General features: G+C 68.2%; 48 protein-coding genes (2 of these 48 cut by a window edge). 17 read left to right on the plus strand and 31 right to left on the minus strand.

The window, feature by feature from the left end:
* The 3 genes from AZG88_RS30585 to AZG88_RS30595 all read left to right on the plus strand — a co-directional run.
* On the plus strand, window positions 1-415 hold the 3' portion of the coding sequence (locus tag AZG88_RS30585) for an arabinosyltransferase domain-containing protein (protein ID WP_061041696.1). Its footprint begins 2,822 nt before the window's first position; 415 of the gene's 3,237 nt are visible here — the last part of the coding sequence; the start codon falls outside the window, past its left edge; the stop codon is at window positions 413-415.
* A gap of 66 nt (window positions 416-481) precedes the next feature.
* Complete coding sequence (locus tag AZG88_RS30590) at window positions 482-3,805, plus strand: arabinosyltransferase domain-containing protein (RefSeq protein ID WP_061700003.1); 3,324 nt, start codon at window positions 482-484, stop codon at window positions 3,803-3,805.
* Between the two features lie 231 nt (window positions 3,806-4,036).
* Window positions 4,037-5,011: a hypothetical protein gene (locus tag AZG88_RS30595; protein ID WP_061700005.1), complete on the plus strand. Its 975-nt coding sequence runs from the start codon at window positions 4,037-4,039 to the stop codon at window positions 5,009-5,011.
* Between the two features lie 5 nt (window positions 5,012-5,016).
* Here the strand turns inward: AZG88_RS30595 and AZG88_RS30600 are convergent, their stop codons facing one another.
* The 14 genes from AZG88_RS30600 to glf form a co-directional block, all read right to left on the minus strand.
* On the minus strand, window positions 5,017-6,561 hold the full coding sequence (locus AZG88_RS30600; RefSeq protein WP_005248832.1) for an acyl-CoA carboxylase subunit beta: 1,545 nt from the start codon (window positions 6,559-6,561) through the stop codon (window positions 5,017-5,019).
* A complete protein-coding gene (pks13, locus tag AZG88_RS30605) occupies window positions 6,558-11,567 on the minus strand; it encodes a polyketide synthase Pks13 (protein WP_061700007.1) in 5,010 nt (1,669 codons plus the stop codon). Before pks13 ends, AZG88_RS30600 begins: the two co-directional genes overlap by 4 nt.
* A gap of 31 nt (window positions 11,568-11,598) precedes the next feature.
* A complete protein-coding gene (gene fadD32 / locus AZG88_RS30610; protein WP_025431657.1) occupies window positions 11,599-13,494 on the minus strand; it encodes a long-chain-fatty-acid--AMP ligase FadD32 in 1,896 nt (631 codons plus the stop codon).
* 187 nt (window positions 13,495-13,681) lie between these two features.
* On the minus strand, window positions 13,682-14,671 hold the full coding sequence (locus AZG88_RS30615) for an LLM class F420-dependent oxidoreductase (RefSeq protein WP_005248835.1): 990 nt from the start codon (window positions 14,669-14,671) through the stop codon (window positions 13,682-13,684).
* A gap of 194 nt (window positions 14,672-14,865) precedes the next feature.
* Complete coding sequence (locus AZG88_RS30620) at window positions 14,866-15,846, minus strand: cutinase family protein (protein ID WP_005248836.1); 981 nt, start codon at window positions 15,844-15,846, stop codon at window positions 14,866-14,868.
* A 6-nt stretch (window positions 15,847-15,852) separates the two neighbouring features.
* Window positions 15,853-16,428, minus strand: a complete 576-nt coding sequence (locus tag AZG88_RS30625) for a DUF732 domain-containing protein (RefSeq protein ID WP_025431654.1) — start codon at window positions 16,426-16,428, stop codon at window positions 15,853-15,855.
* A gap of 126 nt (window positions 16,429-16,554) precedes the next feature.
* Entirely contained in the window at window positions 16,555-18,459 is a 1,905-nt protein-coding gene (locus tag AZG88_RS30630; protein WP_005248838.1) for an alpha/beta hydrolase-fold protein, read from the minus strand.
* Between the two features lie 130 nt (window positions 18,460-18,589).
* The gene (locus tag AZG88_RS30635; protein WP_005248839.1) at window positions 18,590-19,585 is read right to left on the minus strand and encodes an alpha/beta hydrolase; all 996 of its coding nucleotides are present in this window, start codon (window positions 19,583-19,585) and stop codon (window positions 18,590-18,592) included.
* Window positions 19,586-19,871: 286 nt separating this feature from the next.
* The gene (locus AZG88_RS30640; RefSeq protein ID WP_009477136.1) at window positions 19,872-20,882 is read right to left on the minus strand and encodes an alpha/beta hydrolase; all 1,011 of its coding nucleotides are present in this window, start codon (window positions 20,880-20,882) and stop codon (window positions 19,872-19,874) included.
* Between the two features lie 335 nt (window positions 20,883-21,217).
* The gene (gene zomB / locus AZG88_RS30645) at window positions 21,218-23,137 is read right to left on the minus strand and encodes a flagellar motor control protein ZomB (RefSeq protein ID WP_025431653.1); all 1,920 of its coding nucleotides are present in this window, start codon (window positions 23,135-23,137) and stop codon (window positions 21,218-21,220) included.
* A gap of 1 nt (window position 23,138) precedes the next feature.
* On the minus strand, window positions 23,139-24,044 hold the full coding sequence (locus AZG88_RS30650; RefSeq protein ID WP_005248842.1) for a decaprenyl-phosphate phosphoribosyltransferase: 906 nt from the start codon (window positions 24,042-24,044) through the stop codon (window positions 23,139-23,141).
* Window positions 24,041-24,559: a phosphatase PAP2 family protein gene (locus AZG88_RS30655; RefSeq protein ID WP_005248843.1), complete on the minus strand. Its 519-nt coding sequence runs from the start codon at window positions 24,557-24,559 to the stop codon at window positions 24,041-24,043. The genes AZG88_RS30650 and AZG88_RS30655 overlap by 4 nt, the downstream gene beginning before the upstream one ends.
* Window positions 24,540-26,456 carry a glycosyltransferase gene (locus AZG88_RS30660; protein WP_005248844.1) on the minus strand — a complete coding sequence of 639 codons (1,917 nt, stop codon included), beginning with the start codon at window positions 26,454-26,456 and terminating at the stop codon, window positions 24,540-24,542. Before AZG88_RS30660 ends, AZG88_RS30655 begins: the two co-directional genes overlap by 20 nt.
* On the minus strand, window positions 26,453-27,670 hold the full coding sequence (gene glf / locus AZG88_RS30665) for a UDP-galactopyranose mutase (RefSeq protein ID WP_005248845.1): 1,218 nt from the start codon (window positions 27,668-27,670) through the stop codon (window positions 26,453-26,455). The genes AZG88_RS30660 and glf overlap by 4 nt, the downstream gene beginning before the upstream one ends.
* Before the next feature lie 147 nt (window positions 27,671-27,817).
* Between glf and AZG88_RS30670 the strand changes: the two genes are divergently transcribed.
* Complete coding sequence (locus AZG88_RS30670) at window positions 27,818-28,942, plus strand: glycosyltransferase (RefSeq protein ID WP_061700009.1); 1,125 nt, start codon at window positions 27,818-27,820, stop codon at window positions 28,940-28,942.
* On the opposite strand, the gene AZG88_RS30675 is transcribed toward AZG88_RS30670, so the two are convergent.
* Window positions 28,939-30,513 carry a SpoIID/LytB domain-containing protein gene (locus AZG88_RS30675; RefSeq protein WP_061700010.1) on the minus strand — a complete coding sequence of 525 codons (1,575 nt, stop codon included), beginning with the start codon at window positions 30,511-30,513 and terminating at the stop codon, window positions 28,939-28,941. The two genes, AZG88_RS30670 and AZG88_RS30675, sit on opposite strands and share 4 nt — an antisense overlap.
* Window positions 30,514-30,749: 236 nt before the next feature.
* On the opposite strand from AZG88_RS30675, the gene AZG88_RS30680 reads away from it, so the two are divergent.
* Window positions 30,750-32,876 carry an N-acetylmuramoyl-L-alanine amidase gene (locus AZG88_RS30680; protein ID WP_061700013.1) on the plus strand — a complete coding sequence of 709 codons (2,127 nt, stop codon included), beginning with the start codon at window positions 30,750-30,752 and terminating at the stop codon, window positions 32,874-32,876.
* A gap of 30 nt (window positions 32,877-32,906) precedes the next feature.
* On the opposite strand, the gene AZG88_RS30685 is transcribed toward AZG88_RS30680, so the two are convergent.
* Genes AZG88_RS30685 through AZG88_RS30695 form a run of 3 tightly spaced genes read right to left on the minus strand, consistent with a single transcriptional unit; the run spans window position 32,907 to window position 35,269 of the window.
* On the minus strand, window positions 32,907-33,728 hold the full coding sequence (locus AZG88_RS30685) for a Cof-type HAD-IIB family hydrolase (protein WP_005248850.1): 822 nt from the start codon (window positions 33,726-33,728) through the stop codon (window positions 32,907-32,909).
* Window positions 33,729-33,772: 44 nt separating this feature from the next.
* Window positions 33,773-34,504, minus strand: coding sequence for a lysophospholipid acyltransferase family protein (locus tag AZG88_RS30690; protein ID WP_025431651.1), 732 nt, complete (start codon window positions 34,502-34,504; stop codon window positions 33,773-33,775).
* A gap of 9 nt (window positions 34,505-34,513) precedes the next feature.
* Window positions 34,514-35,269: a lysophospholipid acyltransferase family protein gene (locus AZG88_RS30695; protein WP_007298314.1), complete on the minus strand. Its 756-nt coding sequence runs from the start codon at window positions 35,267-35,269 to the stop codon at window positions 34,514-34,516.
* An 89-nt stretch (window positions 35,270-35,358) separates the two neighbouring features.
* Here AZG88_RS30695 and AZG88_RS30700 point away from each other — a divergent pair, with 89 nt between their 5' ends.
* Window positions 35,359-36,186, plus strand: coding sequence for a hypothetical protein (locus AZG88_RS30700; protein ID WP_005248853.1), 828 nt, complete (start codon window positions 35,359-35,361; stop codon window positions 36,184-36,186).
* Between the two features lie 99 nt (window positions 36,187-36,285).
* A complete protein-coding gene (locus AZG88_RS30705; protein WP_005248854.1) occupies window positions 36,286-37,833 on the plus strand; it encodes an MBL fold metallo-hydrolase in 1,548 nt (515 codons plus the stop codon).
* Between the two features lie 52 nt (window positions 37,834-37,885).
* On the opposite strand, the gene AZG88_RS30710 is transcribed toward AZG88_RS30705, so the two are convergent.
* The 5 genes from AZG88_RS30710 to AZG88_RS30730 form a co-directional block, all read right to left on the minus strand.
* The gene (locus tag AZG88_RS30710; protein ID WP_061700014.1) at window positions 37,886-39,073 is read right to left on the minus strand and encodes an MFS transporter; all 1,188 of its coding nucleotides are present in this window, start codon (window positions 39,071-39,073) and stop codon (window positions 37,886-37,888) included.
* Between the two features lie 104 nt (window positions 39,074-39,177).
* Window positions 39,178-39,663: a bacterioferritin gene (gene bfr / locus AZG88_RS30715; protein WP_005248856.1), complete on the minus strand. Its 486-nt coding sequence runs from the start codon at window positions 39,661-39,663 to the stop codon at window positions 39,178-39,180.
* 91 nt (window positions 39,664-39,754) lie between these two features.
* Entirely contained in the window at window positions 39,755-39,934 is a 180-nt protein-coding gene (locus AZG88_RS30720; RefSeq protein ID WP_005248857.1) for a (2Fe-2S)-binding protein, read from the minus strand.
* Between the two features lie 89 nt (window positions 39,935-40,023).
* Window positions 40,024-41,280, minus strand: a complete 1,257-nt coding sequence (serS, locus tag AZG88_RS30725; RefSeq protein ID WP_005248858.1) for a serine--tRNA ligase — start codon at window positions 41,278-41,280, stop codon at window positions 40,024-40,026.
* 33 nt (window positions 41,281-41,313) lie between these two features.
* A complete protein-coding gene (locus AZG88_RS30730; RefSeq protein ID WP_005248859.1) occupies window positions 41,314-41,733 on the minus strand; it encodes an ankyrin repeat domain-containing protein in 420 nt (139 codons plus the stop codon).
* An 81-nt stretch (window positions 41,734-41,814) separates the two neighbouring features.
* Between AZG88_RS30730 and AZG88_RS30735 the strand changes: the two genes are divergently transcribed.
* The 5 genes from AZG88_RS30735 (at window position 41,815) to AZG88_RS30755 (ending at window position 45,756) form a co-directional block, all read left to right on the plus strand.
* Complete coding sequence (locus AZG88_RS30735) at window positions 41,815-42,921, plus strand: septum formation family protein (protein ID WP_061700016.1); 1,107 nt, start codon at window positions 41,815-41,817, stop codon at window positions 42,919-42,921.
* 1 nt (window position 42,922) lies between these two features.
* A complete protein-coding gene (locus tag AZG88_RS30740) occupies window positions 42,923-43,273 on the plus strand; it encodes a metallopeptidase family protein (RefSeq protein ID WP_005248861.1) in 351 nt (116 codons plus the stop codon).
* Between the two features lie 149 nt (window positions 43,274-43,422).
* Window positions 43,423-43,728 (plus strand): PE family protein, encoded by a 306-nt coding sequence (locus AZG88_RS30745; RefSeq protein WP_005260458.1) that lies wholly within the window; start codon window positions 43,423-43,425, stop codon window positions 43,726-43,728.
* A 34-nt stretch (window positions 43,729-43,762) separates the two neighbouring features.
* Window positions 43,763-44,965, plus strand: a complete 1,203-nt coding sequence (locus AZG88_RS30750; protein WP_061041706.1) for a PPE family protein — start codon at window positions 43,763-43,765, stop codon at window positions 44,963-44,965.
* The gene (locus tag AZG88_RS30755; protein WP_061041707.1) at window positions 44,962-45,756 is read left to right on the plus strand and encodes an ESX secretion-associated protein EspG; all 795 of its coding nucleotides are present in this window, start codon (window positions 44,962-44,964) and stop codon (window positions 45,754-45,756) included. Before AZG88_RS30750 ends, AZG88_RS30755 begins: the two co-directional genes overlap by 4 nt.
* Window position 45,757: 1 nt before the next feature.
* On the opposite strand, the gene AZG88_RS30760 is transcribed toward AZG88_RS30755, so the two are convergent.
* From AZG88_RS30760 to AZG88_RS30775, 4 genes are read right to left on the minus strand one after another with little or no spacing between them, the layout of a single operon-like run.
* Window positions 45,758-47,161 carry a lipase maturation factor family protein gene (locus AZG88_RS30760; RefSeq protein ID WP_025431649.1) on the minus strand — a complete coding sequence of 468 codons (1,404 nt, stop codon included), beginning with the start codon at window positions 47,159-47,161 and terminating at the stop codon, window positions 45,758-45,760.
* Between the two features lie 55 nt (window positions 47,162-47,216).
* Window positions 47,217-47,888, minus strand: coding sequence for a histidine phosphatase family protein (locus AZG88_RS30765; RefSeq protein ID WP_025431648.1), 672 nt, complete (start codon window positions 47,886-47,888; stop codon window positions 47,217-47,219).
* A complete protein-coding gene (gene pheA, locus AZG88_RS30770) occupies window positions 47,885-48,820 on the minus strand; it encodes a prephenate dehydratase (protein WP_231914264.1) in 936 nt (311 codons plus the stop codon). Before pheA ends, AZG88_RS30765 begins: the two co-directional genes overlap by 4 nt.
* A 36-nt stretch (window positions 48,821-48,856) precedes the next feature.
* Window positions 48,857-49,549 (minus strand): hypothetical protein, encoded by a 693-nt coding sequence (locus AZG88_RS30775; protein WP_061700018.1) that lies wholly within the window; start codon window positions 49,547-49,549, stop codon window positions 48,857-48,859.
* 116 nt (window positions 49,550-49,665) lie between these two features.
* Between AZG88_RS30775 and AZG88_RS30780 the strand changes: the two genes are divergently transcribed.
* The 4 genes from AZG88_RS30780 (at window position 49,666) to AZG88_RS30795 (ending at window position 53,337) form a co-directional block, all read left to right on the plus strand.
* Window positions 49,666-50,430 (plus strand): DUF2470 domain-containing protein, encoded by a 765-nt coding sequence (locus AZG88_RS30780; RefSeq protein WP_061041709.1) that lies wholly within the window; start codon window positions 49,666-49,668, stop codon window positions 50,428-50,430.
* Window positions 50,431-50,467: 37 nt separating this feature from the next.
* Complete coding sequence (locus AZG88_RS30785) at window positions 50,468-51,286, plus strand: CPBP family intramembrane glutamic endopeptidase (RefSeq protein WP_061041738.1); 819 nt, start codon at window positions 50,468-50,470, stop codon at window positions 51,284-51,286.
* Between the two features lie 264 nt (window positions 51,287-51,550).
* Window positions 51,551-52,762 carry an LCP family protein gene (locus AZG88_RS30790; RefSeq protein ID WP_231914265.1) on the plus strand — a complete coding sequence of 404 codons (1,212 nt, stop codon included), beginning with the start codon at window positions 51,551-51,553 and terminating at the stop codon, window positions 52,760-52,762.
* A 23-nt stretch (window positions 52,763-52,785) separates the two neighbouring features.
* Complete coding sequence (locus tag AZG88_RS30795) at window positions 52,786-53,337, plus strand: ferritin (RefSeq protein ID WP_037181758.1); 552 nt, start codon at window positions 52,786-52,788, stop codon at window positions 53,335-53,337.
* 10 nt (window positions 53,338-53,347) lie between these two features.
* Here the strand turns inward: AZG88_RS30795 and AZG88_RS30800 are convergent, their stop codons facing one another.
* Window positions 53,348-54,538 carry a lipase family protein gene (locus AZG88_RS30800; protein WP_061700020.1) on the minus strand — a complete coding sequence of 397 codons (1,191 nt, stop codon included), beginning with the start codon at window positions 54,536-54,538 and terminating at the stop codon, window positions 53,348-53,350.
* A 223-nt stretch (window positions 54,539-54,761) separates the two neighbouring features.
* On the opposite strand from AZG88_RS30800, the gene AZG88_RS30805 reads away from it, so the two are divergent.
* Window positions 54,762-55,307: a ferritin gene (locus AZG88_RS30805; RefSeq protein ID WP_025431647.1), complete on the plus strand. Its 546-nt coding sequence runs from the start codon at window positions 54,762-54,764 to the stop codon at window positions 55,305-55,307.
* Between the two features lie 68 nt (window positions 55,308-55,375).
* Here the strand turns inward: AZG88_RS30805 and AZG88_RS30810 are convergent, their stop codons facing one another.
* The 3 genes in view from AZG88_RS30810 to AZG88_RS30820 are tightly spaced (at most 33 nt apart) and all read right to left on the minus strand, a layout consistent with a single transcriptional unit that may run on beyond the window.
* Window positions 55,376-56,290, minus strand: a complete 915-nt coding sequence (locus AZG88_RS30810) for a DUF5926 family protein (protein WP_005248874.1) — start codon at window positions 56,288-56,290, stop codon at window positions 55,376-55,378.
* A gap of 33 nt (window positions 56,291-56,323) precedes the next feature.
* Complete coding sequence (locus tag AZG88_RS30815) at window positions 56,324-57,088, minus strand: glycerophosphodiester phosphodiesterase (RefSeq protein ID WP_005248875.1); 765 nt, start codon at window positions 57,086-57,088, stop codon at window positions 56,324-56,326.
* Window positions 57,085-57,671, minus strand: the 3' portion of a protein-coding gene (locus tag AZG88_RS30820) for a DUF4328 domain-containing protein (RefSeq protein ID WP_061700022.1). The gene runs 397 nt beyond the window's last position; 587 of the gene's 984 nt are visible here — the last part of the coding sequence; its start codon lies off the right edge, out of view — the gene reads right to left on this strand; the stop codon is at window positions 57,085-57,087. The genes AZG88_RS30815 and AZG88_RS30820 overlap by 4 nt, the downstream gene beginning before the upstream one ends.

The following is a 57,671-nucleotide window of genomic DNA, read 5'->3' on the forward strand; positions in this document are numbered from 1 at the left end:
GCTGGCGGTGACGCCGCCCCGGGTGCCGACGATGCAGACACTGCAGACGGTCGTCGGGTCCAGCGACCCCGTGCTCCTCGACTGGGCCGTCGGGCTCGCGTTTCCCTGCCAGCGGCCCTTCGACCACCGCTACGGCGTCGCCGAGGTCCCGCAGTGGCGTGTCCTCCCCGACCGCATCGGCGCCGAGTCCACCAATGCCTGGCAGGACAAGTTCGGCGGCGGCCCGCTGGGCTGGACCGACCAGCTGCTGTCGGCGAGCACCCTGGCCACCTACCTGTCGAACGACTGGGACCGCGACTGGGGCTCGCTCGAGCGGTACACCCCGCTCGACGAGTCGGCGACGCCCGCGCAGGTCGAATCCGAACAGGTGACCAGGTCGGGCACCTGGTCGGCCGGACCGGTGCGTTACTACTAGAAGTGTCCCTACCCTCTGGTAGGCGGCAATATGCCTACTCAGGTTCCTGACATACCATCGACAACCGTGCCCGATGCTCTGACAACTTCCGTCTCCGATCCCGAATCCACTTCGCCGCCTGCTCGCCAGGACCGGCGGAGTGAGTACCGGACCGCTCGTCTGATCGCCATCGTCACCGGCCTCATCGGGTTCGTGCTGGCAGTGGCCACTCCGTTCATGCCGGTGCAGCAGACCACCGCAGCGGTGAACTGGCCGGAGAACGGCGTCATCGGCGACCTCGAGGCACCGCTGATGTCACAGGTGCCGGTCGACCTGTCGGCGGCGATCCCGTGTTCCGCGGTAGCCGGGCTGCCCCCGCAGGGCGGAATCCTGCTGGCCACGGCCCCCGCGCAGGGCGAGGGTGCGGCACTGAACGCGATGTTCGTACGAGTGTCGGACAAGTCCGTGGACGTGCTCGACCGCAACGTCACCATCGCGACGGCACCGCGCGAACAGGTGCAGTCGGGCGCCTGTGCCGAGATCCGCATCACGTCGAACATCGACGCGACGTCCGCCGAGTTCGTGGGTCTGACCACTCCGACCGGTGACCCGATCGCCGGTTCCCTGACCGGCGACCTCCGCCCGCAGGTGGTGGGCGTGTTCAGCGACCTCCGCGACGGGGCGGCACCGGCGGGCCTGTCGTTCACGATGAACGTGGACTCCCGGTTCTCGTCGAGCCCCACACTGATCAAGCTCGTCGCCATGATCGTGGCCCTCCTCGCCACGGCCATTGCCCTGGTCGCCCTCGGCCGCCTCGACGGCACGGACGGGCGCGGGCACCGCAACTTCCTGCCGTCGCACTGGTGGAAGTTCACCGGACTCGACACGATCGTCGTGGGCACGCTGGTGCTGTGGCACTTCATCGGCGCCAACACGTCCGACGACGGCTACCTGCTCACCATGGCCCGGGTCTCCGACCACGCCGGCTACATGGCCAACTACTTCCGCTGGTTCGGTGTCCCCGAGGCACCGTTCGGCTGGTACTACGACGTCCTGGCCGCGATGGCCAAGATCTCGACGGCCAGCCCGTTCATGCGACTGCCCGCCCTCATCGCCGGCATCCTGTGCTGGATGGTGATCAGCCGGGAGGTCGCTCCCCGCCTCGGCCGGTCCGTCCGGCGCAACAAGGTCGCGTTGTGGACCGGCGGCCTCGTCTTCCTCGCGTTCTGGCTGCCCTACAACAACGGCCTGCGGCCCGAGCCCATCGTGGCGCTCGGCGCTCTGCTCACCTGGTGCTCCATCGAGCGTTCCATCGCGACCGGACGTCTCCTCCCCGCGGCTGTCGCCGTCCTGATCGGCGCGTTCACGCTCGCGGCCGCCCCGACGGGACTGATGTGTGTGGCCGCCCTGCTCGCCGGCGCCCGTCCGCTCGTCCGGATCGTCGTCAAGCGCCACCGCCAGGTGGGGACGCTGCCGCTGCTGGCTCCGATCGCAGCCGCGGGCACGATCGTCCTGGTCGTGGTGTTCGCCGACCAGACCGTCGCCGCGGTGATGGAAGCCACCCGGGTCCGCACCCTGATCGGCCCGAACCTCGAGTGGTACAAGGACTTCCTGCGCTACTACTACCTCTTCGTCCCGACCGTCGACGGTTCGGTTGCTCGCCGCTTCGCGTTCCTGACGATGATCCTGTGCCTGCTGACGACGCTGTTCATCCTGTTGCGCCGCAAACGGATTCCCGGTGCCGCCACCGGCCCGTCGTGGCGTCTGCTCGGTGTCGTGTTCGGCACGATCTTCTTCATGATGTTCAACCCCACCAAGTGGACCCACCACTTCGGGGCGTACGCGGGCATCGCCGGCTCCCTGGCAGCACTCACCGCCGTCGCGGTGTCGGCGTCCGCGCTGCGGTCGCGCCGCAACCGCACGATCTTCCTCGCCGGACTGCTGCTCATGCTGGCCCTGACGTTCGCGGGCATCAACGGCTACTGGTACGTCTCGAGTTACGGCGTGCCGTGGTTCGACAAGACCGTCTCCATCGGCGGCCGCCAGTCCAACACGTTCTTCCTCGTCCTGTTCGCGCTGGCCGTCGCGCTGGCCGCCTGGCAGTACCTGCGTGAGGGATTCGCCGCGCCACCCGCCCGCGCCAACACCGAGAAGGGCAGGCGGATCCGAAAATTCGCGGCCGCCCCGCTCACCGTCATCGCCGGCATCATGGTGCTGTTCGAAGTCCTCTCACTCCTCAAGGGCGCCGTCTCCCAGTACCCGGCGTACTCGCTGGCACGTTCGAACTTCGACTCCCTCACCGGGCAGACGTGCGGACTCGCCGAGGACGTCCTCGTCGAAGGCGACACCAACGGCGGAAACCTCACACCCATCAACGATCCCGCGCAGCCGCTGGCGAACCCCGCCGACCCGCTCGGTGGAGCCGATCCCGTCGGTTTCTCCCCCAACGGGGTGCCGTCCGACCTGACCGCCGATTACGTCGAGGTCAAGCAGGGCATGGGCAACACCGACAACCAGAGCGTCGGGCCCAGCTTCGAGACCGGATCGAGCGCCGGAACCAGCGGCGGCACCGGAAACGTCGGCGTCAACGGCAGCACCGCCAAGCTGCCGTTCGGACTCGACCCCGGCACGACACCCGTCATGGGCAGCTACCAGGAAGGCGTGCAGGAACCGGCGACGCTGTCGTCCAGCTGGTATGCACTCCCCGAGCGCAGCGACGACACCCCGCTGATCGTCATGTCCGCCGCGGGCCGCATCTGGTCGGTCGACTCGACCGGTGCCCTCACCTACGGTCAGTCGCTGCTCCTCGAATATGGCAAGCGTCAGCCCGACGGCACCGTCCAGGCCCAGGGCACCTACCTGCCCAAGGACATCGGGCCCGCGCCGTCCTGGCGAAACCTGCGCGTCCCGATGAGCGAACTGTCCCCCGACGCCGACTCCGTGCGGATCGTCGCCAACGACCCCAACCTCACCGGCGACCAGTGGCTGGCCTTCACCCCGCCGCGGGTTCCGAAGCTCGAGACCCTCAACTCGACGATCGGCAGCTCGCAGCCGGTGCTGCTGGACTGGGCCGTCGGACTGCAGTTCCCGTGCCAGCGCCCGTTCGACCACCAGTACGGGGTCGCGGAGATGCCGAACTACCGCATCCTCCCCGACCGCCCGCTGGCCGTCAGCTCCACCGACACCTGGCAGTCCCCGGAGAACGGTGGCCCCCTCGGCTTCACCGAACTACTCGCCAGCGCCACCGCCATCCCCACCTACATGCGGGACGACTGGGGCCGCGACTGGGGCTCCCTCGAGCGCTTCGACCGGTACTACCCGGACGCCACCGCGGCCACGGTCGACACCGAGACCGCCACCCGGTCCGGACTATGGAAGCCGGGCACCCTGCGGGTGTACAGCAGCCCGTAGCCGGTCCTGCTCGCGCCTGCTCTGCGTGCGCCTTGCTTGCGGCGCCCGATGTCACACGCGTTCACTCTGACTGAACGAATGTCACATCGGGCGCCGCGCCGGGTGGTCCGAAACGGCGAAAAAGCTCCGTCGCCCGCGGAGTTGTCCACAACCTTCCGTCCATCCACAGGGCAATTTCCGACGTGGGCTTTCCGGCGACTGTCCCGATTCGCCCAGGGCATGCTCTGACCCATGCGACGAGGAACCTGGGCCGAAGATCTCTCTGCGACAGCCGCCGTCAGCCGCGACGGTGTGGTCCGCGCGGCCACCCTGGAACGGCTGGGTGTCGCGAAGGGCACCATCTCCGCACGCTGCACCGACGGCGGTCCCTGGCAGCGGATCCTCCCCGGCGTCGTCCTGCTCCACAACGGGCCGCCGACGACGTTGCAGCGCAATCTGGCGGCGCTCGAATACGGCGGTCCGGACGCGCTACTGTCGGGTCACGCCGCGCTCGCCGCGCTCGGCTACCCCTCGTCGGCGTCCCGGAACGACGTGCTGCTGCTCATCCCGTCCACCCGGCATCGCCGGGACTGGGCGTACGTGAAGGTCGAGCGGACGTGGCGCATGCCCGCACCGGTCCATCGCGGGCTCCTGCGGCTCGCTCCCCCGGTGCGCAGCCTCCTGGACGCCGGACGCCGCACGCTTCAGGCGGACAGCTGTCGGGCGCTCCTCGCCGGCGGCGTCCAGCGCGGCGACGTGACGGTCGACGAACTCGTTCGTGAGCTCGCGCAGGGCAGCGACCGCGGAAGCCGCCTGCCCCGGGCGGTCCTACGCGAGCTCAGCGACGACGCGCATTCCGTCGCCGAGGTCCACGCTCAGAAGTTGTATGCGACGAGCGGTCTTCCGCCGATGCGGTACAACGTGGACGTCCTGTCCGCCGCCGGCCTGTGGATCGCCCGTCCCGACGGCTGGCTGGACGACGTCGCCGTCGCCTGGGAGATCGACTCGCTGAAGTACCACTTCTCACCCGAACTCCACGAGGCGACGATGACGCGGCGGGCGCGGATGCAGCGCGAGGGCATCATCGTCGTGACGCACCTGCCGAAGCAGATTCAGGCCGATCCGGCGACGGTGCTCGCGGACCTCCGCGCGGCGCACACGCTGGCGGCGTCACGCCCACGGCCGCCGGTGTTCGTCCACACCGAACCGAAGCTGCGGTCGGCATGAGTCACCTACAGAGGCATCAGGTCGTGCTTGCGCGGGTTGCGCTGCACCTTCTTGTCGCGCAGCATCGTCAGCGCCTTACGGATCTCGAGCCGGGTGGTGGCAGGCTCGATGACGGCGTCGATGTAGCCACGCTCCGCCGCGATGTACGGCGTCGCGATGTTCTCGTTGTAGAAGTTGATCAGCTGCCTGCGGACCGCGGGAGCGTTCTCGCCCGCGGCCTCGATCTGCCTGCGCCCGATGAGGTCGACAGCACCCTCCGCGCCCATCACCGCGATGCGGGCGGTCGGCCACGCGAAGTTGATGTCGGCGCCCAGCTGCTTCGAGCCCATGACGGCGTACGCGCCGCCGTACGCCTTGCGGATCACGACCGTCACCTTCGGCACCGTCGCCGTCACGAACGCGAAGATGAACCGGCCACCACGCTTGATGACGCCGATCCGCTCCTGCTCGAGGCCGGGAAGGAACCCGGGCGTGTCGACCGCGAACACCAGCGGGATGTCGAAAGCGTCGCAGATACGGATGAAATGTGCGGCCTTGTCCGAGGCCTGCGCGTCCAGCGCGCCCGCCGCGACCAGCGGCTGGTTCGCGATCACCCCGACCGTGCGCCCGTCCACGCGGGCGAAGCCGGTGATGATGTTCAGCGCCACCTGCCCGCCGATCTCGTGGAACTCACCGTCGTCGAAGATCCGCAGCAGGATGTCGTGCATGTCGTAGCCGGCGTTGTCGGCGTCCGGGATGAACGTGTCGAGGTCGCGGTCGGAGTCCGTGATCTCCGGTTCGAGACCCGGGTTGACCACCGGCGGCTTCTCCATGCAACTCGACGGCAGGAAGCTGAGGTACTTGCGCACCCACTCGAACGCGGCCTTCTCGTCGGCAGCCACATGGTGCAGGTTGCCGTACTGGGCCTGGTTCCGGGCGCCACCGAGTTCCTCGAGGCTGACGTCCTCACCGGTGATCTTCCGGACCACGTCGGGTCCGGTGACGAACATGTACGACTCCTCGGTGGCCACCAGGACGTCGGTGTTGATCGGCGCGTAGACCGCGCCGCCCGCGCACTTGCCGAGGATCATCGAGATCTGCGGGCACATGCCCGACAGCGGTTCCTGCCGACGGCCGAGCTCCGCGTACCAGGCCAGCGACGTCACCGCGTCCTGCACCCGGGCACCGCCCGAGTCGTTGATGCCGACGCAGGGGCAGCCGATCTTGGCGGCGAACTCCATGATCGCGGCGACCTTGCGGCCGAACATCTCGCCGACGGAACCGCCGAACACGGTCTGATCGTGCGAGAACACCGCGACCGGGCGTCCCTCGACGGTCCCGTGGCCCGTGACGACGCCGTCGCTGTACAGGGCATTGGGATCACCGGGCTGGCGCATCAGGCCGCCGACCTCGATGAAACTTCCCGGGTCGAGCAGCATGTCGATGCGTTCGCGCGCGCTCGGAATACCCTTCTTCGCGCGCTTGGCGATAGCCTGTTCGCCCGCGGGTTCCTTTGCCGTTTCGAGCTTTTCGCGCAGTTCGGCAAGCTTCTCTGCGGTCGTGGTGGTCACTGATGCGCTCCGGTTCCGGCGGCCTGGATCGCCGCCAGCTTCTTGGTGAGGTCGGCACCGACCTTCGCGATGTACGGCTCGTCGACGATCTGGATGTGGTCGCCACCCACGTGGATGATCTCCAGGTTCTTCACCGCGTCGCCCCAGCCGCCGTCCGGCTTCCGGGTCTTGAACGCGGGCTCCAGGTTCATCACGTCGTCGTGGTAGCGGTCGGCCATGTACAGGACGACGTCGCCGTCGTACTGCTCCAGCTCGGCGGTCTGGATCGCCCGGTTGTCGAGCCACGACGTGCGCTGGTGCTCGATGATTCCACCCGGAATCTTCGTACCACTCAGCTTGAGCAGTTCCGTCAGGATCTTGATCTGCTCTTCGTCGCTCTCCGCCGCAGCGAGCTTGTCGTACGGCAGCGGGTAGTCCACGTTGTACGACTTCTTCGCGAACGCGGCGTACCGCTGCCAGCGCTTACGGATCTCGTCGGGGGTGTCCTCGACCTTCTCCCCGGCCATCACCGTGTCGATCAGGCCGACGATCCGAACGTCCGCGCCCGACTCACGCAGCAGCTTCGCCACCGCGTAGGCCAGCACACCGCCGAGCGACCAGCCGTACAGCACGTACGGTCCGTCACCCTGGATCTCACGGATCAGCGGCAGGTACTCGGCCGCCCGGACCTCGATCGGACCCTCGGTGCGCTCGAACCCGTACATCGGCGTGCCCTCGGGCAGACGCTTCAGCAGCGGCTCGTACGCGACCGTCGAACCACCGGCCGGGTGGAACACGAACACGGGGACGGCGTCGGATCCTTCCGGGCGGGGCCGCAGCGCGCGGACCAACCCGTCGATCTTGCCGGAATCCTCGAGGAATCCGCGCACCACATTGGCCAGTTCCTCGATGGTCGTGGAGTCGAGGACGTCGTCGAACGTGATCTCACCGTTCGCGCGTTCCGACAACCGAGCCGCCAGCTTCTCCGCCGTCTCGTCGTTCAGGATCGGCAGCGTGTTGAAGATTCCCTTCGCGGACTCGCCGGTGACGACGGCCCACGTGGCGAACGTCAGACGCTCGGCGGCGTCGCGCGGCGGAACGTCGGAACCTGTTGCGTCGGCGAACGCTTCCTTGCTGTCCACGGCGGCTGCCTCGGGAGCAGCGGCCGTCTCCGGGACCGGGGTGGCCGCGAGGATCGCCTCGGCCTCGGCTTCCACGGACGTGTCCTCGGCGTCGAGCGGGGAGCCGGAAGCCTCGGATTCACGAGCGGCCTCCGCGTCACGGTCGGCCTCCGCGGCCTCCTCCGCTTCCTTCTCGGCCTTCTGCTTGTCTGCCAGCGCCTGCACCTCTTCGCGGTTCTCGACCGCGTAACGCAGGTACTTGCCGACCTCCATCAGATTCGCGTCCCGGACCGCCTGCAGCTGCAACTGCGGGATATCGAACTCGTACTCGACGCGGTTCTTGATGCGGACCGCCATCAGCGAGTCGAGGCCCAGCTCGATCAGCGGGATCTCGGCGGGCAGGTCTTCCGGGGCGTAGCCCATCGACTCGGCGACGATCAGCGCCAGACGGTCTTCGAGGGTCTGCGACCCGTTCGGGTCCCACTTCTCGCCGATGTCCTCGACGACCTCGGGCAGCTCCTCCACCGGGGAGGTCGACTGCACCGGCGGCGCGACGACGGGTTCGGGCAGCGCCGCACCGGACGTGACGGCGGCATCGAACAGCAGCGTGAAACTCGGGCCGCTCTTCGCGTGCACCTGCAGCGACGCGCCACCCGGATGCGGGTTGAGCGTCGTGGTGAGCGTTCCCTCCGCGGGAGCGTGGGCGTGCAGAACGGACGCGGCGAGCGTCACGTCCGACAACACCTGCGACGCGGCGACGGTGACCAGTGCCGGCAGGTCGGTGACCGCGCCGGCCTGGACCTCCCACACGTGGCGGCCGTCGGGCAGCGACACGTGCGCACCGGGGACACGGGTGTTGCCGCTGGAATCGATGCGGGTCTCCACCCAGTACGGCTTGCGGATCCACGCAGTGCGCGGAACGGACGCGAAGTCACCCTCGGGGAGCAGCGACGACAGGTCGACGGCGTGCCCGTGCACGTACAGCTGGGCGAGCGCGGCGAGGACACCGAGCGGCTCGTCCTCCTTGCGCTTGAGCGTCTGGATGAGCTGCATGTCGTGCAGGCCGGCGTCGAACGCGGTGGCGGCCACCGACATCAGGGCCACCGGGTTGGGCGCCAACTCCACGAACGTGGTGTGCCCGCTGCCCACGGCGAGGCGGACGGCGTTGGTGAAGTACACACTGTGACGCAGACCCTTGGTCCAGTACTCCTCGCGGTGGATCGGCTCGTGGCCGGCGCGGTAGTACGTGTCCTGGTCGACCGAGGAGTACACGCCCAGCTTCAGCTTGGTCGGCTCGATGCCCGCCAGTTCCGCGGCCAGCTCGCCCAGAAGCGGATCGACCTGGGAGGTGTGGCTGGCACCCTTCGTCTTGAGGACGCGGGCCATCTTCTCTTCGCCCTCGGCGCGCGCGACGATGGCGTTGACCTCGGGCTCGGGGCCACCGATCACGGTGTGCGTCGGGGCCGCGTACACGCAGACCTCGAGGTGCGGGAAGTCGGTGAGGACGGTCTCGATCTCGGACGCGCTGTACTCGACGAGCGCCATCAGACGGATGTCGTCGCCCTCGAGCGTGGCCTCGGCCTCGCCCATGAGGCGGGACCGGGCGCAGATCACCCGCACCGCGTCCTCGAGCGGCAGACCACCCGAGATGTACGCAGCGGCAGCCTCGCCCATCGAGTGTCCGACCACGGCCTCGGGCTCGGCGCCGTGGTGACGCAGCAGGGCGGCCAGACCGATCTGGATGGTGAAGATGCCGACCTGGGAGGTCTCGACGTCGTAGTCGATCGCGTCGTCGAGGAACTTCTCCTTCATGGAGTAGCCGGCCTCGTCCTCGATCAGCGCGTCGACCTCGTCGATGGCGGCGGCGAACACCGGGTTCTCCAGGTAGAGCTGCTTGGCCATCTTGCGGTGCTGCGAACCGAAGCCCGACAGGACCCAGACGGCGCCCTTCGACGACGGCGAATCCGCCGAGAACACACCCTGCCCGGGCTTTCCGGCGGCGATGGCGCGCAGCCCGGTGACGGCCTCGGAGCGGGTCTTCGCCAGGACGACGGCACGCGAGCGGCCGTGGTTGCGGCGGGCGAGAGCGCGCGCGACGTCGGCGAGCGGAGTGGTGCTGCCCTCTTCGGTCTCCAGCCAGTCGGCCAGATCGGCGGCGGCCCGGCGGCGACGCGACGGCAAAGCGCCGGACACCGCGAGCACGACCGTCGGCTCGACGGCCTCGGACACCGATTCCTCGGTGGAAACAGCGGGCTCGGTGACCTCGGCCGCGTCGTCCGCGGCAGGTCCGGTGTACTCACGCACGACGACGTGCGCGTTGGTGCCACCGAAGCCGAACCCGGACACGCCGGCGACGGCCGTGCCGGTGTAGCGCGGCCACGCCGCACCCTCGGGAATGACCTGCAGATGCGCCTTGTCGAACGCGATGTACGGGTTGGGTCCGGCGAAGTTCAGCGTCGGCGGAAGCGTGTCCTCCCGCATCGACAGCACGACCTTGATCAGACCCGCGGCGCCTGCGGCGGCCTCGAGGTGACCGAAGTTGGTCTTGGCCGAGCCGAGCAGCGCAGGCTTGTCGTCGGCGCGGCCACGACCGACGACGCGTCCGAGCGCATCGGCCTCGATGGGGTCGCCGAGGATGGTGCCGGTGCCGTGCGCCTCGATGTAGTCGACGCCGGCCGGGTTGATGCCCGCGTCCCGGTACGCGTGCCGCAGGACGTCGGCCTGCGCGTCGGGGTTCGGAGCCGCGAGACCGTTGGAGCGGCCGTCCTGGTTGACCGCGCTACCGGCGATGACGGCGAGGATCTCGTCGCCGTCGCGCTCGGCGTCCTCGAGACGCTTGAGGACGACGAGGCCGCCGCCCTCGGCGCGGATCATGCCGTCGGCGTCGGAGGAGAACGCCTTGATGCGGCCGTTGGGGGCCATCACACCCAGCTGGTCGAAGCCCAGCGTGGCGGGCGGCGCGACGAGCATGTTGACGCCACCGGCGAGCGCGAGGTCCGACTCACCGGACCGCAGCGAGCGCACCGCCTGGTGCACCGCGACGAGCGACGACGAGCACGCCGTGTCGAGGGCGATGGACGGTCCGCGGAAGTCGTAGAAGTAGGAAACCCGGTTGGCGACGATGGACGTCGACGTACCGGTCAGCGCATACGGGTGCGCGTGGACGGGGTCGCTGACCGCGAGCAACTGGTAGTCGTTGGCCGAGCTGCCGATGAACACACCGACCTGCTCGCCCTTGAGGTCGCTGGCCGGGATGCGGGCGTGCTCGAGGGCTTCCCACGTCAGTTCCATCGCGAGGCGCTGCTGCGGGTCGACGTTCGCGACCTCCAGCGGGGACATCGCGAAGAACTCCGCATCGAAGGTCTTCACGTCGTCGAGGTAGCCGCCCTGCGTGTTGGCCTTTTCGACGGCCGCCTTGATCTGCGGGTCGGAGGTGAACTCCTCCCAGCGACCCGCGGGCAGGTCGGAGATGCCGTCGCGGCCGTCCGCGAGCATCTGCCACATCTCGGCGGGAGTCTTACCCGCACCGGGGAAGCGGGAGGCCAGACCCACGATCGCGATGTCGTGCGCGTCCGACGTCGGCACCGACGCGTAGTACGCGGCGTCCGCCGAGTCGTCGGGCTGCTCAGGTTCGCCCTCGATGATGCGGGTGGCCAGCGACGCGATGGTGGGGTGCTGGTAGGCGACCGTCGCGGTGAGCGTGACGCCGACCAGTTCCTCGATCTCACCGCTGAGCGCGACGGCGTCGCGAGACGACAGACCGAACTCTTCCATCGGACGGTCGTCGGTGATCTGACCGACCGGTTGCCCGGTTGCGTCGGCAATCCAGTTACGCAGCCACTCGCGCAGCTGCGCGACCGTCAGGTCACCTGTGCTGCTGGTCCGGTCATCATCTTTTTCAGCCATCAACTCACCAAGCTACCCGTCAGGAAGTGGACTATTCGGAAACGCTATCGGGGAAGGCCGTCTGCGTGTATCCGCCGCGCAGGGTGCCTTCGATGTAGCTCGCCTTGCACGCGCGGCGGGCGATCTTGCCGCTCGACGTACGAGGAATCGAGCCCGCGGGCACCAGCAGGATGTCGCGCGCGGTGACCCCGTGCCTGCTCGACAACGCCGCCCGCACCGTGTCGGCGATCGGCTGGGGATCGGCCTTGCCCGCACCCGGTGCGCGCTCGGCCACGATCACGAGCTGCTCGGAGGAGTCGCCCGCGTCGTAGTTCAGACCCGAGTGCGTGTTCTCGAACACAACCGCGGGCAGCTGGTTGGCCGGGACCGCGAACGCGGCGACGAAGCCGGGGCGGAGCGCGGTGCTCGCCTCCTGCGCGGAGTACTCGAGGTCCTGCGGGTAATGGTTGCGGCCGTCGACGATCACGAGGTCCTTGACGCGGCCCGTGATGAACAGCTCGCCGTCGATGTAGACGCCGTAGTCGCCGGTCCGCATCCAGTTGGCGTCCTCGGGCGTGCCCTCCGCGTGGCTGCCCTCGGCGAGCCGGTTGGTGAGCTTGTTGTGGAACGTCTCGGCGGTCTCGTCGGTGCGACCCCAGTAGCCGATGCCGATGTTCTCGCCGTGCAGCCAGATCTCTCCGACCCGGTCGTCGGGCTGCTCGATGCGCGACTCCGGGTCGACGATGGCGGCCCACTGGCTGCGCGCGACGTAACCGCAGGACACCTGCGGGATGGCGTTCTCGGCGTCCTGGTCCACCTTCACGACGCGACCGGCGTTGAGCTCGTCGCGATCGACGTAGATGACGCGGGCCTCGTCCGAGTGCCGGGTGGAGGACACGAACAGGGTGGCCTCGGCCATGCCGTACGAGGGCTTGATCGCCGTCTTCGGCAGGCCGTACGGCGCGAATGCCTCGTTGAACTTGCGCATCGACGACGTGGTGACCGGCTCGCTGCCGTTGATGAGACCGATCACGTTGCTCAGATCGAGGCTCTCACCGTTCTTCGGCAGACCGCGGGCGGCCGCGTGCTCGAACGCGAAGTTGGGTGCGGCCGCGAACGTGCCCGCACCGTCGGACACCGCTGCCAGTTCCTTGATCCACCGGTACGGCCGCTGCACGAACGCGCGCGGGCTCATGATGGTGATGTACTTGCCGCCCAGGGCGGGCAGGATGACGGTCAGCAGGCCCATGTCGTGGAACAGCGGCAGCCACGTGACGCCGCGCGAGTTCTCGGTGAGCTCGATGGAGTCGACCATCTGCAGCGCGTTCGTGCCGACGGCGCGGTGCGTGATCTCCACACCGGCGGGCACACGGGTGGAACCGGACGTGTACTGCAGGTACGCGATGTCGTCGAGATCGATCTCGGGGCGCACCCAGGACTCGCCGACGCTGTCGGGGATGGCGTCGACGGCGATGATGCGGGGGCGCTGGGCGGCGGGGAGGGACCGGAAGAACTGTCGAACACCCGCGGCGGAGGAGGTGGCCGTGAGGATGGCGGCAGGTGTGCAGTCACCGAGGACGGCGTGCAGACGGTCGGTGTGGCCGGGTTCGTCGGGGTCGAACAGCGGCACCGAAATCGTTCCGGCGTGGATGGCGGCGAAGAAGGAGATGACGTAGTCGAGACCCTGCGGCGCCAGGACCGCGACACGATCGCCGGGCTTCGTGACCTGCTGGAGGCGCGCCGCGACGGCGCGCAGGCGGTGGCCGAACTGTTCCCAGGTCAGCTCTTGCGCTTCGCCGTCTCGGTCCCGCGAATAGTCGATGTAGCGGTATGCCAGCTCGTCCGAGTTCTCCCGGGTGTGCCGCTGGACGTAGTCGACCAGCGTGCTTCCCGAGTCGAGCCTGATATGGCCCTTCTCGTCGATAAAATCATCGAACTTCGCGTTCATTCCATCTCCTCCGAAGCGATCACACAGGCATGCCACCGGCATGACTGCGCCCCAGACTTCCTTCGCCGAATCGGATCTTGTACAACTCGTGGGGAATGACGTAACACGCCACTCACCCGAATAAGTTCATCGATTCCAAACCATCGATATGTTACAGATTGGCATCGCCGCCCTCGGTACGCTGCGTCTACTCGCCCTTCAGTTGCGAGATGATCGGCGCGAACGCATCCATCTGTGTGGGGAACACACCGACGTAAGACATTGTCGTCTTTTCTCGCACCATGCGTATCTGATCGGCGATCTCCTCGAAGCTTCCGATCGCGAGATACGGCGAGCTCAGGATGTCTTCCACGGACAGCTTCGTGTCGACCTCGATGTTCGGCGGGAAGCCCTGATCGAGTGCGGCGAGCGCCATCTCGGCGGTCTGCTCACGGTCGTCGGTGATGACGATGGTGGTGATCGTCCAGTTCAGTTCGATGTCGTCGAATCGGTCACCGGCAGCTTCCCGGATCCGGTCGACGCGCTCCATCGTCTTCTCGAGCGTGACACCCGAGAGCAGGAGCTTGCCTTCCTTGCTGGTCGGCGTCGCCACGGAGATGATGTCGGCGTACTTGGCCGCGAGCGCCAGCATCTTGGGGCCGCCGCCGCCGACGGCGATCGGGGGACGCGGGCCCTGCCGCGGTCGCGGGCTGCCCGTCAGGCCCTTGATCTGGTAGTACTTGCCGTCGAAGTTGCACTCCTGGCCGCGCAGCAGCACGTCGAGGATCTGCAGGGTCTCCTCGAGCTTGGCGATCCGGATGCCCGGGCGCTCGTAGTCGATGCCGCCCTTGTCGAACTCTTCCTTCATCCAGCCGGCGCCGATGCCGAGTTCGAGGCGGCCACCCGACAGCACGTCGATGGTGGCGGCGTCCTTGGCGAGGATCGCCGGGTGCCGGAATCCGTTGGCCAGGACGGCGGTGCCGAGCCGGATCTTGTCCGTGGCGATCGCGAGTGCACCGAGCGCGGCGATCGGTCCCACCTGGTTACCCAGGTGGTCGGGGATCATGAAGCTGTCGAACCCGAGTTCCTCGGCCTTCTGCGCGAGCTTGACGAACCGACGCGCGCCGCCCTCGTCCGCGTTGCCCTCTCCGCCTGCCGCGAATCGGAACTTACGCAACGAGCTGGCGTCGGAACTCATGAATAGCTTCTCCTGTGGTGAAACGCCCGCGTTTCAGGACGTGAACATCGGTGGGGTCGGGCACCGGTGATGCCGCAACAGTGCAGCACTCTACCGGTGCCGAGAAACGCACACTACCGGCCAGTACGCGTCTCGCCTATCTGTTTGGGACGTTTCACGGCTCACCGACCACGGTGAACCCACCCGCCACAAAATCAACTGTGCGCCGGGGTCGGGGCGGCCTCGATCTTCTCGGCCGCCCATCCGGCGATCCACTGCGTGGCCGTCGTGCCGGAGTCGTCGACGACGTACGAGTTGTACATCGCGTGGACCGGGTTGTTGTTGTACTCGAGCAGACGCAGACCGCTTCCGATCCAGTTGCTCGGTTTCAACGCCTGCGCCGGGGCGTCGCAGATTCCGTCCGACGGGGCGCAGATCTCGACCGCCCGGTCGGTGAGATCACCGAAACCGCCGGGGCGGGGACCGGTCATCGTGATTCCCGGGATCTGCAGACCGGCCAGCGACAGTTCGGCGCCGACACCGGCGACCGGCTGCCCGACATTCGTGGCGGCGGCCGGGTCGCGGCGACCGTCGGCGATGAGCCCGACACCCAGCACGAGATCGGCCGGAACAGGACCGTCACCTGCACCGATGCTCGACGCGACATCACCGGCGATGACCGCGCCCTGGGAGAAGCCGGTGAGCAGGAAGCTGGTCAGCGGGCACTCGGCGTGACGACGGATCAGGATGTCGTTGGTGGCGGCGGTGCCCGCGCCGCGGCTGTTGTTGTACGACTGCTGCCCGTCCGGCGGGAAGGCGACCGGGTTGGAGAACTGCGCGACGTACGGAACCGTGTACACGTCGGCGCGCGACGACTCGAACTGCTCCTGCAACGGCCGCGACACATTGAGCATCAGCGACGCCGGGTTGGCCGACGGGTTGTACGGGTCGTCGGCGGCGCTGGACTCCCACGTGCCCGGGACGACCACCACCTGGACGTCGGGGCAGCTCGCCGGCTGGGCGTTGGGACGCTCGGGACCGGGCGGGGTCGGGATCGGCTTGGGCAGCCGCCCTGCGAGGAGATACCAGAGCGCGATCACTGCGACGAGAATCACCAGCAGGATCACGATCAGCACCGCCAGCTTGCGCAGGAGGCTGCTCTTCTTCTTCCGCGTTCCGCGCCCGGTCAACGACATCGGCGTCTACTTGCAGTAGGTCGCGTGGGCGACATCCATGTAGGTCTGGGCGTTGGCCGTCGCCTGCTCCTGGGTCAGTTCCTGACCCGCAGCCGACGCCTCGGTGCCGACCATCGCTGTGACGAACACCATCGCTTCGGCGTCGCTCTTGCCTTCGGCCTTGGCCTGGCAGATGAAGTCGGCGGTGCTCACGGCCATGGTCCCGTCGGCGGCCGGCTCGATGCCCTTGGCCTTCAGCGCATCGAGGAACTTCTGACCTTCGGCGCTGACCGGGACCTCGCTGGGGCCGGGGAAGTCACCCGGAACTTCCTCGGGCTGCTCCGGCGGCGCCGTCGCCGCCTCACCCGGGCTCGTCACCGGCGCGGAGGCCGGGGCCGAGGCGCTCGCGCTGGGCGCGGCGGACGCCGAGCTCTCGGCGGAGCTGGACGCCGCAGCGGTCGTCGTGGCGCTGGTGGACGGGTTCGACGTCGCCGTGGAATCGTCGCTGCCGCACCCGACCAACAATCCGCTCGCTGCGACGGCGAGCGCGCTTACGGCGATCGCCCGTCGGAAGGTGGTGCTGATACGGGAGTGCTGCGGCATCTATTTCCGTCCTTGCTTTCCAAGTCGTTGTCTCTCGACAGGGTACAGACGCAGATCGGGCGGAACCCTGGTCCGCCGGACCCGGCCCCGCCCGCTGCGTGTGAGATTTCTACTGCGATCCGGCCGTCAGTGAATCTCGGCCTTGTTGTCGATCACTGTGACGTAACCGGTCTGGAAGTTCTGCTGGACGCCGCCGGGGATGGCGAACTTGTCGCTGATCGGGAAGCCGAGCCGGCCGCCCTCGTAGCCGGCACTCTTCCAGGCGTCGAAGATCGGTCCGTTCTCGACGGCCCACGCACCCGACAGCGGGCTCCAGTAGATGTTGCCGCCCTCGAACTGGTTGAACCGGCCGCCGTCCTTGACCGCGATCTCGCTGGTCTTCGGGAATCCGAGCCATCCGCCCTCGTAACCGAGTTCGGCGTACTTGCCCATGATCATTCCCTGCACGCGGTGTGTTCCGTTCGCGGGACTGAAGTACATGGCGCCGATCTCGAAGCCCTGCACCGCGCCGTCCTTGCCTGGCGTCGGAACTTCCTCGGCCACCGGGTATCCGAGCGGTCCGCCCTCCCAGCCCTGACGTGCCCACTCGTCGCGGATCGCGCCGCGGACGGCGTGCGCCCCGGTCTGCGGCGACCAGTAGACGGACCCGTGCTCGAAGTGGTTGAAGCGGCCGCGACCGTCGGGGGTGGCCAATTCGGGCGTCGTCGGGTAGCCGAGCGGCCCACCCGGACCACCGGTCGCCTGATAGACGCCGCCGATGGCGCCGGCCACCGGCTGCGCACCGGTGTCGGACTTGGCGAAGATCCGGCCGTTGCGGAAGTCCTGCACAGTTCCGCCCGCGAGGCTGTACTCGGGGGTCAGGCAGTCGCCGATCCACGGGTTCGCGCCGGCGACCCCGGCGATGGAACCGCCTGTGGCGCACACCGGCTTGTCGGGTTCGACGTCGACGGCGCCGGCCAGCTGCGGCCACAGCTGGTGGAGCTCGAACTGCCAGTACGGCCACGAGTGTGTACCGGACGGCCGGTAGTTGACCTGGGCGGGGATGCCCAGCTTGTTGAGCTTGGTCGCGAAGGTCTGGGACGTGAGCCGAGAGAGGATCTCGAGCCCCATACCGGCGTAATTGGTGCTGACGCCGGGGATTCCGGACGGCTGGTCGTACGGGCCGGTGGTTCCGCTACCGCTGGAGATGTAGAGGCTGACGCCCTTGAGCTTGTCGGCCAGCAGGTAGGGGTCGTGCTCCTCCCACGCCGAGCTGGTCGGGGGACCCCACATCGCGTCCGCGTCGAATCCACCTGCGTCGCTCATCGCGTACGCGACGGCCTGCGGCATGCCGAGCGCGGTGGTGGTGAGCATGCCGGACAGCGACGCGGCGAACTTGAAGAATCCCTGGTTGCGGGCCGCGAGGAACATCGCGGACGTGCCGCCCATCGAGAGTCCGATGACGCCACGTGTCTGCGTGGTGCGCCAGTCGCTTTCGAGGATCGGGGGCAGTTCCTTCGTGAGGAACGTCTCCCACTGGTAGTTCTGACCGTTGTCCTGGGCCACCCAGTCGGAGTAGAAGCTGGATTGGCCGCCGACCGGGAGGACGACGTTGATGTTCTTGTCGGCGAAGAACGACTCGGCGTCGGTCTCGAGTGTCCAGCCGTTCTCGTTGTCCTGCGCGCGGAGACCGTCCAGCATGTAGACGGACGGGAACTTCTCCGTCGGCTTCGAGTTCCAGTCGCGCGCAAGCAGCATCTGCACCTGGATGGGCACGCCCATCGACGGAGAGTTGATCCAGATCGCCACGCGACGGTCGGTGAGCCAGTCGACGTGATGGATCGTCGCGCCGCCCGGAGCCTGCGTGGCCACCGGAGCCTGCGCGGCGACGGGCGCCGCATGGGCGACCGGCGCAGCCGAGACGGTGGCGGTCTGGGTGAACCCGACCGCCACCGGCACCACGAGCACAGCGGCAAGCGAGGCCAGCGTCCGCCTTCGAACATTTCCGGCCGACGAACGCTGACGTTCTGCCTTGAACAGGCCTACTCGCATGACGTCACTCTCTCTCTGCGCGTCGAGGCCAACACGGAGCACGGCCTCGCGTTCCGGTTCTTTCTACACGCAAACGACAGACGAGTGGGAGTGCCGCGCTGTTACAGCTGGTGCAATTGTTACTTCCGAGCTACCCGATCGTGTTGCCGAGGTCGCCGGCCAGATCGTGGATCTGCTGCTGCCAGTAACGCCACGTGTGGATGCCGCGGGGCGGGAAGCTGTAGGTGACGTTCTTCGCGCCGAGGGTCGCCATCTTGACCTGGAAGGCACGGGTGTTCGCCAGCGACAGCGCCTCGAGGCTCGCACCGGTGCTCGCGTTGAAGACGTCCATGAATCCGGTCGGCGCGGCTCCGCCGGGGGCGGGGATGCCGTTGGCGGCCGACACCCACAGGCGGGTGTTGTTGTCGCGAAGCTTGTTCGCGAACACGAACGGGTCGTTACGCAGCCACGCCGGGTTCCACGGCGGGCCCCACATCGCGTCGACGTTGTAGCGGCCGGCGTCGAGCATCGCGATGCGGATGGCCTCACGCATGCCGGGAGCCGAGATGTTCAGGTAACCGGACAGCGAGCCCGCGTAGTTGAACTGATCGGGGTGGTAGGCGGCGAGGGTCAGGGCGGCGCTGCCACCCATCGACAGGCCGATGACGCCGTTACGGGTGGACTGGAACCCGAGGCGGTTCGCCAGTGCGTCGCGAAGTTCCTGCGTGAGGAACGTCTCCCACTTGTACGGGGTCTTCTGGCCGTTGAGGTTCGAGTTCGAGATCCAGTCGGAGTAGAAGCTGGACTGCCCGCCGACCGGCTGGACGACGTTGATGTTCTGCGAGGCGAGGAACGGGCCCGCGTCGGTGTTGACCTCCCAGCCGCTCAGGTCGTCCTGCGCGCGCAGACCGTCGAGCAGGTAGACGACCCGGTTGGTGTTGCCGTCGGCGGCCCGCCAGACGCGGCTCTTGATCGGTCCCATGGCGGAATCGACCCAGAAGTCCTGCGCGGCGGGATCGAAGGCGGCGGATGCGGTTGCGCCGCCGCCCACCATGGTCACGCCCAGCGGCAGTGCGACCGCCAGAGCAATTGCGGCGGCAGTACGCCTGGCCCATCCGCTTGTTCTCGTCGAACCCCCAACACGCATGAACTCGTCTTCCCTCCGCTTGATCCGTCTCGCGCCGCGGCCGCGGCAACCTCTCGATAACTCTCGTGAAAATCTCACGTACAGACGCCACCCGCGCAGCGCTCGCTGCGCGGGTGGCGTCTCGACGGGATCACCTTACTGACAAAACGTTCCGTTGTGCACTCCCGGGGGAAGGGAATCCTGGGTTTTCCCTCACGTCCCCGGGCAAGGCCCGGGCGCCCCGGAGCGCACGAGTGCCGCCCCGCCGGAGAGGCGGGGCGGCAGTCGTCACGACGGTGGTGTCAGATCACCAGGCGCCCAGGGTGTCCAGGATCTGGCCGCGTGCCTTCCACAGCTCGGCACCCCAGTACGGCCACGAGTGCGTGCCGTTGGCGGGGAAGTCGAAGGTGGCCGGGACACCGAGGGTGGCCAGACGCACCTGGAAGGCGCGGGTGTTGGCCAGGGCGAGAGCCTCGAGGCCCATGCCGTTGGCGGTGTTGTAGTAGTCGATCGGAGCGCGCGGGTGGTCGAACTCGCCGGGCAGACCGCTGGCAGCCGAGATGAACATCGACAGGCCGTTCAGACGCGGGGCGAACACGAACGGGTCGTTACGCAGCCACGCCGGGTTCCACGGAGGGCCCCACATCGCGTCGACGTTGTAGCGGCCGGCGTCGATCATCGCGACGCGGATCGCCTCACGCATGCCGGGAGCCGAGATGTTCAGGTACCCGGACAGCGAACCGGCGAACTTGAACTGGTCGCGGTGGTACGCGGCGAGGGTCAGGGCGGCACTACCACCCATCGAAAGGCCGAGGACGGCGTTGTTCGTGCGCGAGACACCGTAGTTGGCCAGGAAGTCGGGCAGTTCCTTCGTCAGGAACGTCTCCCACTTGTACGTGACGGGCTGGCCGTTGAAGTTACTCGCCGAGTACCAGTCGGAGTAGAAGCTGGACTCGCCACCGACGGGCATGACCAGGGTCACGTTGTCGTTGCGGTACTGATCGAACGCGTTGGTCTCGAAACTCCACGCGTTGCGGTCGTTGCGGGCGCGCAGTCCGTCGAGCAGGTACAGCGCGGCGCTACCGCCGCGGGCTGCCCACTGGACCTGGACCTTGATCGGTCCCATCGAAGAGGGAACCCACAGTTCCTCGTAGCCACCGGCCGGCGCGGTCTTGGCGGGACCCGCGTGCGTCGGTGCTGCTGCGGCGACGGCTCCACCAGCGATTCCTGCGCCCACAGGCAGTACCAGTGCGACGGCACCGATGGCCATCGCACGCTGCTTGAGGCGCTGAGACAACCTCGGTCTGGCAAAACGCATGAATACTGCTCACTCTCTTCGTCTGCGGACTCCGCCACTAGGCGGCTCCGGCGGATTCCGTCGGGGAACAGGCGACCTGCCGGCCCGGGCATGAAGCCGGGTCGGCAGCGGACCTCTTCCAAGTCACACTGCGCTCGGTGGACTGTATGTCACACGAACTTCCCTGACAAACGCTCACGGAACGTTTTCCACGGAACTTCCAGACCACCGTCACGATGACTCATCATCGACGTACATCGTCGCCGACAGTTCCAGCGTTACACAAACGAGATCTGATGTTCCGACATCGAGATCTGCCCGGGACGCCCCGGTGACCACGCCCCGCCCGGTTCGCCCTATTTGGCCGGTTCCGGGAACGGCGGCTCGAGATTGCACCGCTGAATTTCATATGCGGGCACTCGCTCGAATCGGTAACTCGCGAAATGCAGCGCATCCTTGAAATTCTGCTTGAATCGCGGCCACGTCAGTTCCGACCGATAGGACGTCAGCAGGTCCTGCGTCTCGGGGCACGTGAGCGCGACCCGCGCCTCGGTCACCCATTCCTCGTCGAGGAATCCGGGCATCCACGGGTGCTTGTCGATCATTCCCGTGTCCACCACGACCCAGTCGGGGTACAGGTTCTTGTCGTGCCCGATACGGCCGTCGTCCAACCGCTCGGTGTGCGCCGCGAGCGGGTAGGCGAGACCCATCTGGTCCAGCACTCGCACATCGAGGCCGACGTTCATGCTCGTCATGCCGAGGTTCAGGAAGTAGACGGTGTGGCCTGCGCCGCCGTCCGGGATCGGAAGGGGCGGAGGAACGACGAACCAGTACGTGTAGTCGGCGGACGGGATGAGCAGGCCGCCGTCGGGAGTGTCCGAGATGGTCTGGACCATGGCGCGCATCCGCGGGTAGTCCAGATAATCGTCCGCGCGAATCGGGTGCGCATGACCGGTGTTGAGAACGTAGAAGGCGCGTTCGTCGACAATTCCGGAACGTCCGATAACGACACCTTCCGGCATTCCCGTCGTGTTCGACGCGAAAAATGCCCACACGACGGTGCCGACCCACAGGAAAGCCATTGCGAGGAAAATCGACGATTCCCTATTACGCCCCCACGCCGCCCGATCCGGAATTCGCACCGGAATTACGGCGACGGGAACGATGAAACAGAACAGAACGGGGAGAAGAACGCGGCCGTGCATGAAGTCGCCGCCGACGCGCAACGAGTACAGACCGAGGATCAGCCCGCTCGCGAGAATGAAGACGACGACGGCATTCTGCGTCCGCAACCAACCACGCAGGCGCGTCAGCCGATTCCCTTCGATGTGATGAACACCATCTTCGATGGACTTGTCCCGGCCGCGCCAGGCGATCACGGCGCCGGCGAACAGAAAGACGAGCGGCAGCCACAGCAGGTACGGGCCGAGCAGATTCCAGAGGTAGGCGAAACCCTGCGACCACTTGGCGCCGCCGGCGTCCTTCGACACCGCGGTGTTGGGGTACGGGAGGGCGTAGTAGCCCATGCGCCAGATCTGGTATCCCACCGGAACTATGCCGGCGACGAACACCATCGCCACGCGCACCACCCAGGTGAGACCGGGGGCGAGGAAGATCATGGCCAGCGACAGCACACCCAGGATCGCCAGCTCGGGGCGCACGAGGGGCCCCATGCCCGCGATGAACGAGAGAACGAGCACCGACGTGGTCGACGGGGTGGTGGCCTGACTCCATCGGACCAGCAGCAGCCACAGCAGCGCGATCCAGAAGATGACGAGGCAGCTTTCGAGACCCGACGTCGCGAAGTCGCGGGCCGGGGGCACCGCGATGTAGACGAGCACACCGGCGGGCATCAGGAACAGCGTGCCGCCGCCGGCGAAGGACCCACCGCGGTACAGGCGCGCGGTGCCGAACATGGCGAGCACGATCGCCGCCGTGGACAGGATCAGCGCGATCGTCAGGACGACGTATTCGAGCCGGGCCTGGGAGAGCCAGCTGAACGCGTAGACGATGTACGTCCACGCGGTACTGGTGTTGGCCTCGACACGCTCGCCCGAGTTGAAGACCGGACCGTTGCCCGCGAGGAGGTTGCGGACCGTGCGCAGCACGATCAGACCGTCGTCGGCAATCCATCGCCGTTCCCAGGCACCCCAGAACATCAGGAGAGCCGAGATGGCCACACCCCCGAGGAAGACCACCCTCGAGAGGATGGCCTTCCGGTGGCGTTCGGTGGTCCGCTCCGCGGCGGCGTCCGAGTCCTCGGCGCCTCCTACCAAGTCAGACGAGGTAGACAGCGACACCCACCACTCCGATCCAGGCAATCGCGAGGAGTTGGAGCACGCGGTCGCCCAGCGCGATCTCCTCGGGCTCCCCCGCCTCGCCGCCGTCGACGTCGACGGCGTAACGCAGGATCGCGATGGTGAACGGCACCATCGAGATGGCGTACCAGTTGGTGGCCTTCAGGTCGTCCTGCTGGAACGCCCACAGTCCGTAGCAGAGCACGACCGCGGTGGCGCTGAGCGTCCAGACGAAACGCAGGTACGTCGTGGTGTAGTTCTCGAGGGACTTGCGAATCTTCGCGCCGGTGCGCTCCGCGAGCTGCAGTTCGGCGTACCGCTTACCGGCCGCCATGAACAGCGAACCGAACGCCATGACCAGCAAGAACCACTGCGACAGCGCGATCTCGGCGGCCACACCGCCTGCGATGGCGCGCAGCAGGAACCCGGACGAGACGATGCAGATGTCGAGGACGGCCTGGTGTTTGAGACCGAAGCAGTAGGCCAGCTGGATGCCGATGTAGACGGCCATCACGACCGCCAGCTGCCAGTTGGCGAGGAACGACAGGGCGATGGACCCGCCGAGCAGCACGACCGCCATGCCGAACGCCAGGTTGACGGGCAGCACACCGGCCGCGATGGGGCGGAATCGCTTGGTGGGGTGCGCGCGGTCCGCCTCGACGTCCATCGCGTCGTTGACGAGGTAGATGCCGGACGCTGCCATGCAGAACACCACGAAGGCGAGTGCGACGGGAAGCAGGACGTCGGATTCCGTCGCCGTGCCCGCGGCGACGGGAGCTGCGAGGACCAGGACGTTCTTGACCCACTGACGCGGGCGGACGGCCTTGACGATGCCTGCCGCCAGGGATGTCGGGGGTCCGGTGACGACGGCCGGTTCCTCGCTCATTTCTCTCCAAACTTCTGCTCGGCCTTCAGCACCGCGACCGCAGAGGCGGCCCCCAGGGCAGATCCGGCGAGCACATCGGTCGGGTAGTGCACTCCCAGAACGAGCCGGGAGAGCAGCATCGGCGGTACCAACAACGCAGGCAAGGGTAGCCCGGTGAGACGGCCGAGCAGCACGGCAGCCGCTGTCGTGGACGTCGCGTGCGACGACGGGAAGCTCAATTTGCTGGGCGTCGACACGTTGACCTGGATCGACGGGTCGTTCGGCCGGGGGCGGCGGACGATGCGTTTGATCACGATCGAGGCCGCGTGGGCGCCGACGGCACCCACCGCGACTCCCGCCCACTGCCGGCGACGAGGCTTGTCGAGTGCCGCGCCGATGCCGGCGACGGCCACCCACCCGAGGGCGTGCTCACCGAAGTGCGACATTCCCCGGGCGGTCGAGACGACGCCGGGACGGCTCGCGATCGTCGACTGGACGGTGTGCAGGATCTGGATCTCACTGGATGCCGAAGACACGTTCCCACCTCTCCTTACTGGTCAGGGCAGGAACGGCGTCCTGGTACTCGCGCTTGAGTTCGGGGAACCGCTGGGCCAGTTCACGGCGCAGCCGGATCGCTTCCTTCAGCAGCGCGAGCGCCAGCTTGGGGTTGCGCTTGCGGTAGACGACTCCTCGCCCGTCCGCGGTGGTGACGGTGACGCCGTCCACCTGGGACAGCAGGAACCACCGCGCGTCGATGGTGGGCACGTTGAGCTGGGGACGCTCGTGGTGCTGCTCGTGCGCGGGTTTCACGTTGTGGACCAGGCCCTTGCCGAGACGCACGATCTTCGCGAGCGGGTTCGTCGGCAGGCCGACCGCGCCGACTTCCTCACCGGAGGGCAGCGGCAGGCTCGTCGACGACGGCAGCACGACGGCGTCCGGGTACTCCTTGCGCATCGCGTGGACGTTGCCGAGCGCGGTCGGGAGCAGTTCGAAGATGTGCTCGGGGCCCTGCAGGAAGTCGGCGATGGCCTGGTTCTGGATCGCGACGGTCGAGTACTCGAGGCACAGCAGATGCTTGATCGTGGCCTTGACGGTGTTGATCACGAGTCCGCGGCCGTTGCCCGGCATGTGCAGGGCCGCGACGACGAGCCGGTTACGGAGGTGGAAGTACGCCTGCCAGTCGATGGCGTCGTCCTTGTCGCTCCACGCCATGTGCCAGATCGCGGCACCGGGCATGGTCACGGTCGGGTAGCCGGCATCACGGGCACGTAGGCCGTATTCGGCGTCGTCCCATTTGATGAACAGCGGCAGTGGCTGACCGAGTTCCTCGGCGGCCTGCCGCGGGATCATGCACATCCACCAGCCGTTGTAGTCGACGTCGATCCGGCGGTGCAGCAGCCGGGAGTTCTCGCGGTCACTGAGCGGGTACCGGGAGAAGTCGTGGTCGTACTCGACGTTCGGGGCGGCCGTCCACATGAAGATGGACCGGTCGACGACCTCGCCCATCGAGTGCAGGTGACTGCGCTCCTGGAGGTTCAGCATCTGCCCGCCGACGAGCATCGGCGACTTCGCGAACCGCGACATCGCCAGCGCGCGCAGGATCGAGTCGGGTTCGATCTCGATGTCGTCGTCCATGAACAGGATGTGCTGGCAGTCGGTGGTCTTCAGCGCCTCGTACATGATCCGGCTGTAGCCGCCGGACCCGCCGAGGTTCGCCTGGTCGTGGATGGCCAGCCGGTCGCCGAGCGCTTCGGCGGCCTCCGTGAAGCCGGGCTCGTCCTTGACCTTGCGGGTGCCCTGGTCCGGGATGATGACGGCCTTGACCACGTCCATGACGAGCTCGTCGGACGCCAGCGCCGTCAGCGCCTTGACGCAGTCGGTCGGCCGGTTGAACGTGGGGATGCCGACGGCGACGGTGGCCTCACCGGGGGCGTCGACCGGCGCGTACCAGCCGGCGCTCTCCAACACGACCTCGGTGTCGGTGGTGATGTCGAACCAGATCCAGCCGCCGTCCTCGAACGGGGCGAGTTCGATCTCGAATTCCAGCGCGGCGTCACCGTCCTGGAACTCGCGGCCCTCGACGTGGATGCGCGACGAGTCGGCCTTCGAGCGGTACACGTCGATGCGGCAGTGCCCCGACAGCTCGAGACGCAGCACCACGGAGTTCAGGGTGCTCCACCGGCGCCAGTAGCTGGCCGGGAACGCGTTGAAGTAGGTGCAGAACGACGCCTCCGCCTCGGCGCCGACCGACAGCGAGGTGCGCGACAGCGAATGCGCGCGACGGCTGTTGGTCTTCGCCTCCTCCAGGTAGAGGGTGCGGACGTCGAGCGGCTCGCCGGCACGCGGCAGGATCACCCGCTGCAGCAGCGACTTGCCGAGTAACGGGGCGTCCTCGGTGACCTTCTCGGATTCGAGCAGATGTCGGGCGCTCATTCGGCATCCCCCACCAGGGCCGCACCGGATTCGAAGTGCGGACGCAGGGAGTTGTCGAACATCGACAGCGCGCTGGCGATCGCCATGTGCATGTCCAGGTACTGGTAGGTGCCGAGACGGCCGCCGAACAGAACCTTGTTCGACGCCATCTCCTCCTTCGCGCGGTCGCGGTAGGCGGCGAGCATCGCGCGGTCGTCGGGGGTGTTGATCGGGTAGTACGGCTCGTCCTTGCTCTCCGCGAACCGCGAGAACTCCCGCATGATGACCGTCTTGTCCTTCGGGTAGTCCCGCTCCGGGTGGAAGTGGCGGAACTCGTGGATCCGGGTGAAGGGCACGTCGGCGTCGTTGTAGTTCATGACCGGGGTTCCCTGGAAGTCGCCGGTCTCGAGCACCTCGGTCTCGAAGTCGAGGGTGCGCCAGCCCAGCTCGCCCTCGGAGTAGTCGAAGTAGCGGTCGAGGGGGCCGGTGTAGACGACGGGGGCGTCGGGGCTCTCGGCACGCAGGTCGTCGCGGACGTCGAACCAGTCGGTCTCGAGCCGGACCTCGATCTTCGGGTCCTTCGCCATGTTCTCGAGCCACGCGGTGTAGCCGTCGACGGGCAGGCCCTCGTACGTGTCGTTGAAGTAGCGGTTGTCGAACGTGTACCGCACCGGCAGGCGGGTGATGTTGCCCGCGGGCAGGTTCTTGGGGTCCGTCTGCCACTGCTTGGCGGTGTAGTCGCGCACGAACGCCTCGTACAGCGGCCGCCCGATCAGGGAGATCGCCTTCTCCTCCAAGTTGGACGCAGACGCCGAGTCGATCTCGCTGGACTGTTCGGCAATCAGCTTCCGCGCCTCGTCGGGGGTGAAGTAGCGCCCGAAGAACTGCGACACGAGGCCCAGCCCCATCGGGAACTGGTACGCCTGCCCCTTGTGCAGCGCGAACACGCGGTGCTGGTAGTTCGTGAATTCGGTGAACTGGGTGACGTAGTCCCACACTCTCTTGTTCGAGGTGTGGAACAGGTGCGCTCCGTACTTGTGGATCTCGATGCCGGTCTCGGGTTCGGCCTCCGAATAGGCGTTTCCGCCCAGGTGATGACGACGGTCGAGCACCAGCACACGCTTACCCAGCTGTGTTGCTGCACGCTCGGCGACGGTCAGTCCGAAAAATCCGGAGCCGACGACGATGAGGTCGTACCGGCCAGGGGCGGTTGTCTCTGGGGTTGCAGCGGTCACGATGAACCAGGGTAAGCGACTCCGCCGCCCGTGCGCGGCCAAGGGGGGCAAGGACCCCTTCCGCACGCACGAGGAGTTCTCCCTGTATTCACCGGTTCTGCAGACCTCGTTGTTCCCGCCGACGCGGCGATCGCGCTTCATGAGCGGGTGCGCATCGTCCAGCTGGCGAACTTCTACGGACCGCGGTCGGGTGGGCTTCGCACCGCTCTCCACAACTGGGGTCAGGGGTACGTCGAACGCGGGCACGAGGTGGTCCTCGTCGTCCCAGGTCAGCGCGACTGCGAGGAGCTGCTTCCGAGTGGGGTCCTGCGGATCACGCGGTCTGCTCCCACCATCCCCGCGACCGGCGGTTATCGCGTGGTCAATCCGCGGCGGGTGGCCGACGTCGTCAGCGGTCTGCGACCCGACGTCCTGGAGGTGTCCGACCGGCTCACTCTGCGCGGTTTCGGGGGCTGGGCCCGCACCCGCGGGGTACGCAGTGTGGTCGTGTCACACGAACGCCTCGACCGGCTGCTCGGCCAACTCGCTCCGCGCCGCGTGGCCCGCGGCTGGGCCGACGTCGCGAACCGCCGGATGGCCCGCAACTACGACGCCGTCGTCTGCACGACGGACTTCGCGAGCGAGGAGTTCACCCGGATCGGGGCCCGCAACCTGCACCGGGTCCCGCTCGGTGTCGACCTCACGATGTTCCACCCCGGCAAACACGACCAGGTGATGCGCGACTCCTTCGCCGACCCGGCGCAGCGTTTCCTACTGCACTGCGGCCGGCTGTCGGTGGAGAAACAGGTGGAACGGAGCATCGACGCCGTCCGGCTGCTGCGGCGGCAGGGCCACGACGCCCGGCTGGTCATCGCCGGGGACGGCCCGCGGCGCGAGGCGCTGCAGTACCGGGCCCGTGGGCTCCCCGTGCACTTCACCGGGTTCATCCATGACAAGGGCCGCCTGGCGTCGCTGTTCGCGTCGGCGGACGTGTCGCTGGCGCCCGGACCGCACGAGACGTTCTGCCTGTCGGCGCTCGAGTCGCTGGCGGCGGGCACCCCGGTGGTCGCGTCACAGTCGTCGGCGCTCACCGAGATCATCACACCCGGCTGCGGCGCCCTGGCCAGGGACCGGGGTCCCGCGTTCGCCGAAGCGGTGAGCGCCATACTCGCGATCCCCTCACACACGCGCCGAGCCTCGGCCCGGCGGCGGGCCGAGGACTTCGGCTGGGGCGAGTCCGTCGACGGGATGCTCGCCGTGTTCGAGGGAGCCGGTCCGCTCTGCTCCGTCTAACTGCCGCCCGTCGGTAACCACTCGCGCAGCACGCTGGCGTCGATCACCTGTGCGCCCAGCTTCTCGGTCCAGATGATGGTTCCGTTGGTGTACATCCGGAATTTCCCCGCCTCCGACGGCAGCATCAACTCGGGGCCGATCGGCGCTCCCAGTGTGCTGTTGACCCCGCCGAGTTCCCTGTACTTCTCGGCGATCGGCGAACCCTCGGTGGTGCCGACGGTGTCCTCGTCCTCACCCGCGGACGCGAGGGTGGACTCGGGTTCGGGGGCGGCCGGCGGTGCGGGGACGCCGAGTCCGTCACCGACCGTGAACCAGTCGGACTTGAGCTTCAGCTTCGACCGCGCCTCGGCGCCCGTCGCCTCGGCGGTGCCCGACGATCCGACCACCTTCACACCGGTGACGCGTCCGCCGTCGACTCCGAAGTTGTTGCGGGTGACCACCTCGAACGATTCGAGGTCTCCGACATTGAACGCGGATGCGATGTCACCCGCGGTGAGGGTCACGGTCCAGTCGTGGTTCGGCGACACGGTGTCGCCCTGGTCCTCGACGGACGGGAACTCGCCGCCCGCGGTGTATCCGCCTGTGGACGAGGAAAATTCGGCGGCGACGGGCTTGTTGTCCTTGGTCAGGATCATGCCCTTGGTGGAACGGACGGCGTCGGTGGTCCGGGGGTCTTCCTTCGCGGAGCCCCCGTACACCTGGCAGCTCTGGGTGTCGCAGGTCTTCGCCCACTCTTCCCGGTTCTCGGCGGCGGCGTAGGAGCGGGCCGCGACGGCCTGCGCCCGAAGCGCCTCGGCCCCACCGGTGTCGGCCCAACCGGCTTTCGCCTCGGCGGGCACGACGCCCAGGAGGTAGTCGTCCATGTCGAGGACGTTGACGGTGCGGACGGCGGCGCCGTCGAGCGCGACCCCGAGAGCGCCGCGGTAAGGGGTGTCACCGGCGCACAGCTTCAAGTGCTCGTTCGCGGGACGGTCCGGGGCCAGGTCGACCGGGTCCACCCACGGATGGTCGGTGGCGTCCTGCCACAGGACCTCGCCGGCACATCCGCGGGTCACCACGACGTTGGCGCCGCCGTCGGCGGTCGGCGTGAGGTGGACGGCCTCTCCCGGTCCGACGGGCTTGCCGGCGACGACGGCGCCGGCGTCGGAGTAGACGTCGAGCGGCTGATCGTCACGTGCCTGCAGCCGGACGCTGATCTGTGCGTCGGTGAGGGTGCCGAGGGTGGTGCCGCCGTAGTAGTGACCGAGGATGCGCTCGGCCGCCCACCCCTGATCCTTCGCGTATCCGTAGGCACCCCATTGGCCCATCCCGCGGCCGTGGCCGTTGCCGTGCCCGGAGAGCGTGAACGGCGTGTCGGAGGCGACGGTTTCCCGGACGTCCTGACCGGAGGAGCGCAGATGCACGACGACGCCGGTGACGGCGCCGACGACGAGGACGGGTGCGATGCCGAGCGCCGACGCGCGCAGAAGTGTGGCCGTGAATCCGCGCGGGGCGGGACGGCCCGCGATGTACCGCCTCCTGCGGGTCCAGGCAGGCCTACCTGCACGAACCCCGAATTCGGTCTTCGCCATCACTGCACTCCTCATCGCTGAACAACGAGCGCTGAGACGGGGCGTGCACCTCGTCTCAGCGGGTCCGAGAAATTCGGGATAAAGTCTCAATGTAAGGTTGAGCGTTATGGACCTGTGTGACTAGTGTGGCAAGAGTGGTTGGAGTTAGCAACAACAGTCTCTTCAGTCACACGAGCATCACGAGTTGCAGACACGCGAGGTCGCTCGCAGGAAACTACAACTGAGGAGAGTCCCCCTTGCCGCACCGTCGACCGAAGCCCTCGATCGTCCTCGGGGCTGTCGCCGCTCTGGCTGTCGCAAGTCCCGTCGCGGTCTACGGCATCAGTAGCGCACCCTCCGACGTCAAATCCACGAACGAAACCTCCAACTCGGCAGTGTCCACCGAGATCGCGCAGGTCGTGCTGTCGCAGATCCCCGACATCGTGATTCCGCTGAAGGAACTGACCGGGCTGAACCTGCCCGACGTCAACATCGGCGACCTCCGGAACCTGAAGATCCCGCCGTACCTCCACATCCCCAGCAACGTGCAGCTCCCGGGCGGAATCCAGATCCCGAACCTGCAGATCCCACTGAAGCTCCCCGCCCCGGGCGACGTCTCCGACCCCGCGATCCTGCCCCCGGCCGATCAGCAGCCCGGCACGATCGTCAAGGAACTGTCGCGCGACACCCCGTTCAGCATGGTGGCGCTCACCTCCGAGACCCTCGCGTCCGCGGAGTCGAAGGTCCGGGCGCTGCAGGCCGATGGAACGTGGGGACAGTGGGTCTCCCCCGACATGATCGACACGCGTCGCACGGACAAGACGGCGTCGGACGGCAAGGTCGCCACCGAACCCGTCTACGTCGGGCTGACGAAGGCGATCCAGATCCTGACCCCCACCTCGCTCCCTGCACCGGCAGGTGCACCCGCTGCAGTTCCCGCTCCCGCACCGGCACCCGAAGCCCCTGCTCCCGCCGCCGACGGGGCCGCACCGCTCGGTTACACCCCTGCCGCCGTCAACACGCCGTTGCGGCAGCAACCGGCACGCGCGGGCGCCGACGACGTCACCGCCGTGCTCATCGAACCGGGCAGTGGTCCCGGCGACGCGACGCTCGGCGACATCGCGAGCCCCCTCGACAGCGGCGGTCCCAAGGTCATCAGCCGCCAGCAGTGGGGCGCCGACGAGTCCATCCGGTGCCAGGACCCCGACTACGACGACTTCATCGGCGGCGCCACCGTGCACCACACCGCGGGAGCCAACGACTACTCGAAGGCCGAGTCGGCCGAGATCGTCCGGGCGATCTACGCCTACCACGCGCAGACACTCGGCTGGTGCGACATCGGATACAACGCACTGGTCGACAAGTACGGCCAAATCTTCGAGGGGCGCGCAGGCGGTCTCGACCGTCCGGTCCAGGGCGCGCACGCGGGCGGGTTCAACGAGAACACCACCGGAGTCGCGATGATGGGCGACTTCTCGTCCGAGGATCCGCCGCAGGCCACCCTCGACGCCGTCGGCAAGTTCCTGGGCTGGAAGCTCGGCAAGGCCGGACTCGACCCACTCGGCGAGACGACGATGTACTCCGAGGGCACCGAATTCACTCCCTATGCGGAGGGTGAGGCCGTCGATCTCCCGGTGATCTTCGCGCACCGCGACGTCGGCAACACGTCCTGCCCCGGAGACGCGGCGTACTCACACATGGACGAGATCCGGCAGATCGCGGCGGCCAACCTCGGCGGCGGCAACGCCTCGCTGGCCTCGGACGCACCCTCGGGTGAGGCTCCGGCGCCGTCCGGCGGTCCGGGCACGGACGCAAGCTCCAGCCTCGGCGCCGGAATCCCTGCCCTGGTCAACGAACTGCTGCGGCTCACCGACCCGTCGCCGGTCGCCCAGAAGTGGGTGGCGGAAGGCGGCGACACCGGCCGGCTCGGCCAGGCCATCACCGGACTGCTGCAGGCCAAGGCCGGTAACTCGGGCGCACAGTTCGCCAACGGCGCCATCTTCACCTCGCCCAACGGCGGCGTGTGGGCGGTCCTCGGACAGATCTTCACGACGTGGCAGAACCTCGGAGCCGACAACGGCGAACTGGGCCTGCCGACCAGTGACGAGTACCCGATCCCGGGCGGTCTCCGCACCGACTTCGAGAACGGTTCGCTGATCTTCAACGAGATCACCGGCATCGTCACCAAGGTGTTGAAGACCTACAACGACACCTACGCGGAGGCCTACAGGAACGGTGCCCCGGTCGATGCCGCGGCGCCCGTCGCACCGCCCGCGGACCCGGCACAGGTTCCGCCGGCTCCGGCCGAGCCCGCTCCGGCTCCGGCACCCGAACCGGCTCCCGCGCCCGCTCCCGTCGAGCCGGCACCGGTTCCGGCCGGCTGATCGGGTTTCACCTCTCGGGCGCTGGTGGTCTCAGGACCACCAGCGCTCGAGCACTTTCGCGACCCCGTCGTCCCAGTTGGTGGCCGTCACCTCGTCGGCGGCGGCCTTGGCGTCGGGGTGCGCGTTCTCGACGGCGACACCCCGGCCCGCGAGGTTCAGCATCGGAATGTCGTTGGGCATGTCACCGAAGGCCACGATGTGCGACGCCGTCACGCCGAGTCGTTCCGCCACCAGCGCGAGACCCGACGCCTTCGTGATTCCCGACGCCGACAGTTCGATCAGCCCGTTGTCGGTGGAGAACGTGACGTCCGCACGGCGACCGATGTGCGGCGCCAGCGCGTCCACCATCGCCTGACTGGACATTTCCGGCACCCGGATCAGCAACTTCACCGCGGGGGCCGCGACGACCTCGTTCTCGGACATCTCGGTGTTGTCGGGGTTGAGCCAGGCGTGCTGGTAGCCGGGCGAACTCACGAACTGCGGTGTCGCGGCGTCGTGAGCGCTCACCCCGACACGCTCCGCCGCGAGCCCCGCGCCGGGCAGCACGCGGAGCGCGATCTCCGACAGCCACGTGAGGGTGTCGACGTCGAGGGTCGCGGCGCTGAGCACGCGGTCGCTGTCGCTGTCGTAGATGACGGCGCCGTTGGCACAGACGGCCAGCGGCGCGTAGCCGAGGCCCTCGACCACGGGATGGATCCAGCGCGGGGGCCGGCCGGTGGCCAGCACGAAAGGAGTTCCCGACGCGACCACCGACGCGACGGCGTCGCGGGTGCGAGCACTGATGCGCTCGTCCTCCCCGATCAGGGTGCCGTCGACATCGGACGCTACAAGGCTCGGTCGGTCTGGGCTCACCCAGCCATTCTGCCTGCCGAGTCCGCGGCGCCACCGGGCGGCCGTTACCGGGCCCGCCGTTCCTCGGCTTCGCGGCGGTCCATCTCGGTGGCCTCCTCGATGGTGGGCGCACTGCCGCCGAGTCGCCGGGGCACCCAGTACTCGCCCGCCGGATGGTCGAATCCGTCCTGCACCCGGCGCAGGATCGCGTCCATCTCCGTGTGCAGGGTTTCGGTAAGGGCCTCCGCCGGTTCCCGCGGCTCGATCGGCCGGCCGACCTCGACGGTCACCGGAAACCGATGCCGCCCAAGTTGTCTCGGCTGCCCCTTCGTGGCGATCCGCTGAGCACCCCACACGATGACGGGCACGATCGGCACCCGGGCGTCGATCGCCATACGCGCCGCACCCGACTTCAGTTCCTTGATCTCGAAGCTCCGGCTGATGGTCGCCTCCGGGTACACACCCACCAGTTCGCCCTCGCGCAGCCGCTCCACCGCGGCGAGGTAGGCGCCCGCGCCGGCGGTCCGGTCGACCGGGATGACCCCGCACCCGCGCATCAGGAACGCCATCACCTTGTTGTTCGCGAGTTCGGCCTTGGCCATGAGCCGCAGTTTGCGGTCCACCGCACCGACCGCGAGTGCCAGCTGGACGAAGTCCAGGTAGCCGGTGTGATTGACCGCGAGCACCGCCCCACCCTCGGTGGGGATGTTGTCCAGGCCGACTCGCGTCATCCTCAACCCCTGGAACAGGGACAACGCCTTGGCCGTCGACTCGACAGCCGTGTAGACAGGCTCCACCGCCACCTTCTAGCTACCGGTCTCCCGGGCCCGACGGGACTGTGCCTTCGCCTCGGCGTCGGCGGCGTCCATCTTGTTCGCTTCGTCGAGTGTCGGCGCGCTTCCACCGAGGCGCGCGGGCACCCAGTACTCGCCTGCCGGGTGGTCGTAGCCCTGCTGGAGGTCGGCGAGCATCGTCGTCATCGTGGCATGCAGCTTCGCGGTCAGCTCGGCCGCGGGTTCGAATGGCTGGATCGGCTCACCGACGGCGATCGAGATGGGAGTGTTCGTGCGGCCCAGCCGCTTCGGGAACCCCTTGGTCCACACCCGCTGCGCCCCCCAGATGACCACCGGGATGATCGGGACATTCGCCTCGATCGCCATGCGCGCGGCACCCGACTTGAATTCCTTGATCTCGAAGCTCCGGCTGATGGTGGCCTCCGGGTACACACCCACCAGTTCGCCGCGGCGCAGGAAGTCGACGGCCGCCTTGTACGAATCCGCGCCGGCGGCCCGGTCGACCGGAATGTGCTTGAGCGCGCGCATGATCGGGCCCGAGATCTTGTTGTCGAACACTTCCTTCTTCGCCATGAAGCGGACGTACCGCTTCACCCTGCGGGCCGGAAGTCCGGCGTAGGTGAAGTCCATGTAGCCGGTGTGATTGATCGCGATCACCGCCCCACCCGTCGACGGAATGTGCTGATCGCCCTCGACCGTGAACTTCAGCCCCTCGAGGGCGAATACGGTGCGGGCGATGCCGATGACGGTTCGGTAGACGGGTTCCACAATCGGCTAGCGTAGCCGGGTATCCGCGATCTGGCCCGCCGTCGGGGACGGACATTCGGTGGGGAGTCGACAGAAAGGGCGCGCTGGAGATGGCTGGCAGGGGCAGGAGGGCGCTCATCGCGCCGGTCGTCGCGGTGATCCTCGGCGCGGGGGTGGCGTGCGATTCGCAGTCCGGCATCCCGACGGACGAGCCCCCGGCCGACACCGTTTCCGCGCCCACATCCGCCGCCGAGCCCACGACCACCACGCCGCCTGCCCCGGTGCCGCAGGTGATCGTCGGCGACGTGCCCGGCAACCCCGCAGCGGTCGACGCCGTCCGCGCCTGGGCCACCGACCTGGTCACCCGGCCCGACACCGTCCCCGCGAAATGCTGGACGCTGCCGTCCGCCCAGGCCGCCGACCAGTACGCCGACACGTCCGCGATCCTCGGGGCGCTCGCGCAACCCGGCGTCGACGGACAGTTCGCGGTGTCGTGGACAGGCGGCGGCACCACGGTGTCCGTCAAACGCAGCGAGATCGCGTCCGGCTACGCCTGCCCGCACGTCCACCCCGCCGGGACCGTCGACTTCTACACCCCCGCCGACGCCGAGTACGCCGTCACCCGATTCCTGTCTCGGGAGTCGGGCGCGCCGGTGAACAGGGCGGACACCGAGACCGCCTACCCGCTGATCTGCCCCGGCTTCAGCCCCTGGGACCCGTCCGGCACGGGCACCGGCGGCAGGCCGCCGCTCCAGCTCGACCCCGACGTCCTCGCCGGGACCACGGCGTTCGCCGCCGACGCGATGACCGCCACCCCGGTCCGCGGCGACTACCTGGAAGTGTCCGTTCCCGTCACCGACGTGTCCGGTGTGACGAACACCAGGCAGGTCACGCTGTCCATCGGCCCCGACGGCTACTGCCTGGGCGAAGTGACCTGACCGCACGTGAGTGGCATGGTGTGCTGGAGCGCGCATTGCCACTCACCTGGGGGGAACGCCTACTCTGGAACAGTCGCTCAGCTCCCAGGAGGCATACCAGTGCAGGTCACCAGCGTCGGACACGCCGGATTCCACATCCAGACCGAGGCAGGCTCGATCCTGTGCGACCCCTGGGTGAACCCCGCGTACTTCGGGTCCTGGTTCCCGTTCCCGGACAACACCCAGCTCGACTGGGACACCCTGGGCAACTGCGACTACCTGTACGTGTCGCACCTGCACAAGGACCACTTCGACCCGGAGAACCTGAGCAAGCACGTCAACAAGGACGCAACGGTGCTGCTCCCCGACTACCCGGTGCCGGACCTCAAGCGTGAACTCGAGGCGCTGGGCTTCCACACGTTCTTCGAGACCGAGGATTCGGTCAAGCACAAGGTCACCGGCCCCAAGGGTGACCTCGACGTCATGATCATCGCGCTGCGCGCCCCCGCGGACGGTCCGATCGGCGACTCGGGTCTCGTGGTGTCCGACGGCGAGACCACGTGTTTCAACATGAACGACGCGCGCCCCGTCGACATGGACGTCCTGCACGACGAGTTCGGCAAGATCGACATCCACCTGCTGCAGTACTCGGGCGCCATCTGGTACCCGATGGTCTACGACATCCCCACCAAGACGAAGGCCAACTTCGGCAAGCAGAAGCGGCAGCGAGGCATGGACCGCTGCCGCAGCTACATCGAGCAGGTCGCGGCCACGTGGGTGGTGCCGTCCGCCGGACCGCCGGTGTTCCTCGACGACGCCCTGCGCTACCTGAACGACGACCGGGGTGACGAGGGCAACATCTTCCCCGACCAGATCACGTTCCTCGAGCAGATGCGGATCCACGGCAACGACGGCGGCATCCTGATGATCCCGGGGTCCACCGCGGACCTGAAGGGCGGCGAGCTGACGCTCACGCACCCGATCCCGGACGCCGAGGTCGACAAGATCTTCTCCGACAAGGCCGCGTACATCGAGGACATGGCGAAGCGCATGGCGCCGGTCCTCGCCGCCGAGAAGGCCACGTGGGCCCCCGCCGAGGGTGAGCCGCTGCTGGAGGCGCTCAAGGCGAAGTTCGAGCCGATCATGAAGCAGTCCGACCTGATCTGCGACGGCATCGGCTACCCCGTCGGCCTGGTGATGGGCGACGAGACCGTCGTCCTCGACTTCCCGCAGCGCACCGTCCGTCCGCGCGGCGAGAAGGACGGCAAGTACCGCTACGGCTTCCGCATCGCCCCCGAATTGGTGCGCACGGTGCTGCGCGACGACGAGCCCGACTGGGTGAACACCATCTTCCTGTCCACCCGCTTCGAGGCCTGGCGCGTCGGCGGATACAACGAATTCCTCTACACGTTCTTCAAGTGCCTCACCGACGAGCGCATCGCGTACGCCGACGGCTGGTTCGCCGAGGCCCACGACGACTCCGCGTCGATCGAACTCGGCGGGTACGAGATCCAGCGTCGGTGCCCGCACCTGAAGGCCGACCTGTCGAAGTTCGGCGTCGTCGACGGCACCAGCCTCACCTGCAACCTGCACGGCTGGCAGTGGGACCTCGAATCCGGTCGCTGCAAGACGTCCAAGGGACACGAACTGCGGTCCACCAAGCTCTGACCCCGGCGGGCGAACGTACCCTTCGGCGCATCTGAGGCGTCGAAGGGTACGTTCACCCGGCAGCAGCGGCGTCGGCGCGGACCGGCGGCAGCCACCGACGCACCAGGACCGCCGACAGCAGCACGGGAACGGCCAGTGCCGCGACGAACGTCGTGACCGACAGCCACAGGGATCCGACGGCGACCCCCGCGTAGATCAGCACCGCGGCCACCTCACCGAGCAGTCCGGCCACCGATGTGACGGTGGCGCGTGCGGGACCGGTAATCGCATCCTGTACGCGCGCTTCCGACACGATCATCGCGTTGCCGAGGATGCCGTAGCCGACGCCGAGCGCGAGGAATCCGGGGACACCGCCGAGCAGCGCGCCCCCGCCGAGCAGGATCGCGGCGACGGCGACGGCCCGCCCCATCGTCACGGCACGCATCGACGCCGTGCGTCCGGCGAGGGCTGTGCCGACCACCTGACCGCTCACCGTGATCGCGACGAGCAGCGGTACGGACGCCGTCGATGTTCCGCCGTCGCGCGCGAGCAGCCCGAAGTACTCGTCGAACGCCAGGAACGCGATCAGCACCGCCGACAGCAGCACTCCGCGCCGGACCACCGCCTCCCGCGTCACCTCGCCGAGGCCGGCGCGCAGCATCGCGGCATACCGGGCCGCGAGTCCCCGTCGTGCGTCCGTGGCGGCGAGGGTCTCGTCCGACTCCTCGGCCTCGGGTGCCGCGGGCAGCAGCAGGGCGAAGCCCCCGTGGACCACGGTCGCACCGACGCTCACCCACCCGACCAGCGGATATCCGCCGAGGACGTAGAGCGTCGCCGCCGTCAGGGTCGCGAGAAGGTTGCACACCATGGCGCCGGAGTTGGCGTAGCCGAGCAACCTCGCGAAGTCACCGGCAGCGCCTCGCGCCACGAGTTCGTCGTACAGCAACGCCTCGAACGTGCCCGACTGGATGGCGCCGCTGATGCCCCACAACACGAATCCGGCCGCGAATCCCGCGTACGACGGCATGAGGATCCACACCGTGAATCCGGCCGTGTACAGCACTGATGCGAACGCCAGGAGGCCACGTCGAGACACGGTGTCGGCCCACGCGCCGGACGGCACCTCGGCGACGAAGGACACGACCGACCAGATGACGAACAGGGACGAGATCTGACCGACGCTCAGTCCGTGGTCGGCGAACAGCAGGTCGTACAGACCGTAGAGCGGGATGAGGTCGCGCGTGGACACGTAGCCGACCACGCGGACGGCGAGAGAACGCTGCGAACTGGGTCAAGGCTGGGCGGCGGGATATCTCACGCGCCCAGTTTCGCACTCCACGCCGGGGGTGTCACCCCGTTTTCGGCCTATCCGACGGTGGGCGGCTGATCGACGAGCTGGGCCATGTAGAGCTGGTCGCCCATCTTGTCCATCAGTTCGATCTGCGTCTCCAGGTAATCGATGTGATCCTCTTCTTCCTCGAGGATCGTCTCGAGCAGTTTCGCCGACGTGGCATCGCCCTTGTCGCGGCACATCTGGATGCCCGGACGCAGACGCTCGACGACCTCGACTTCGATGGAGAGGTCGGAATGAAATTGCTCGCGCAGGTCCTGCCCGATGCGCAGCGGCAGCAGCTTCTGATAGTTCGGAAGCGCCTCGAGAAACAGGATCCGGTCGGTGAGGATCTCGGCGTGATTCATCTCCTCGATGGACTCCGCCCGAGTCTTGTCCGCCAGTTTGGTGAAGCCCCAATTGGCCTGCATCTTGGAGTGCAGGAAGTACTGGTTGATCGCAGTCAGCTCACTGGTCAACTGTTCGTTGAGAAGAGCAATGACTTCGTCGTCGCCGCGCATGACTTCTCCGTTCGCCCCGGTTGAGGCGAACGTACCACTGGCAGTGTCCGCGATGTAGTCGATCGCGGGATTCAGTTGTGCTGCGGTTTCGTCACGCGGCCACGCTGTCGGCGGCGGACCGCTCCAGAATCTCCTTCAACCGATCGACGCAGGTTCCACATCCCCATCCGGCGCCGCAACGCTCACCGATGGCGTCCGCACTGTCAGCTCCGGCAGCACAGTGCTCGTGCACTTCGTCTTCCGTCACTGCCTTGCAGATGCACACGAACATGTGGAGCTCCTCACCAACTCGATTAGGTAAGGGTTACATCATTTCGGCATTCGCGCAAGGGTAGCCTTCCCAAAATCCTGAGCCTGCGTTCATGGCTTCAGGACATCCGTCCCGACGAACGGCACGAGCGCCTCGGGCACCCGCACGGTGCCGTCGGACTGCTGGTGGTTCTCCAGGATGGCGACGATCCACCGGGTGGTGGCGAGGGTGCCGTTGAGGGTCGCGGCCGTCTGCGGCTTCCCGTTCTCGTCGCGGTACCGGACACCGAGACGACGCGCCTGGAACGTCGTGCAGTTGGACGTCGAGGTGAGCTCGCGGTACGCCTGCTGCGTGGGCACCCAGGCCTCGCAGTCGAACTTGCGGGCCGCCGACGACCCCAGGTCGCCGCCGGCCACGTCGATCACGCGGTAGGGCACGTCGATCGCGGCGAGCATGTCGCGCTCCCACGCGAGCAGGCGCTGGTGCTCCGCGTCGGCGTCCTCGGGCTTGCAGTAGGTGAACATCTCCACCTTGTCGAACTGGTGGACCCGGATGATGCCGCGGGTGTCCTTGCCGTAGCTGCCGGCCTCGCGGCGGAAGCACGTCGACCAGCCGGCGTACCGCTTGGCGCCGTCGGCGAGGTCGAGGATCTCGCCCGAGTGGTACCCGGCCAGCGGGACCTCGGACGTGCCGACGAGGTACAGGTCGTCGTCGGCGAGGTGGTAGATCTCGTCCGCGTGGGCGCCGAGGAACCCGGTTCCCGCCATGATCTCCGGTCGCACCAGTACCGGCGGGATCATCATCTGGAAGCCGTTGGCCATCGCCTTCTGCGCGGCCAGCTGCAGCATTCCCAGCTGCAGCATCGCGCCGAAGCCGGTGAGGAAGTAGAAGCGGGCACCGGAGACCTTCGCACCGCGCTCCATGTCGATCAGCCCCAGCGACTCACCCAGCTCGAGGTGGTCCTTGGGTTCGAAGTCGAACGTGGGAATCTCGCCGACCGTCTCGAGGGTGACGAAGTCGTCCTCGCCGCCCGCGGGGGCGCCCTCCTGGACGACGTTGGAGATCGCCCGGTGCGCGGCGTCGAGCGCGGCCTGCGCCTCGTGCTGCTCGGCCTCGGCCTGCTTGACCTTGGCCGCGAGTTCCTTGGACCCCTCGAGCAGCGCCGGACGCTCCTCCGGGGACGCCTGCCCGACCTTCTTGCCGAACGCCTTCTGCTCGGCACGCAGATTGTCGCCGGCGAGAACCGCGGCGCGCCGGGACGCGTCGGCCTCGAGCAATGCGTCGACCAGGGCGGGATCTTCGCCACGGGTGCGCTGCGACTCGCGGACGGCGTCGGGGTTCTCGCGGAGGAACTTCAGGTCAATCACGGCTTCAAACCCTACCGGGCGCCGCGGAGCGGCTCACTCCGGTTTCGGTTCCAGCAGGCTCAGAAGGTCCTCGCGGCCGAACATGCGGGCGGCGTCGACGGCGGTCGGGTGGCCGGCCGTGGCGTCGGCACCACCGGCGACGAGGGTCCGCACAACGGCGTCCTCACCCTTGAACAGCGCCCCTGCCAGCGGGGACTGCCCCTTGTCGTTGAGCCGGTCGACGTCGGCGCCACGGTCGATCAGGACTTGAACGGCCACGGCGTGACCGTGGTAGGCGGCCAGCATCACCAGAGTGTCGCCGTTCTGATTTGCCAGGTTCACCGGGACGCCCGCGTCGAGGTACGTGGCCAAGGACACGGCGTCGCCGGATCGTGCCGTGTCGAACACACGCCCGGCGAGCTCTTGCAGTTCAGGATCCACCGGCTCGGCGGAGTGCTGAGGATCGTCACTCATGGTCGTCGAAGTTACGCCAGGTTCGAGCCGATTGCGGGAGTTGTTCTGCTTCCACGATCGGAACAGGCATTATGGAAATCGATGTCCTCAGATCAGTCGAACGGCGCCGACCCCCAGCCGAAGAATGCCGGGCAACCGGAGAAGGCTCCCCGCAGCATGTCCGCGACCACGACGCGTCGCGCGCTCGCGGCCGTCGCGGCAGGTGCCGTGGTGGCGGCGATCGCCACGTTCGCGATCGCCGGCGGTTTCAACCGCAGCGAGAACCTCCCCGCGCACTCCCCCGGTTCCGGACCGCAGGCGACGGGTTCGGTGGACGGCGACGCGTTCGCTTCGGCGGCGGCAGGCGACTGCCTCGACTGGACGCCGTCGAACGATCCGCAGGAAGACCGGAAGGACGTCGCGAAGGTCGACTGCTCGGAGGAACACCGGTTCGAGGTGGCGGCGCCGCTGGACCTCAGCGTGTATCCGGGCGCCGAGTTCGGTCCGGGTTCGCGTTACCCGGGTGCGCTGCGGTTCGCCGCGCTGCGCGACGAACACTGTGTGCCCGCCGTCGACACGTACCTCGGCGCGAAGTTCGATCCGTACGGCAAGTTCAGCGTGGGTCTCATGTTCCCCAGCGAGTCCGGTTGGGCGGCGGGCGAGCGCACTCTGCGGTGCGGCCTCCAATTCTCCAGCACCGCAGGGACGTTGCTGCCGTTCGCCGGCAAGGTGGCCGAGCAGGACCAATCCAACATCTGGGATCCGGGCACCTGCATCGGAATCAACCAGAACGTGCCCACCGACCCCGTCGACTGCGCGCAACCCCACGCCTTCGAAGTGATCTCCGTCGTCGACCTGGCCACCCAGTTCCCTTCCTCGATGCCGGCCGTCGAAGACCAGGACAAGTATCTCGAAGGCGTGTGCACGCAGGCCGCCAACGAGTACCTCGGTTCCGCCGACGCGTTGCGCAACAAGACACTCACGCTGTTCTGGGACAACCTGGAACTCGACAGCTGGCTCGCGGGCAGCAGGCGGGTGAACTGCTCGGTGGGCAAGGAGACCGACGCCGGCGGCTTCTCGACCATCACCGGTTCGGCGAAGGGCGAGATCCTCATCGACGGTGCGGCGCCCGTACCGCCGCCGCCGGTCCCGGAGGGTAGGTCGATTCCGACGCCGCTTCCCGGCGCAGTGCCGGTCCCCGGGAACTGATGTGGCGGTGAGCATGACGCCCGACCGATTCGAGGAATTGGTGGGCGACGCACTCGATCTGATCCCACCCCGGCTCGCGGCCGCGATCGACAACGTCGTCGTCCTCGTCGACGACCGCAACGACGAGGACCCGTATCTTCTGGGCCTCTACCACGGGATCGCGCTGACGGAACGGGACAGCCATTACGGCGGATCGCTGCCCGATACGATTACCGTCTACCGCGACGCCCTCCTCGAAATCTGCAGTTCGGAGGAGGAAGTCGTCCACGAGGTGGCCGTCACCGTGATACACGAGGTTGCGCACTACTTCGGGATAGAAGAAGATCGCTTGCACGAGCTCGGCTGGGGATGAACGGTTTTTCCGAGAAGAATTTCTCGGGATCGGGGGGAACCGAAGAGCGCGTTGCAGCGTCCAAGTGTGTAGGGACAGCTGCACATGCAGTTCGTTTGCCGGGGGGCAACTGCCTTCCGCCTGCCTAGGTCAAGAAGGAGTTCGACGCCATGCCAGCTCTGCACGTCGCACCTGAAGCTCTTGTCGCCGCCGCCGTGGAACTCGACGCGCTCGCCGCGCGTCTCGAGACCGCGGTCGCTCTCAACTCCGCGGCCATCCGGGTGCTTCCCTCCGGGAGCGAGGAGGTCTCGCTGCACGCGGCTGGTTACTTCGACACCGTCGCCAACACGTTCACTCCTGCTGTCGCCCAGGGCATTCTCGAGATGCGCGAGACCGCGAACACGCTCCGCACCCAGGCCGCGCTGTATGTCGCCGAGGACCTCGCGCTCGGCGCGTCCCTCGCTGCGGGCATGTGACGGCCGGCGCCTCGAGACCACCAGGAGATCAGACATGACCATGGGACTGACAGGTGTCATCTGGTTGCCCCGAGGGGCAACCGTCAACTCGACCACCCTCGCCGCCGGCGCGGGTCCGGTGCCGCTCAGCGTGGCGAGCGCAGCATGGACGGCGCTGTCCACGAGCTTCGTCGACGCCAACCTCACACTGGTCCGCGTGATGGCCGAACTCGCGGCCGGCTGGCAGGGTGTGTCCGCGGTCGCGGCGCTCGCGAAGATCACGCCGTTCACGGTGTGGACAGCCGAATGTGCCGAACTCGCCGCGGACACCGCAGCGAAGGCCGGGCTCGAAGCGGGCGCCTACACCACCGCCGCGCTCATCATGCCCAGCATCCCCGAGATCGTCGCGGTGAAGACCGCGAAGGCCACCGCGTATTCGACGGGTGGGGCGCTCAACGGCACCGCCGCGGCCGCCGAAGCCGCGGACCGCGCGATGGACATTCGCGCCGGGCTCGTGATGGAGGGATACGAGGCCGCGTCGAACATCCTGGCACTCAAACGCACGTACCGGCAGCCCCCTCGTATCGTCACGAAGGCCGATTCGAAGGAGGTCGGGACCTTCGACGAAATCCCGTCCGACGGTGAATTCGATCCGACGCGTGCCGCCGCTGCCGCACTGATGGCCGCCGGCCAGAACCCGGCCGTCGCCACCGCCGCATCGCAGGTCGGCAGCATCGCGGGCACCACCGTCTCGACCGCCACGTCGGCGGCGAGCAACATCGGTGGCGCGGCATTGTCCGCGGTCACCGGTGGCGGCGTCACCCCGATGGTGGGCGGTGCGCCGATGATGTCCGGCGGCGCGTACGGCGGCGGCTCCGCCTCGACCAGCGCTGCGGCAGCCCGCACCTCGGTCGGTGCGATCGGTGCGGGCACCGCAGGCGGGGCGACCCTGCCCGAGGGCTGGGGCAAGACGGACGGCGGCCAGGGCGCACGGCCCGGCGCACCGGCAACCGCACCCGGCGGGGTGATCGGAGACGTTCGCGCCGACGTGAACCCGGCCGCGGCGGCGCGCGGCGCCACCGGTAGCGGACCGATCACGGTCGGGCGCGGAACGGGCGCGGGCGGAGCGGGTTCGCAGGACGAGGACGAACGGGAGACCCCCGACTACCTGAAGAACTTCGAGCACTTCTCCGACGGGCGCACCGTCATTCCGTCGGTGATCGGCGCGAACCCCGACCACCGGGAGTCCGGACGGTGATCGATCTGGGCACCCAGCCGGGCGTACCGACCCTCCCGGCTGTGACCCTGAGCCTCGACGAAATGGATTATCTCGTCGACACGCTCGCGCTCGACGTGCTGCCGGTGGTGCTCGACGCCACCCCGCGGTACGACACGTACGACGCCAGGGACGCAGCGTTCCGCGGCGCAGTCGACACCCTCGCCGCCCGGGACCTGCTCCCGGGCGGCGGGGTTAACCCCGAACTCGCCGACCGCCTGCGGGTTCTCGCCCGACCGCTGTGGGAGATCGCCCTGCGCTGGTACGTCGACGGCAGCATCTCGAGACTGTGCATCTCCCAGGGCGATGCCCGCTCGGTGCTGGCCCTGCGCGCCGGCGACACGTACGTCGTCCAGGATGCGGGCGTCGACATCTTCGCCCCCGTGATCGGAGCGCTGGGGGCCGCAGAGCCGATGAGCGTCGGCGTCGTCAACGCACCCACGGTCCAACTCGGCGAAGCCTTCGATCAGGGCGGGGACGGCAAGTCGCTCGCCGCCGCCCTCACCGCACTCGGGGTGACGGCGGTCGACGCGACCGTCCTCGGCAACGCGATGGCCGGCTGCACCACCTACGCCGAGATCGTCGGAATCGTCTACGGCGACGGACGATACGACCCCGTGGGCGGGCCTGTCACAGTCTTCGACACGTCGGCGGGACGGATCGTCGGCACGTCCAGTGTCTCCGCGCACGGGGTGGCGTGGTCGTCGCTCAGCCCCGGCACCCCGCAGCGCCTACGGCAGGCGCTGGAGTCGCTGGCCGACCGGCTCCGCTGACCTACACCGGTTGCCGCTTCCACCAGGCGCCGGTCTCGCGGCGCTCCTTCCAGGTGGTGAATTCGTACCGGTACATCCGCGCACGCACGTGTTTCGGCGGCTCCTCCGGGAACGGGTTGTACTGCAACAGCTTCAGCGTGTCGCGATCGTTGCGCAGCAGCCTCTCGACGAAACCCCGGAACCACGGTTCGGCGTAGCCGGGCGAGATCGCCGTGAACCAGAACAACCAATCGAGCCGCAGGTGATACGGCGCGAACTGGCGCGGTCGCCGGTTGACGTCACCCGGTTTCCCCTTGAAGCCGTACTCCTTCCACACGGAGTGCACACTGGAGTGCGCGTCCGACGTGCCCTCCACGATCACCTCGTAACGCACCCGGGTGATGCTGCCGAACGCGCCGTACGTGTTGACGAAATGCCACTTGTTGAACGACGCATTCATGCGCTGCCCGTGGGAGATCATGTTGCGAATCGGCCAGTAGCTCAACACGACGACGAGCGCCGTCACCGCGATCACCAGCACGACGAAGGGCATCGGCGCCGAGTCACCGGCGGCCGGGACGTCGAACGGCAGCACCTTCTCGTACACGCCGTCCGGGATGACGGACAGCCCCAGCACGATGGTCGTCCAGTTCAGCCACGAGAAGTTACCGCTCGCCACCAGCCACAGTTGGGTGACGATCATGATCGTCGCGGCGACGGCGGCGACCGGTTGCGGCGCGAACAGCCCGAACGGCACCACCAGCTGAGCGAAGTGGTTGCCGAGCACCTCCACCTTGTGCAGCGGCTTCGGCAGCCGGTGGAAGTACCAGCTGAACGGTCCGGGCATCGGCTGGGTTTCGTGGTGGTAGTACAGGCAGGTGAGGTCCTTCCAGCATCGGTCGCCGCGCATCTTGATCAGCCCGGCCCCGAACTCGAGGCGGAACAGCAACCACCTCAGCACGAGCAGCACGAGTATCGGCGGACCGACCGACGCGTTGCCCAGGAAGATCGCGAGGAAACCCGCCTCGAGCAGCAACGACTCCCAGCCGAAGCTGTACCAGATCTGGGAGACGTTGACGATCGAGAGGTACAGCACCCACAGGGCGAACCACACGAGCATGCACGCCGCGAGCGGGATGATCTGTGTCAGACCGAGCAGCGCGGCGAGAGACAGTACGGCGCCGGTCCAGCAGACCGCCTCGAAGAATCGGTCCGAGTAGTGGAAATGGAAGATGCTCGGTGAACGTCCGAACGTGACGGCGCGGAGAAAGTTCGGGACGGGCAGCATCCCGTTGCTGCCGACGAGCGGCCTGAACTGGTTTCTCGCGGCCACGAACGCGACGAGATAGATCGCGGCGAGCCCCTCGGTGACAAGCAGCCGACCGAGCGAATAGTCATCGCCAACGAACCAATCCACCGCCGTCACTCCTCGAGGACGGTTTCCTCCATCGTCGCGCAACCCCACAGTGCGCGCAACGACGTCACCCCATCGGGTCGTCCGCGCCGGGGATCACCCGGTGCTCGAACGGTGGCTCGACGGTTCCCCAGCGCACGCACTCCCAGCCGCCGCCCGCGAGCGGTGTCAGCTCCACCGATTGCGTGTTGGCCAGATGATTGTTGGCGGCGAACAGCCCGGGCACCCCGGCGAGTTGCGCTGCCACGAGCCGGATGGCGGCGCCGTGGCTGACCAGCACGACGTCTCCCGATTCCGCCGGGTCGTCGAGGTATTGCTCACGCAGGGCGTCCACGACCGGCACATACCGTTCGAGGATGTCGTGGGCGGATTCCCCGCCGGGAACCCGGGCGTCCAACTCGCCGGTGTGCCACAGGTGGAACGTCTTCATGAACAGCTTGTGCGACTCCTCGTCGCTGCGGTCCTCGAGTTCACCCGCCTGGGCCTCGTGCAGGCCCTCCCGCACCTGGACGGCGATGCCCGACGCGAGTTCGACGAAGCGCGCCGTCTGCCGGGCACGCAGTGCCTGCGAGGACACGAGGGCGGCCGTCATCGCCTTCGCGGCGAGGTCGGTGCCCAGCCGTTCGGCCTGGGAGAGCCCTTCGGGTGTCAGCCGGGCACCGGGCAGCCGGGTGTCGAGCCTGCGCTCGACGTTGGCCTCGGTCTGCCCGTGCCGGACCAGGATCAGCTTGCCGCTCACGATTCCCTCTCTCCCTGACGGATTCGTTCGATCCAGTCCGCTGCGTCTCCGTCGGACGGCGGCGGCGGGCCGCTGGGGTTCGCCGCGGGCCAGGACCCGAGGAACCGCACGTGCGACTTGCGGTGCAGCGCACGGAACGCCTCGGCGACGAGCGGGTCGTCGATGTGCCCGATGCAGTCGACGAAGAAGCGGTACAAGCCGGGGGTGGTGCGCACCGGGCGCGATTCGATCCGGATGAGATCGATTCCGCGGGTCGCGAACTCGGAGAGCACACCGACGAGGGAGCCGGGGGTGTTGTGGGGTTCGAGCACGGCCGAGGTGCGGTCGCCGCCGGTGCGTGCGGGCACCCGGGTCGGCGCGGTGACGAGAACGAACCTGGTGCGGGCGCTCTTCTCGTCCGCCACCCCGTCGGCCAGGCTGCGCAGCCCGAGCCGTTCGCCCGCGAGCGCGGTGGACACGGCCGCGTCGGCGAGGCCGTTCGCCACGTCCTCGGCGGCGCCTGCGTTGGAGGACGCCGTCTGGAGTTCGGCGCCGGGGCAGTTCTCCTCCAGCCAGATTCGCACCTGACCGGCAGCCACCGGGTACGCCCGCACGGTGCGCACCTGATCGAGCCGCTCGATGCCTGCCCCGCCGAGAATCGTGAACGCCACATCGAGCTCGGTCTCGGCCACGATCTGCAGGCGGTCGCCCAGCGCGAGCGAGTCGAGTGTGGGCACCACGGCCCCCTCGACGGAGCTCTCGATGGGAACGACGGCACCGTCGACGACGCCGTCGCGCACCTTGGCCAGGCCGGCGGGCGGACTCGTCGCGGCTACCCGCTCGACCGGGCCGTCGAAGGCGCCCGCGGCCTCGAGCTGGGCGAGCGCCATCTCCGTGAAGGTTCCCGAGGGTCCGAAATACGCGATCTTTGGCACGCCTACGAGATTACGCACCGAGCGTTGACGGACCGGCGCATTGACGGTGAATGTTTACCGCAGACCCGAGTCCGCCAGCTCACGGGCGACGAGCGCCGGGTCGCGCACCTCGACCCCCAGCAGGACCTCGCGGACGGCCTCCGCGGCCTCGGGAATCAGCGAGGCGAGCCTCGTGGAATCGGGTGCCGCGAGCGCCGCCCGCACGTCGTCGCCACGAAGGGACGCGACAGTCCCGGACAGCAGCGCGAGCACCTCGGCCGTGTCGCGGGCTCTCGCCACGTATCCGACGTCTGCGTGCGCGAGGACGGCCAGGAAGTCGGCGACCTCGCCGATGGTGTGTCCGCTCGCGAGGCCCGGGATGCGGCCGGCGTCCGCGAGTTGCTGCGCCGTCTCGGCGAGACCGGGGTCGTCGCTGCCGTCGATCGTGACGAACACCGCGAGCGGAGACGGCAGCCGGAGCGCCACCGCGTCGCCGAGCTGGCCCGCGGGGCAGTCGACGTGGAAGCGGACCGCCTCGTAGGAGGCCTGCTCGCTGGTGCGGAGAACGGCGGGGTCGACGTCGAGACCCACGATGACGCGGCCGGCGTCGGTCCCGACGGCGTCGAGCAGTGCGGACGCCGGGACCACCCGCGGTCCGAGTGCGCCGCCTGCGGCCGGGCTCGAGTCCTGGGATCCGCTGAGAAGTTCCGCGAGCAACGACTGCGGTCCGCGTGATCGCGGGACACCGAGGGAGAGAGGTATAGCCACCTCCCCACCGTAATGCCCACCTCGTGGACCGGAATCGTGTCGGGGTCTTGCCATCGCCGACTCGGCCACATTAGGTTAGGATTACCTCAGTATCGCGGAACCCTGAAGGAGGCTCCATGCCCGTCACGACCACCGGTCCGTCCACCGCCGAGCGTGTGCGTAGCTCGTGCGCACGGACCCAGGACGCGGTACTCGCCGTCGAAGGCAGCGCACCGACCGTCACGTCGGTACACCACCTGCGGTCCAGCGGCGACGTCGTCGTCGCGGTTCCCACCGAATCGGCCGCCGCCACGTTGTCCTGGCTCGCCGGTGGCGGCGGAATCCCCGCCGTGCTGGAGCTCACCGACAACTCACCGCTCGCGCTGCGTGAGCCCGTGCGGTCGCTCGTCTGGCTGCGCGGCAACCTCCACGCCCTCTGCGAGGCACACACCCGGACGCTGGCCGACGAGGTGGCGTCCGAATACCCGCACCCCGGACTTCTCGACGTCGGGCACGATGCGACGCTGCTGCAGCTCCGCCTCGAATCGGCGGTGGTCGCCGATTCGAGTGGCGCCGAACCCGTCGCCCTCGACGACCTGCTCGCCGCCCGGCCCGACCCGTTCTGGGAAATGGAGACCGCCTGGCTCCAGCATCTCGACGAGGACCACCGCGACCTCATCGACATGCTGTCCCGCAAACTGCCGCCGCACATGCGACGCGGACGTGTCCGCCCCCTGGGCATCGACCGGTACGGGCTGCGACTGCGCGTCGAGAACGATCACGGCGATCGCGACATCTGGATGCCGTTCTCGGCGCCTGTCGACGACACCGTCGCGCTGAGCAGGGCGATCCGACTGCTGGTGGGATGCCCGTTCGTGAACGGACTCCGCGCGCGCGGCTGATCGGTATTCCGGTTCGGCGCACGCTAGCGTGTGGCGCGTGATCTCGCGTGCAACGCTCGCCTCCTGGATACGGCCTGCCCCACCCGAACCGGCGGCTCCGCCGGCCACCGGGAGCGAGCGGCGGGCCCTGTGGATCGAGATCACGATCGTCCTGCTCGTCACGTTCGGGACGAGCGGACTGTCGGGACTGCTGTCACTGTCCGAATCGCTCCTGACCCCCGGAAACCTCGCCGATCAGGCCGTCGCCCTCAACGTCTCCCGCGCGGAGAACCAGATCATCGACATCGCCCGGCAATTGCTCGGCGTCGTGAAACTCCTCGCGTGGGCTGCGCTGGGCCTGTACCTCCTGTGGCGCAGCGGCCTCGGCCCGCGCGCCGTCGGGCTCGGCCGGCCCCGGTGGCGTCCCGACGCGACGCAGGGTGTCGGGCTCGCCGCGCTGATCGGTCTGCCCGGGCTCGGCTTCTACCTGTTGGCCCGCGCGATCGGCGCCAATCTCACCGTCGTCCCGAGCACCATCGGGGATCACTGGTGGCGGCTGCCGGCCCTGATCCTGTGGGCGATCGCGAACTCCGGCGCGGAGGAAGTGCTCGTCGTCGCGTATCTGATCACCCGGCTGCGGCAACTCGGGTGGAGCGAGAATTCGTCGCTGCTCGCGTCCGCGGTGCTCCGGGGGACGTACCACCTCTACCAGGGTTTCGGTGGCGGGCTGGGCAACGTCGCCATGGGTCTGGTGTTCGGCCGGTACTGGCAGAAGACTGGACGGTTGTGGCCTCTCGTGATCGCCCACGCCACCATCGATTCGGTCGCGTTCGTCGGCTACGCCGCACTGCGCGGGCACGTCGGCTGGATTCCGTAATCCGGCCGGACCAGTAAAGTCGTGCGGGTGACCGGCGACGCCCCCTACCCTCCGCTGCCGCCCCGTCCGCCCCGGCGGACGCAGGGCGGGCAGCAGGTGCCGCCGCCCCCGAACCGCCGAATGCCACCACCTGACCAGCGGGTTCCTCCGCAGACGCGGCGGGTGCCACCGCAGGGTCCCCCGCAACAGGGACCTCCTGCGCCCCGCCCGCGACACCCCGCTCCCCGGCAGGGTCCCCCGGCGCCTCCGCCGGAGGGCACCCAGGTGATCCGCCGCGACGGACGCGGAGCCCCGCCGCCGCCCCAGCAGGCGTGGTCGCAGGCCCCCGAACCGCAGTTGTCCCGGTCGGCACCGCCGCAGGGACCGCGCGGCTACGCGCCCACCCAGACGCCGCAGCCCTACCGTGACGCGCCGCCACCGCCGCCTCGGGTGCCCGATCGGCGTCCCCCTCGCACGCCACCACCACCGCCGCCGCTCGCACCGCCGCGGTCCCCGGAGCCCCCGGGGCAGCGACGCCCCAAGCGTAAGCGGAACTGGGGCCGTCGCATCGGCATCCTGTTCCTGGTGCTGGTCCTGGCGCTCGCGGGCATGACGTACTACCTCGACAGTTCGCTGAACCGGATCGACGCGCTGGCCGACTACCCCGGCCGGATCGACGACACCCCCGGCACGAACTGGCTGCTCGTCGGTTCGGACAGTCGCACCGGGCTGACGCCCGAGCAGGAACAGCAGCTGTCGACCGGCGGCAACAGCGGCCCCGACCGCACCGACACCATCATCGTGGTGCACGTCCCCAGCGGGGGCGGCCCGGCGACGATGGTGAGCATCCCGCGCGACTCGTACGTGTCGATCCCCGGCTACGGCGAGGACAAGATCAACGCGTCGTTCGCGTTCGGCGGTCCGCAACTGCTGACCCAGACGGTCGAGGAGGCCTCCGGTCTGCACATCGACCACTACGCCGAGATCGGGTTCGGTGGTTTCGCCGGCATCGTCGACGCGATCGGCGGCGTCGACATGTGCCTGGACACCGCCATCGACGATCCGCTCGCGGGGATCAACCTCGCGCCCGGCTGCCAGGAATTGACGGGGGCGCAGGCCCTCGGCTTCGTCCGCAGCCGTGCGACCGCGCTCGCCGACATCGACCGGATGAACCATCAGCGGATGTTCATGGCGGCGTTGATGTCGAAGGCCACCAGTCCGGCGACGTGGCTCAACCCGTTCCGCGTCTGGCCGCTCGTCACCGATACCGCCGCATCACTGCGTGTCGACGAGAGCGACCACATCTGGCACCTCGCCGCACTCGCGTGGGCGGTACGCGGCGACATGATCACCACGACCGTTCCCGTGGGCGGTTTCGAGGACGTCGACGGTGCCGGGAATGTGCTGCTCTGGGATCACGACCGGGCGTCGCAGTTCTTCGACGCGCTGGCGAACGACCGTCAGGTCCCGGCCGAACTGGTCACCACCGGACCGTGAGGCACGGCCGTAAACTGACACCCATGTCTCAATCGGCGACGAAGACCCCCAGCGAGTTCCATGCCCTCCTGCTGCAGCAGATCCGCAACGAGTTCACCGCATCCCAGCAGTACATCGCGGTGGCCGTCTATTTCGACTCGCACGATCTCCCGCAACTGGCTCGCCGGTTCTATTCGCAGGCCGCCGAGGAGCGTGGCCACGCGCTGATGATGATCCAGTACCTCATCGACAACAATCTCCGAGTGACAGTCCCCGGCGTCGACGACGTGGTCACCGATTTCGATTCGGTGCGCGCCCCCGTCGCCCTGGCCGTGGAACGGGAACGCGTCGTCACGGAACAGATCACCAAGCTCGCCCGGACGGCCCGCGACACCGGTGACTACCTCGGCGAGCGGTTCATCCAGTGGTTCCTCGAAGAACAGGTCGAGGAGGTCGCGAGCATGCACACCCTGCTGACGATCGTCGAACGCGCCGGCGACAACCTGTTCGACATCGAGGATTTCATCGCCCGCGAGATGAGCGGGAACTCGCCGATCCGGCCGGGTGCGCCGAAGAGGGCGGGCGGCGGCGTCTGACCCTTTCGGGTCAGCAGCGGGTGGGCGCCGGTTCGCCGCGGAACCGCGCGGCCACGTATTCGTACGCGTCGGGAAAGCCCACCACTGCCGTCGTCATGTGCTCGGAGATCTCGTACGGGACGAACGTCAGTCTGGCTCCTGCGGCGCAGTAGCGGTGCGCGGTCTCGGCAACCGAATCGAACGGTGTCAACCCGTCGAGGGTGCCGTGCCACAGGTAGAGGGGCGCGGTCGGGACCCCCTCGAAGTACCGCAGACTGTTGTCGCGCAACACCTGGTGCGCGCCCGAACTCGCCATGAGGCTGGTCGACGCGGCCAGCTGTCCGGCGCTGCGGAAGGCGCCGTGAAACAGCAGGAACCGGCGGCATTCGTTCGACATCCACTCGCGCAGCCACAGTCCGGTCGCGTTGAGCTGCGACGAAATCGGTAACTGTTCCGGGTATTCGCGTTCCAAGCCGATCGCGGCAGCGAACGCGAGCCCGAACCCCGGGTGCGGATTGAATCCGAGGCCCTGGGCCATCTGTTCGAGGTCCGCGGGAATCCCGCCCGCCACCACCGCGTCGAGTTTCAGCTCCGGCGCATAACTCGGGGCCAGCGCCGCCGCCCACGCGCTGGCCATTCCCCCACCCGAATACCCGGCCAGCGCCACGGGGCTGTGCGACAACCCCAGTTCGGCCACCCGCTGCACCGCCCGGACGCTGTCGAGGGTGATCATGCCGCCGAGTTTCGCGGCACCGTAGGCGCCGGTCGGGCCGAGATGGTCGGGCACCGAGACCGCCCAGCCGCGTTGCAGACCCAGATACAGGCCCGGCGACTCCTGCAGTTCCAGGTTGAACAACGACCGCGACGGGGCACATTTGGTTCCGAGCGAATTCACGATGGCCTGATACGACACCAGCGGAGGATTCGCGACACCGCGGGGAAGCAGAACCGTGGTGACGGCCAGGATCGGATGTCCCGTCGAGTTCGTCGACCGGAACGCGATCTGCCACCCGTCCGAGTTCGCGTACATCCAGGTGTCGATCCGGCGCGTCCGGACGACGTCGCCGGGACGCAGGACCCCGAGGTCGGGCGGAGCGAGATAGAAGGGGTCGGGATCCGGCCACGGATACAACGGTTCGGCCTGCGCCGGGGCGGGAATAGTCGCCCCCAGAAAAAGGGCACCGAGGATCAACGCTAGCCACGTACCGGATCGTCTCAACATGTGCCTGCCCCTCCGCACCGTCGGAACGCTGTGAATTTTATACACGGGCGAGGCCCCGCCGACGCCGATTGCCCCGTTCCCGTCGGAGATCCGTCGCCAGTTCAGGTTAGGGAAATGACATCAAAATGGTCCCGAAATTAGGTTGACTTTAGTTTGGGCAAGCTTCCCAAAATTAGGTTCAACTTGGATGACACCCGCTCTGACCAGCGATATTATCCATTTCATGACTTCGACTGACGCGCACAAGACGAAATTCCACGCTCTGCTCCACGACCAGATTCGCAACGAATTCAACGCGTCACACCAGTACATCGCGACTGCCATCTATTTCGACAATGCGGACCTGCCGCAGTTGGCCAAGCACTTCTACAAGCAGGCCGTCGAAGAGCGCAACCACGCCATGATGATCGTCCAGTACTTCCTCGACCGCGACATCTCCGTGGAACTGTCGGGTGTGGACGCGGCGAAGGGCCAGTTCGACAACGCTCGCGAGCCGATCGCCCTCGCCCTGACGCAGGAGCAGACGGTCACCGAGCAGATCGTGCAGTTGGCGAGCACCGCCCGCGAGGAGGGCGACTACCTCGGCGAGCAGTTCATGCAGTGGTTCCTCAAGGAGCAGGTCGAGGAGGTCGCCAGCATGACGACGCTGCTGACCATCGCCGACCGCGCGGGCAGCAACCTGTTCGACCTCGAGGAGTTCGTCGCACGTGAGATGAGCGGCCCCGCAGACACGTCCGGGGCACCGCACGCAGCCGGCGGTTCCATCTAGGCGGCTCCGCCACCCGTGAGTGGTTGACGAGTCTCTGTACTCCTCAACCACTCACGAGCCCGAAGGGCCTATCGCAACGTGACCTGACGGCCACGCAGTCCGTCGCGGGCGCGTCGCTCCTCGGTGGTGAGCGGCGCGTCGACGGCGAGTGCTTCGGCCAGGCGCTGACCGAGTTCGACGGTGGCGGCGGCCCACTCGTTCGCATGCTTTTCGCGGTCCAGGTCGAACACCGGGACCAGCAATCCGTGCGTCCGGAACGACCCGGCGTAGCGCGAACCCTCACCGAGGTGCAGGCCGCCGGTCGCGTGCACGCGCGCCAGGGCCAGCATCAGATCATCCTCGTTCTCCGGGCGCACCCAGCGGATGTGCGCCTTCTCGCCCGCATCGACCCACCACGCCGCGACGACGCCTTCGGCCTCGACTCGCGCGGACGGCATGATCGCCGCATTCGCGTGCTGCACGGTGGTCGCGACCTCGGGGGCCGGCTCCACACCTTCGGGGATCCACCAGTTGAAGTCCTGGTGCACCGTGATGTCGAGGGGTGCGTCCGCGTCGATCACGTCGGCCAGTGCCGGCGTCTCGGATCCGGGGTTGGCGGAGGCCAGCGATTCGCCGGCTGCGGCGTCACGGACCCAGGCGACGGACGCGGCCAGATCGGCGCCGAGATCCGCGGAATGCGCCTGGACCTGCACACCGACGAACCCGGTGGCACTGTCACCCTCGTCGCGCACCAGCGCCGCGACGGCACCCGGCAGCACGGTCGCGAGCGTCACCGGACGGGACGAATCCTTGACGGGCAGCGGGGCGGTCGCCGACGGGACGAACTCGCGCAGCGCCACCAGATCGCATTCGGCGGCGAGGCCTTCGAACGGCCGGGTCACGGCCGCTGCGGCGCTCTCCCGTTCCGCCTGCCGCTGCGCGAGCTTCTCGGCGCGGGCACTACCGGGCTTCGGACCACTGTTTCTCTTGCTCTTCTTTGCCACGACGCCAAAACCTACACGCCGACGCCGGTCCGGTCAGGACGCCAGCCACTTCTTGGTGCGGCCGGGGTGGTTGGTGGCCACCCAGCTGACCCCGAGTTCGCGGCACAGTTCGACGTCGCTGCGGTTGTCGACGGTCCAGCAGTACGTCGCGCGCCCCGCGGCCGCGGCCTTGTCGACCATGTCCGGGTGTTCGTGCAGCGTCTTCACCGACGGACCGACCGCGGTGGCGCCGACGGTGGTCGCGGCTCCCCCGCCGAGGTACCGGGCGGATTCTCCGAGCAGCACGGTCGGGAGCATCGGCGCCGACCGGCGGATCCGCCACACCGCTCCGGCGGAGAACGACATCACGACTGCGCGGGAGTGGTCGGCGGACGGAGGTGCGGCGATGCCGAAGCGTTGCAGTTCGGCGAGCACCTTGCTCTCGACGAGGCCACCGAAACGCACGGGATGCTTGGTTTCGATGAAGAGCTTCACCGGGCGCGCCGACCAGTCCAGGGTGAGCGCGATCAGCGCGCTCAGTTCGAGGAGTTCGGCGGGTTCGTCTTCCGTGCCGTAGTTGAACTCCGCCAGCTCCTCGAGGGTCATCTCGCTGACGACGCCGGTTCCGGTGGACGTCCGGTCGACGGTGCGGTCGTGCACGCACACGAGGTGGCCGTCGCGGGTGAGCCGCACGTCGCATTCGAGCCCGTCCGCGCCCTCTTCCAGCGCCAGCTCGTACGCGGCGAGCGTGTGTTCCGGCATGGCCGCGGATGCGCCGCGGTGCGCCACCACCAGGGGGCCGCGCCGGTCGGGGCTCACGACGCGACGGCTTCCCGGTCGCTGGCCTCGGATGTCTTCTCCGCGGATTTCTCCGCGTCCGTCTGCGGCGGCGGACCGGTGGCGATCACCCAGCGGGTGACGGGTTCCTTCGCCCCCTTCAGCGTCCGGCCCTCGAGCCGTCGGAGCACCATCAGTGCGAGTACGGCGGTCGCGGAGGCGACCAGCGCCGTGAAGGCGGCCAGCAGGACACCGTCCGCCATGGCCTGCAGTCCCGGCCTGGACCGCCAGAACCAATTGAAGACGACGAGCACCGCGCCGAAGACCCACAGGCTCCACCAGGCACGGACCAGCAGGACCGCGCGGGGGTCGCGGCGGATCACCTCGAGCAGGTACACACCCGGCATCACCAGGTTCAGGCCCGGCACCGCGCACCCGACGATCACCTCGGTGGGGGTCCGCGGGTCGGACGTCTTGGCCCGGGCGAACGTGCGGCGACGCATCCGCAGCAACCAGCACACTCCGCCGATGCCCGACAGCAGTGCGAGGAGCATCCCGCCGGCCTGGCCGAGGAACACCGCGATGTCGGACACGGCGAGCAGGGTGGGATCGATCAGCCGGGTCC

The sequence above is a fragment of the Rhodococcus sp. LB1 genome (genome assembly GCF_001583455.1).
Taxonomy (GTDB): domain Bacteria; phylum Actinomycetota; class Actinomycetes; order Mycobacteriales; family Mycobacteriaceae; genus Rhodococcus_F; species Rhodococcus_F opacus.

What these genes read in the sequence shown, in the direction of transcription:
- AZG88_RS30595 (WP_061700005.1), top strand. Translation starts at nt 4,037, where the DNA reads ATGCGACGAGGAACCTGGGCCGAAGATCTCTCTGCGACAGCCGCCGTC.
- pks13 (WP_061700007.1), bottom strand. Translation starts at nt 11,567, where the DNA reads ATGGCTGAAAAAGATGATGACCGGACCAGCAGCACAGGTGACCTGACG.
- fadD32 (WP_025431657.1), bottom strand. Translation starts at nt 13,494, where the DNA reads ATGAACGCGAAGTTCGATGATTTTATCGACGAGAAGGGCCATATCAGG.
- AZG88_RS30615 (WP_005248835.1), bottom strand. Translation starts at nt 14,671, where the DNA reads ATGAGTTCCGACGCCAGCTCGTTGCGTAAGTTCCGATTCGCGGCAGGC.
- AZG88_RS30620 (WP_005248836.1), bottom strand. Translation starts at nt 15,846, where the DNA reads ATGTCGTTGACCGGGCGCGGAACGCGGAAGAAGAAGAGCAGCCTCCTG.
- AZG88_RS30625 (WP_025431654.1), bottom strand. Translation starts at nt 16,428, where the DNA reads ATGCCGCAGCACTCCCGTATCAGCACCACCTTCCGACGGGCGATCGCC.
- AZG88_RS30630 (WP_005248838.1), bottom strand. Translation starts at nt 18,459, where the DNA reads ATGCGAGTAGGCCTGTTCAAGGCAGAACGTCAGCGTTCGTCGGCCGGA.
- AZG88_RS30635 (WP_005248839.1), bottom strand. Translation starts at nt 19,585, where the DNA reads ATGCGTGTTGGGGGTTCGACGAGAACAAGCGGATGGGCCAGGCGTACT.
- AZG88_RS30640 (WP_009477136.1), bottom strand. Translation starts at nt 20,882, where the DNA reads ATGCGTTTTGCCAGACCGAGGTTGTCTCAGCGCCTCAAGCAGCGTGCG.
- AZG88_RS30650 (WP_005248842.1), bottom strand. Translation starts at nt 24,044, where the DNA reads ATGAGCGAGGAACCGGCCGTCGTCACCGGACCCCCGACATCCCTGGCG.
- AZG88_RS30660 (WP_005248844.1), bottom strand. Translation starts at nt 26,456, where the DNA reads ATGAGCGCCCGACATCTGCTCGAATCCGAGAAGGTCACCGAGGACGCC.
- AZG88_RS30675 (WP_061700010.1), bottom strand. Translation starts at nt 30,513, where the DNA reads ATGGCGAAGACCGAATTCGGGGTTCGTGCAGGTAGGCCTGCCTGGACC.
- AZG88_RS30700 (WP_005248853.1), top strand. Translation starts at nt 35,359, where the DNA reads ATGGCTGGCAGGGGCAGGAGGGCGCTCATCGCGCCGGTCGTCGCGGTG.
- bfr (WP_005248856.1), bottom strand. Translation starts at nt 39,663, where the DNA reads ATGCGCGGCGACGACGAAGTCATTGCTCTTCTCAACGAACAGTTGACC.
- AZG88_RS30720 (WP_005248857.1), bottom strand. Translation starts at nt 39,934, where the DNA reads ATGTTCGTGTGCATCTGCAAGGCAGTGACGGAAGACGAAGTGCACGAG.
- AZG88_RS30730 (WP_005248859.1), bottom strand. Translation starts at nt 41,733, where the DNA reads ATGAGTGACGATCCTCAGCACTCCGCCGAGCCGGTGGATCCTGAACTG.
- AZG88_RS30735 (WP_061700016.1), top strand. Translation starts at nt 41,815, where the DNA reads ATGTCCTCAGATCAGTCGAACGGCGCCGACCCCCAGCCGAAGAATGCC.
- AZG88_RS30745 (WP_005260458.1), top strand. Translation starts at nt 43,423, where the DNA reads ATGCCAGCTCTGCACGTCGCACCTGAAGCTCTTGTCGCCGCCGCCGTG.
- AZG88_RS30750 (WP_061041706.1), top strand. Translation starts at nt 43,763, where the DNA reads ATGACCATGGGACTGACAGGTGTCATCTGGTTGCCCCGAGGGGCAACC.
- AZG88_RS30780 (WP_061041709.1), top strand. Translation starts at nt 49,666, where the DNA reads ATGCCCGTCACGACCACCGGTCCGTCCACCGCCGAGCGTGTGCGTAGC.
- AZG88_RS30795 (WP_037181758.1), top strand. Translation starts at nt 52,786, where the DNA reads ATGTCTCAATCGGCGACGAAGACCCCCAGCGAGTTCCATGCCCTCCTG.
- AZG88_RS30800 (WP_061700020.1), bottom strand. Translation starts at nt 54,538, where the DNA reads ATGTTGAGACGATCCGGTACGTGGCTAGCGTTGATCCTCGGTGCCCTT.
- AZG88_RS30805 (WP_025431647.1), top strand. Translation starts at nt 54,762, where the DNA reads ATGACTTCGACTGACGCGCACAAGACGAAATTCCACGCTCTGCTCCAC.